Source organism: Streptomyces sp. NBC_01176 (genome assembly GCF_045039825.1).
Taxonomy (GTDB): domain Bacteria; phylum Actinomycetota; class Actinomycetes; order Streptomycetales; family Streptomycetaceae; genus Streptomyces.
The window spans coordinates 5513035-5570052 of the sequence record NZ_CP108600.1 but is presented as its reverse complement, the minus strand read 5'-3'; the positions used below and the strand labels follow the sequence as shown (position 1 = coordinate 5570052).

Sequence of the window (57018 nt, the reverse complement as noted above, 5' to 3'; positions counted from 1 at the left end):
CCTTTCCCGGGAGCTCCCCCGGTTCAGCGCAGCCGGTCCACGTACCGGTCCGTCCCCGGCACCGTGGGAATGAACGGCGCCACCAACTCGACCTTCCCCAGGCCCCCTTCGGCCACCTCCGCCTCCCGTCCGGCGAAGTGCCCGGCCCAGCACTCCCGCGGATCCGTCTCCAGGAACCACAGCAGGGTCAGCCGTGTGCCGACGCCCTCGACCTGTTTCACGTACGTCATGCGGTCGCCGGGGAGCGGGGTGGGGCGGAAGACCGTGACCATGGCGGCCGGGGAGTGCGCGAGCCGCCCGGGGAGGTGGCGGGAGCGCAGCCATTCCAGCAACTCGGCCCGCTGCTCCGGCCCTTCGGCGTCGATCACCTCCAGGACCAGCCCGGCGTAGGGGTGGTCGAGGGCGTGGAAGTCGCGGGGCCCCGAGGCGCCGTCCCGGTACACCGTCGCCTCGTGGTCCTGGAAGGCCGTGAAGACATGCGTCCGGTCCTGGTACACCCGGCTGTCACGGTTCAGCCGCTTGTTGATCCCGACGGTCCACTTCATGTGGTCGTCGTAGCGGCCCTCGGTGACCCAGTACGTCGAGAGGTAGCACCCGGCGGTGACGGGCTGGGCGACCGCCGACTTCTCCGGCAGGCGCAGGAGTTGGAGGTCGCGGGTGGCGACCCAGCGGCGGCCCGCGTACATCCAGGGCATGGCCATCGCCCCGGCGTAGTAGTGGTCGTCCTCGTACCAGCGGTTGTAGGCGTACTCGTGGCCCGGGTGCGGCTCGACCATGGTGATCAGCGCGTGGCCCGGACGGACTCCGTACGGGCCGAGGGCGGCCAGTTCCGCGTACACCTCGCTGCGGGTGTCCTCACTCACGTCGTTCCCCTTCCTTCCTCCGCCGGTCGCCCATACTCTGACGCTCCGTCAGACAAAGCGCCAGAGCCGCGGCGCCCCGCGGCACGTGGACCGAAGGGGCGGCCCGGCCCGGAGGCGGACGCGCCGCACGAGGGAGGGGAGACTGCGATGTCACTGCTCGCGGGCAAGACCGTGGTCGTTTCGGGGGTCGGCGCCGGACTCGGCCATCAGGTCGCGGCGGCGGTCGTCCGCGACGGGGGGAACGCCGTGCTGGGGGCGCGCACGGAGGCCAACCTGGCCAAGTCCGCGGCCGACCTCGACCCGGACGGTGCGCACACCGCCTACCGGGCGACGGACATCACGGACGAGGCGCAGTGCGAGGCGCTGGCCGCGCTGGCGACGGAGCGGTTCGGCCGGATCGACGCCGTCGTCCATGTCGCCGCCTGGGACAGCTACTTCGGCGGCCTCCAGGACGCGGATTTCGCGACCTGGCAGTCGGTCATCGACGTGAACCTGCTGGGCACCCTGCGGATGACCCGCGCCTGTCTGCCCGCGCTGAAGGTGTGCGGCGGCTCGGTCGTCATCATCGGGACACAGTCGTCGGTGGCCGCCCCGTCACAGGTGCGGCAGGCGGCGTACGCGGCCTCGAAGGGCGCGCTGACGAGCGCGATGTACTCCATGGCGCGGGAGCTCGGTCCGCACCGGATCCGGGTCAACACCGTGCTGCCGGGCTGGATGTGGGGGCCGCCGGTGGAGGCGTACGTCCAGTTCACCGCGTACACCGAGGGCGTACCGGAGGCGGACGTCCTGAAGCGGCTCACCGAACGGATGGCCCTGCCCGAGCTGGCCACGGACGGGGATGTCGCGGACGCCGCGGTGTTCCTGGCCTCCGACCGGGCGCGGGCGGTCACCGGGCAGTCCCTGCTCGTGAACGCCGGCGAGATCATGCGGTAGCCGTACCAGTCCCGCCGTCCCTTCCCAGCCGTACGGGACCCGCATCCCGTACGCCCGTGTCACCTAGGTCGTCCTGTCGATGTGCTGGCGAAGTGCCCGCTCATGGTGTGGTCCGCGTCACGGACACGACAACAGCCCGGGGGGTAAAGTAGAGGCAAAATCGTTCTGCTTTCTGATCTGCGTTCATATCTGTGACCGCGAAGGGTCTTGACCGCCCCCTCCGAACGGCGGTTCAATCCCCGAAGTCCCCGCTCCCGCACGGGGGCGCCGCCCTCCCCCGTTCGGCTTCGCCCGAGCAGGGGGAACCCATGCGTACTGGCGAAGTGCCGTCCGGTATCTGCAGGTTCACAAGGCGGACCCCTGGAGGGGGCACATGAACGGTCTCGACTGGGCCGTCCTGGTCGCGTACTTCGGCGTCATGACCGCGATCGGCTTCTGGTCCCACAAGCGCGTGGACGACGTCAGCGACTTCTTCACCGCGGGCGGCAAGATGCCGTGGTGGCTGTCCGGCATCTCGCACCACATGTCGGGCTACAGCGCGGTGATGTTCACCGGGTACGCCGGCATCGCGTACACGTACGGCATCACGTCGTACGTCACCTGGGCCCTGCCCATCGCCATCGGCGTGCTGCTCGGCGCCAAGCTCTTCGCGCCCCGGCTCAACCGCCTGCGGTCCCGGCTGCACGTGGCCTCACCGCTCGAATATCTCAAGGACCGCTACAACGTCTCGACCCAGCAGGCACTCGCCTGGTCCGGCATCCTGCTGAAGATCGTGGACGTCGGCGCGAAGTGGGCGGCCATCGCCACCCTGCTGAGCGTCTTCACCGGGGTCACACTCACCCAGGGCATCCTGATCACCGGCGGCATCACGGCCGTGTACTGCACGATCGGCGGATTGTGGGCCGACGCGCTCACCGAACTCGGCCAGTTCGTCATCCAGTTGCTGGCCGGGCTCTCGATGCTGATCATCGCGCTGAACAAGATCTCCGACCAGGGCGGCCTGTCCAAGGCGCTCGACTCACCGAAGCTGCACGGTCACGCGAACGGCTTCGCGGGTCCCTATCTGACCGTCTTCTTCATCGCGTACCTCTTCATCAAGCTCTTCGAGTACAACGGCGGCATGTGGAACCAGGCCCAGCGCTACATGGCGACGGGCAGCGCGAAGCAGGCCACGAAGTCGGCCTTCCTCTCCGCGGGACTGTGGTTCGTCTGGCCCGTGATCCTCTTCATTCCCATGTGGCTGTCGCCGCTGCTCGTCACGGCGAAGAAGCCGGACGGTTCCGACGCCTACGGCCTGATGACCGAACAGCTGCTCCCGCACGGGCTGTTGGGCCTGGTCGTCGTCGGCTTCTTCTCGCACACGATGGCCATGTGCTCCTCGGACGCCAACGCCATCGCCGCCGTGTTCACCCGGGACGTCGTGCCGGTCCTCTCCAAGGCCGCGCGGGCCTGGGACACCCGGGCCGGGCTGATCGCCGGACGCGTCACGACCGTCGCGTTCCTCGGCCTGTCGATGGCGGTGGCCACGCAGGTCAACTCGCCCACCTTCAAGGACATCATCACGGTGGTCATCAAGTGGGTGGCCGGTCTGATGGGTCCGATCGCGATCCCGTTCATCCTGGGACTGCTGCGGCAGTTCCGGAAGTCCGGGCCGACGGCGGCCCTCACCAGCTGGGCGTGCGGGCTGCTCGCGTTCTTCTTCGTCAACTACCACCTGGATTTCTCGCAGCGCACGGACGTGAAGCTGGAGTACCAGGTCTCCCTCCCGATGGTCATCTCCCTCGTCCTGTACATCCTCATCGGCCTGATCAAGCCCGAGGACACACCGGAGCGGGACGCGATCATCGAGAAGATCAACACGGACGACGACGGGGACGGGGCGGCCGCGGCGGCGATCCCGGCCCAGGCGGACGGTGCGTCGGCCAGCCCCTCGGGCGTCTGAGGACACGCCCTTCCGGCGCCCGCGCACGCGTCGTGAGGACCGGCCCCGGGGACGGCGTTCCAGTTCGGCCCCGGGGACGGCGCTCAGGCCCGCGGATAGCGGGCGAGCCACCCGGGGGACGACGCCCCGGGGCTGTGCAACGCGGGCCCCTGCGTCATCTCCATCGCGAAGTCGTCCGCGAGGACGAGCATCGTGGGACGGCCCTCCAGCTCGGCCAGCCAGGCCGGCGGGAGGGCCGTCTCGCCGTGCAGGGCCCCCAGCAGCCCCCCGGTCAGGGCCCCCGCCACCGCGGAGCGCCCACCGTGGTTCACGGCCAGACACAGCCCGTGCCGGATGTCCTCCCCCACCAGCGCGCAGTACACGGCGACCGCGAGCAGCCGCTCCGCCGTGCCCTCACCCGCCAGATCCTCCACCCGGGCCGGCGACGGCATCCCCTGCCGTACGGCCCCCAGCGCGTGCTGCAGGGCGTCGCTGACGGGCTGCTGGCCCGGCCGCGCGGCCAGGATCGCGAGCGCCCGCTGCACGGCGCTGTCGAGGCTCTCGCCGCGGGCCAGCGCGTGGACGATGACGGCGTACGCGCCCGCCGCGAGATACGCCGTGGGGTGCCCGTGCGTCTGCGCGGCGCACTCGACGGCGAGCTGCACCACCAGTTGCGGCTCCCAGCCGACGAGCAGTCCGAAGGGCGCGGAGCGCGCGGCGGCCTCGGGGCCCAGCTCGCCGGGGTTCTTGGGGGCGTCCAGCGTGCCCATGGTCTCGTCGCCGAAGCCGGTCAGACAGGCCCTGGCGGGGTCGCGCCGGGCGTACAGCCACTCCTCGCGGGCCAGCCAGCCGTCGTCCTTGCGGCGCTCGTCCGGACCCCAGTCGCTCTGGGTCGCCGCCCAGCGGCGGTACGCGCGGTGCAGGTCGGTCGGTGGATGCCAGGCGCCGGTGTCGCGGCGCACCTGGGCGCGGACGAGGCCGTCGAGGGTGAAGAGCGTGAGCTGGGTGAGGTGGGTGACGGTGCCGCGGCCGTCGTGCCCGACGGCGAGGTCGTTCAGCCCCTCCGCGCCGTACTCCTGACGGATCTCCTCCAGGGTGAGCCCGTCGAGCGGAGTGCCCAGGGCGTCGCCGACAGCCGTGCCCAGCAGGGTGCCACGGACCCGGCTGCGGAAGTCCTGCTGTTCGGCACGGCCCCAGACGGCACCGGCTGTCGCACCCACCGAGACCTCCCCAGGCACCGTCCGCACGTCCGACAGTTCAGCACTGTAATCGACAGGGAACGGTCCGTTCAGAGCACGGAACGGTATGGGAAGTGTGCCCCGACTGAACCAAGTGATCGCTTATGGACGCCGTTCGGTCGGCTTCTCCCGGATCACGCGCGGCGGGTCATCCGGGACGCGGGGCGGACCGGGCCGCCCGCGCCGCGGCGACGCGTTCGACGAGCGGCACGAGGCGGTCCCGGTCGGCGCCGGGCGCGTGCAGCAGGGCGTCGAGCGCTTCGGACAGGTCGTCGAGAGCCCGTCCGCCCGGCCCGTCGCCGGAGCGGGGCCCCAGGGCGTGCTCCAGGTCGAGGCGGGCCTCGTCGTGGCGCCGCAGGGCGGTCAGGGCGCGGGCACGGCACAGCAGCACGGCCGTCTCGTCGGGCCGCAGGGCCTTCGCCCGGTCGGCGTCGGACAGGGCCGCAGCGGCATCGCCGAGCCCGAGGCGGAGCTCCGCCCGGTGACGCAGTGCCCAGGGGTACTCCGGCACCAGGGCGATGGCCCGGTCCAGGTCCGCGAGGGCCTCGGCCGACCGGCCGAGGCCCCGGTGGCAGACCCCTCGGCTCGCGTACGCCGACGCGTACGCGCCGTCGATGCCGATGGCCCGGTCGTAGTCGGCCAGCGCCTCCTCGTGCCGGCCCGCCGAGCGGAGCGCGTCACCGCGCTCGCACAGTCCCCAGCCCCAGTCGGGCAGCAGGCGCAGGCCCAGGTCGAGGTCGGCCAGCTGCCGGGCCGGCTCGCCCAGGCCCCGCCACACCCGGGCCCGGCGGCCCAGCGCCCAGGGGTAGTCGGGCTTGAGTTCCAGTGCGCGGTTCAGATCCGCGAGGGCCTCGGCGAGCTGTCCGAGCCGCTGCCGGGTCGCTCCCCTGGACGCCCAGGCGAAGTGGTACGAGGGGTCGAGTGCGATCGCCCGGTCCAGATCGCCGATCGCCTCGGCGTCGTGCCCGAGGATGCGGCGGTACTCACCGCGCACGGAGATCGTCTCGGCGTCGTCCGGGGCGAGCGCGGCGGCTTGGTCCAGGTCGGTGATGCCGTTCTCGTAGTCGCCCAGACCGTTGCGGCCGAGGGCCCTGCCGCGGTAGGCCCGCGCCAGTCCGGGATCGAGGGCGATGGCCCGGTCGTACTCCGCCAGCGCCTCCTCGTACGCGCCGTCGTGCCGCAGCGCGCTGCCGCGGACCACCCTGGCGAGGGCCTGCCGGCGTTCGTCCAGTCCGCCGCGGTCCAGCAGCACCCCGAGCGCGGCGGCCACCCCGCCGTCGGCGAACGCCTCCGACAGGGCCCGCCCCCACGTCCGTACGGGCTCCGCGTCCGCGTCCTCCCCCGCCTCCGTCAGGACGCGTGCCCAGCGCCGGGCGGCGACGTCACCGCCGTCGCAGGCGTCCACGAAGTCCCGCAGCGCGGCGGGCAGCGCCGTCCGGGCGTTCGCGCACAGCAGGTGGTAGGTCTCCGCGAGCCGCAGCTCGCGCCAGCCCTCGTCCGCCCACAACTCCCCGGTGTCCCGGCCGTCCTCGGCCTCGGTCTCGGCCCGCCACCGCCCGAACGTCTCCGCGAGCCGGGTGTGCCGCTGTGCCCACCCTCGTGGCGAGCGCAGCCGCTGGAGGCGCAGCATCGGGGCCCGTACGACGTCGTGGTACTGGACGCGGTCCCCGCGGTCGCTGACGAAGGGGAGGCCGCGCAGCCAGCCGAACAGCGCGTCCGCCTCGTCCTGCGGGCAGTGCGCGGCGGCCCTGAAGACGTCGGCGTCCAGCCTCCTCGGCAGGGCGCAGGCGAGGGCCGCGGCCCGCCGGACGGGGTCCTGTTCCCACTTCAGGAAGCGCTCCACGGCCGTGGCGCTGGGGTCGCCCACGTCGTCCGGCCCGGCGGGCCGTCCGGCGGCGAGGGTGGACACCAGTACCGGCAGTCCGCCGGTGAGGCGCAGCACCTCCTCGACCACCGGTTCGGCCACCACTCCCTTGTCGGCGAGCAGGGCCCGCGCCTCGGCCTCCGTGAAGGGCGCGAGCGGTACGTCGGCCACGAAGTCGGCGAAGCCGCCCCAGCGGGCGGTGTCGAAGGGGCGCTGTCCGGCGGTGACGACCACGACGTTCGCCGGCAGGGCGCCGTGGCGGTCGGTCGTCATCACCTCGTGCAGCCATCCGTCGAGGAAGGGCGCGGTCCGCTCGTAGGTGTCGAAGAGCAGGACCAGCCAGGGGACCTCGGCGGCGACGGACGTCAGCTCGTCCAGCAGGACCGGGGTGAGGACGCGCTCCGGTGACTGGACCAGCCGCACGTCCTCCTGGTTGCGCAGCCGGGCGCCGATCCCGGCCCGCAACGAGTCCGCCCCGTGGGCGAGTTGGTTCGGGTCGAGGACTCCCGCGAAGGCGCCGACACCGGGCAGCAGGCCGAGTCCGACCAGGCTCGCGCGGGCGGCGGCCAGACTCGCGGGCGACGGCGGGGACGCCGGGGGTTCCGGCGTCTCCAGCGCTGCCGCCTCGGCTTCGTGCCGGCGCTCCCGGTGGGTGGCCAGCAGCCGGTCGAGGTCCTTGAACCGGTGGCCCTGCCGGGCGAAGCGCTCGCTGACCGCCGCCATCGCCTCGGGCACGCTGCCCACGCCCTCGTCGACATACGCGGTCAGCGCGCCGCGTTCCCGGGCGAGCTGTTCCAACTCCCGGACCAGGAAGGTCTTTCCGACTCCCGCGTTGCCGTGCACATGGAACAGGAACCGGTGCCGCTCGTCCTCCGGCGACAGCTCGAAGTTCTGCCGGAAGGCGGCCCGTTCGGCGCCGCGCCCGACGAACCCCTGCCGTCTGCGCTGCCGGATCAGCTCCTGCATCGACGGCCGCCCCCGCACCATCCGCCCGTTCCCCCCGTCACCGTCCGCTCGGACCGGACTCCAGTCTGGCGCATGGCGTCGGGATCGACGTGGGTCCGGTCCTGACGGACGACACCGTCACTCGACGACCGAGACGGGCGTCCCCTTGCTGCCGAACTTCCAGACCGCGTCCCCGTCGGCGCTGTGCATCCGGATCGCCCCGGTCCGTGCCCCGGCCGAGGGCTTCGGCGAGGAGCCGTCCTGGGCGTTGGAGAACGCGATGAAGACGCCCGACCGCACGGTGAAGTAGACGATGTTCTCGACCTTCGTCCCGTCGGTGCCCGTGGTCGAGGCGACGGTGGACGACACCGCGTACCGGCCCGGCGCGGGGCTCACCGTGCCCGGCCACACCGTGAAGGTGCGGCCGGCGGTGCCGGTCGCGTCGACGAGCCACACCCGGCGCTGAGCGAGGGAGTAGACGATGCGGCGGCCCGTGCCCGAGCCGTCGGGGACCGCGACCGGTGCGCTCTTCCTGGGCGAGGCGGAGGGGTGCGGGCTCGCCGACGCCGAGGGCTTCGCCTTCGGGGCGGAGGCGAGCGGGTGTGCCCCCTGGTCGGCCTGTGCGGCCAGGGCCGTGACGCCGACGAGCGCCGCCGCGGTCAGACCGGTGACCCAGACCCAGGAGGGAAGCCGTCGGGCAGGCACGGACACGCAACTCCTCAGCTCATGAAGCTTCCGGCTGACGAAGCTTCCGACCCTCGGCCGAGGGTCGGATCATCGTACTGCGAGACGCCGAGCGCGAACGCCGACCCCGGCGGCCCGGCTCGGGAGGCCCCGGCCCCCGAAGGCCCGCCCCCGCTGCGCCGGTCCCGGACGCCGCTCACCGCCACCGCCGGGTCCCTCACTCCAGTACGGGAAGCAGTTCCGGCAGGTGGCCGTCCGACGCCGCCGCCGCCCGCTGCCGCTCCTGGGGCACCTCGCCGTACAGGGTCGTCCGCGGCTTCGCCGGGCGCCCCGCCGCCTCCGCGACCGCGACGAGGTCCTTGACGGACTTGTAGGAGCCGTACGAGGAGCCCGCCATCCGGGAGATGGTCTCCTCCATCAGGGTGCCGCCGAGGTCGTTGGCGCCGGAGCGGAGCATCTCCGCCGCGCCCTCGGTGCCCAGCTTCACCCAGCTGGTCTGGATGTTGGGAATGTGCGGGTGGAGCAGGAGGCGGGCCATCGCGGTCACCGCGCGGTTGTCGCGGATCGTCGGGCCCGGCCGGGAGATGCCCGCCAGGTACACCGGCGCGTTGGTGTGGATGAAGGGGAGCGTCACGAACTCCGTGAAACCGCCGGTCCGCTGCTGGATGCGGGACAGGGTGCGGAAGTGGCCGAGCCAGTGCCGGGGCTGGTCGACATGGCCGTACATCATCGTCGAGGACGAGCGGATGCCCAGTTCGTGCGCGGTCGTCACGACCTCGATCCAGGTCGCCGCGGGCAGCTTGCCCTTGGTCAGGATCCAGCGGACCTCGTCGTCCAGGATCTCCGCGGCGGTGCCGGGGATGGTGTCGAGGCCCGCCTCCTTGGCCGCGGTCAGCCATTCGCGCACCGACATCCCGGTGCGGGTCGCGCCGTTCACCACCTCCATGGGCGAGAAGGCGTGCACATGCATGCCGGGGACGCGCTCCTTGACCGCCTTCGCGATGTCGAAGTACGCGGTGCCGGGCAGGTCGGGATGGATACCGCCCTGCATGCAGACCTCGACCGCCCCGACGTCCCAGGCCTGGGCGGCCCGGTCGGCCACCTGGTCCAGGGACAGGGTGTAGGCGTCCGCGTCCGTACGGCGCTGGGCGAAGGCGCAGAAACGGCAGCCGGTGTAGCAGACGTTGGTGAAGTTGATGTTCCTGGTGACGATGTACGTGACGTCGTCACCGACGACGGACCTGCGGACGTCGTCCGCGATGCGGCACAGGGCGTCCAGCGCCGGGCCGTCCGCGTGCAGCAGCGCGAGCGCCTCGTCGTCCGTCAGCCTCGTCGGATCGTCGGCGGCCGTCGCCAGCGCGGACCGGACGTCGGTGTCGATACGGGACGGCACCATGCCGGGGGCCGCCGCCTCCCGCAGCGCCTCCCAGTCGCCGTAGACGAGGTCGAAGTCCTCGCGGCGGTCGCCGGTGCGGCCCTCGGTGTCGATCGACGCGTGCAGGTCCGTACGCCCCGACGCCGTGAACGCCTCCTCGGGTTCCTGCCAGGGGTGCCCCTCGACGACGGCGCCCGGCAGCGCCAGGCCCGTCTCCGGATCGGCCAGCGCCCGTACGTGCGGCAGCAGCCGCGGGTCCAGCCAGGGTTCGCCGCGCTGCACGAACTCCGGGTAGACACAGAGCCGTTCGCGCAGTTCGAAGCCGGCCGCGCGGGACTGCTCGGCCAGCTGCTCGATCCGCGGCCACGGCCGCTCGGGGTTGACGTGGTCGATGGTCAGCGGGGACACCCCGCCCCAGTCGTCGATCCCCGCGCCGATCAGCCGTCCGTACTCGGAGTCCACCAGGTTGGGCGGTGCCTGGAGGCAGGCGGCCGGACCCATGATGTGCCGGGCCACGGCCACCGTGGCGACCAGCTCGTCCAGTTCCGCGTCCGGCATCCCGCGCATCGCGGTGTCCGGCTTGGCGCGGAAGTTCTGGATGATCAGTTCCTGGATGCCGTGGTACGCGCGGGAGACGCGGCGGAGCGCGAAGAGGGAATCGGCGCGCTCCTCGTACGTCTCGCCGATGCCGATCAGCAGCCCGCTGGTGAAGGGGACCGAGGAGCGGCCCGCGTCCTCCAGGACCCGCAGCCGTACGGCGGGTTCCTTGTCCGGGGAGCCGTGGTGCGGTCCGCCGGGCTCGCTCCACAGCCGGGTGGCCGTCGTCTCCAGCATCATGCCCATGCTGGGCGCGACGGGCTTGAGCCGCTGGAAGTCGGTCCAGGACATGACGCCCGGGTTGAGGTGCGGGAGCAGTCCCGTCTCCTCCAGGATGCGGATGGAGATGGCCCGCACATAGGCGATCGTGTCGTCGTACCCGTGCGCGTCCAGCCACTCCCGCGCCTCGGGCCAGCGGTCCTCGGGTTTGTCGCCGAGGGTGATGAGGGCTTCCTTGCAGCCGAGTTCGGCACCGCGCCGGGCGATGTCGAGGACCTCGTCCGGGGACATGAACATCCCGTGCCCGGCCCGGCGCAGCTTGCCCGGGACGGTCACGAAGGTGCAGTAGTGGCACTTGTCCCGGCACAGCCGGGTGAGCGGGATGAACACGCTCTTGGAGTACGTGATGACGCCGGGCCGGCCCGCGGCGTCGAGGCCCGCGTCACGCACCCGCGCGGCGGACGCGGCGAGGTCGTCGAGATCCTCGCCACGCGCCTGGAGCAGTACGGCCGCCTCGGTGACGTCGAGCGCGACGCCGTCCCGCGCGCGCCTGAGCGCCCGCCGCATGGAGTTCGCCGTCGGCCCGGTCCCGGGAGTCGCGGAAGTCGTCATCCTTCGAGCATACGATCGCCGTGATCAGGCGTCGGAGGGCGTGGGCGGATTCCTCCGGCCGGGCGGACCGGCACGGGGGCGGCCGCCGGCCCTGCGCGGGACCGGTTCCCCGTCGCCGGAGCGGTTCCCGCATCGCGCGCCGCTGCACCGAAAGCTGTCGATCCCCTTCCCTTGCACCACCGTTCACTGCTGAATACCAGGGTTGTACGGGATACGCCCGCACCACCCCTGCACCACCCATGTCAGCGACGACACCCTGGGAGCGGCAGTATGTGCGAGGACGAACACGACGACGGCATGGCCAGGCGCGCGCTGTTCGCGACGGGAGCGGCCGCGGCGCTTACGTTGGGAAGCGTGACCTTCGCGAGTGGCGCCGGAGCGGCCGACCGTACCGAGACCCGGACGGTGTCGGGCACCCTGCCCGTCGGTGCGCCGGACTTCGTGTACCTCCCGGTCGAGGTCCCGCACGGGGTGCGGGAGATCCACGTCGCGTACACCTACGAGAAGCCGTCGGTCCCGGCGGGCACCGCGGGCAACGCGCTCGACATCGGCCTCTTCGACGAGCGCGGCACGGAGCTGGGCGGCGAGGGCTTCCGCGGCTGGTCGGGCGGGGCGCGTACGGAGTTCTTCGTCCGGGCGGACGACGCGACCCCGGGATACGTCCCCGGCCGGATCCGCCCCGGCACCTGGCACATCGCGCTCGGCCCGTACACGGTGGCGCCGCAGGGCCTGTCGTACGAGGTCACCGTCACGCTCACCTACGGGGAGCAGGCCGCGACGCCGGCCCCGGTGTACCCCCCGTCGCGCGCGAAGGGCCGCGGGCGTGCCTGGTACCGGGGCGACTGCCATCTGCACTCCTGGCACTCGGACGGCCGCCGCACCCCGGCGGAGATCGCGGCACTGGCACGGGCGGCGGGCCTGGACTTCATCAACACCTCGGACCACAACACGCACTCCTCGCATCCGCACTGGGCGGACCAGGCGGGCGACGACCTGCTGATCATGCTCGGTGAGGAGGTCACCACGCGCAACGGCCATGTGGTGGCGCTCGGCACGGACCCGGGCACGTTCGTCGACTGGCGCTACCGCGCCCGCGACAACCGGTTCGGCCGTTTCGCCCGCCGGATCCGCCGCGCGGGCGGCCTGGTCGTCCCGGCGCATCCGCACACCACCTGCATCGGCTGCGGCTGGAAGTTCGGGTTCGGGGAGGCGGACGCGGTCGAGGTGTGGAACGGCCCGTACACGCCGGACGACGAGGTGGCCCTCGCCGAGTGGGACAACACGCTGGTGGCGTCCGTCCGTTCGGAGACGCGGTCCTGGCTCCCGGCGACGGGCAACAGCGACGCCCATCGCGACCCGGACGCGGTCGGCACACCGCAGACGGTCGTCCTCGCCGACGACCTGACCCGGGAGGCCGTCCAGGAGGGCATCCGCGCGGGCCGTTCGTACGTGGCGGAGTCGAAACTCGTGTCGCTCTCCTTCTCCGCCACCGGTGCGAAGGGCGAGCACGCCGGGATCGGCGAACGCCTGCGGGTCGCCCACGACACCCCGGTCACCGTCCGCCTGGAGGTCACCGGCGCCCCGCGCTGCACGGCCCGCTTCGTCACCGACGAGGGGGTCCTGTTCACCAGTGACGTCCTGCCGGTCTCCGGCTCGGGCACGGTGGAGTGGCGGACGACCGCGCGGTACGCGGCCTACGTACGGGCTGAACTGCGGCACGAGACGGCGGCGGGTCCGGTCCCGGGAGCACTGGCCGCGTTCACCAACCCGATCTTCCTGGGCGCCTGACCGGCGGGCTCACGCCCGGCCGAGGGCCAGCAGGGCCACCAGGAGGACCATCAGCGCGCCCAGTCCCGCCCCGGCCGCCTTCGCACCGCCCCGGGGCAGGAAGATCCCGGCGACCGTCGCCAGCGTGACGAGCGGCACGCCGACCAGGGCGAGCAGGACCAGCGCGTCCGTGGAGCCCGTTGTGCGCACGCCGTCCTGGCAGGTGTCGCAGGCAACGGCGAGCAGCGGACCAAAGGCCGCGACGAGTGTGCCCGTTCCGAGTACCAGGGACGCGAGGACGGTCAGGACGGCCCACTCGGAGGGGGTGCGCCGGGGCCGGGTGCTGTCGGTGTTCGCCATGCCGTCGACGCTACGGAGGGCGCGGAACGGCCCGCATCCGTCGTCGTACTCAGACCACCGCGCCCCGGTACCTGAGCGGCGTCGCTACGGCTGTTCCGGAGCCGTGTTGGAGAGCCGGTCGAGCCACTCCCCGAGCAGCGCGGACTCGCCGGGGGTGAAGGCCGGGCTGGGGGTCTGCCGGAGGAGCGCGCCGAGGCGGGTGGCGGTGGCGGGGACCGGAGCCTCGCCGGTGCCGTCCGTCGCGGTGCCGGACGAGCCGGGGGCGGGGGCGGGGTCCGTCATCACCTCCGGTACGAAGACCGCGGTGTGCACGGCGTCCCGTACCCGGCGCGACAGGGTCCTGTCGTCGAAGGTGGCCGGGCGGGAGACCAGCATCAGGCAGACGCCCACGTTGGCGGACATGATCATCTGTGCGGCCAGTTCGGGTGCCAGGCGCAGCTTGCCCTGCTCGGCCGCCCGCCGGAGGTCCTCGGTGAGGATGCGGTGGGACTCCAGGGCGGCGGCGGGCGGGGTGCGCATCGCCGGGGAGTTCATCAGCCGGTAGAGGTTGGGGTTGCGCAGGGCGAAGTCCGTGTGGGTGTCCCAGCCGTCGCGCAGGTCCCGCACGGGATCCGTGCCGGGGCCCCGCTCGCGCTTGGTCGCCAGGTACTGGTCGAAGCCGTGGTCGACGACCGCCGACAGCAGGCCCTCCTTGTCCCCGAAGTGGCGGTAGAGCGCCGGGGCGCCGACCCCGGCGGCCTCGCACACCGCCCGGGTCGAGACGTCACCGTCCGGGGACCGGGCGACCAGGGCGGCCGCCACCTCGAGGATCCGCGCCTTCGTACTCACGGGGCCGACGGTAGCGGAGGTCACGCGGCCACCTCGCGCGGGGCCGGGCGCGGGGCCAGCAGGTCCTCCAGGCCGATCCGGGTCAGGAACTCGGCCCGGACGCGGTCCGCGACCCGGCTGACCTCCTGCGAGCCGTCGTCGGCGGGGTCCACGTGCACCCGGAAGGGCCGCTTGCCGTCCGGGGCGGCGACGACCTCGACGACGGCGTCGGCGACGAGGGACGCGTCCACGCCGGCGGGCGCGAGGGCGGCGAGGCGCCGGGCGACCTGGTCCGTCAGACCCGCGTAGTGCTCCTCGTACGCCCGGATCACCGCGGCGTCGGCGGGACGGCCGCCGTTGGCGAAGTGGTCGGTCCCGGAGGTGAAGGCGCCCGGCACCACGATGCTGGTCTCGATGCCGAAGCGGGCCAGTTCGGCGGCGTACGACACGGCGAGCGCGTCCATCGCGGCCTTGGCGGCGAAGTACGGCGCCAGGTAGGGCGGGGTGCCGCCGCGCGAGGAGGTCGAGCCGACCCACACCAGCAGGCCGTGCCCCTGGGCGCGCAGGTGCGGCAGCGCGGCCCGGTTGACCCGCTGGGTGCCGAGCACGTTCGTGTCGTAGACCGCCGCCAGTTCTTCGGGCGTGAAGGCCTCCGCCGGTCCGGTCACCATGTGCCCGGCGTTGTGCACCAGTACGTCCAGGGTGCCGGTCCGCGCCAGCACCTCGGCGATCGCCGCGTCGGCCGACTCCTGGGAGAGGACGTCGAGCTCGACCGTACGGAGATCCACCCCGTGCGCGGCGGCGTACTCCTCGGCGACGGCGACCCGCACGGCGTTGCGACCGGCGGTGTCGCGCATCGCCGCGTACACCGTGTGACCGGCGCGGGCGAGGGCACGGGCGGACAGTGCGCCGAAGCCCGAACCGGCTCCGGTGATGAGGATCGTCCTGGGCGGGACGGGGACGGAACGCGCATCGGCGTCCATGGTCGAACTCCTTCGAGCCGAGGGGGGTGGGTCGGGAGGGGTGGGTCGTGGGGTCAGACGATGCCGCCGTTGGCGCGGAGCACCTGCCCGTTGACCCAGCGGCCGTCCGGGCCCGCGAGGAAGGAGACGATCCCGGCGATGTCCTGAGGGGTGCCGAGGCGCTCCAGCGGGGGCTGGGCCGCCGCCCGGGCGATGGTCTCCTCGTCCTTGCCGTCCAGGTACAGCGCGGTGGCGGTGGGGCCGGGGGCCACCACGTTGACGGTGACGTCCCGGCCGCGCATCTCGCGGGCGACGATCAGGGTCATGGCCTCGACGGCGCCCTTGCTGGCGGCGTAGCCGCTGTACCCGGGGAGCGCCAGCGCCAGCACGGAGCTGGAGAAGTTGATGAGGGCGCCGCCCGCGCGCAGCCGGCGCACGGCCTGCTGTCCGACGACGAACGTGCCGCGGACGTTGGTGCGGTGCATCCGGTCCAGGGCGTCGAGGTCGAGGTCGGCCAGCGGGGCCAGGGTCATGACTCCGGCGGCGTGGACGACGACGTCGACACCGCCGAAGCGGGCCTCCACCGCGTCGAAGAGGGCCGCCGTCGCGGTCTCGTCGGCGACGTCGGCGCGCAGGGCGAGGGCCTCGCCGCCCGCGTCGGTGATCGCGGCGACGGCCTTGCCGGCCTCCGCCTCGTTGCCCGCGTAGTTGACCACGACGGTGTATCCGTCGGCGGCCAGTCGCTCGGCGGTCTCGCGGCCGATCCCGCGGGATCCGCCGGTGACGATCGCGACGCGCGGGGAGGTACCGGTCCGCTCGCTCATGACGTTGCTCCTCGACCTTCGGGGGTAGCGGTGCTCGCAACCCGACGAGAGCAACGCTAACACCTCTTCGATAGCAACGCTACCTTCTGGCGTAGCGACGTTACGGACCGGTCGGCCACCTCCGCCGTACGAGGGTCATCCCGGCCATACGAGGGCCTGCACCTCGCTGTACGCGTGCAGGGCGTAGGAGCCCACGTCCCGCCCGACACCGCTCTTCTTGAACCCGCCGAAGGGCGCCTCCATGTTGCGGCCGACGGTGTTGATCCCGACCCCGCCCGCCCTGAGCCGCCGGGCGACCCGGAAGGCGCGGGCCACATCGCCCGACCAGACGTAGTCGATCAGCCCGTAGTCGCTGTCGTTGGCGAGCGCGATCCCCTCCTCCTCGTCGTCGAAGGGGACGACCACGACGACGGGCCCGAAGATCTCCTCGCGCACCACCCGCATGTCCGCGGTGCAGTCCACGAGAAGCGTGGGCGCGACGTAGAAACCCCGGTCGCGCGGGGGCCGTTCGCCACCCGCGACCACCCGCGCCCCCTCCTTCCGGCCGAGTTCGACATACGCCTCGACCCGGTCCCGGTGGGCCGCCGAGATGACCGGCCCGACCACTGTCCCCGGCTCCCGCGGATCCCCGACCGTCAACCGTCCGGCGTACGCGGCGAGTTCGCCGACCAGCCGGTCGTACACACCCCGCTGCGCGAGCACCCGGGTGGGCGCCGTACAGATCTGTCCGCTGTAGAACGAGTACGTGGTGCCGATCCCGGACACCGCCGAGTCGAGGTCGGCGTCGTCGAAGACGACCGCCGCCCCCTTCCCGCCCAGCTCCATCAGCTGACGCTTCATCCCGCGTCCGCACACCTCGGCGATCCGCCGGCCGACCGCGGTCGAGCCGGTGAAGCTGACCATGTCCACGTCCTCGCAGTCCACGGCCGCCTCCCCGGCCTCCGCACGCGAACCGCTCACCACGTTGAGCACACCCGGCGGCACGCCCGCCGCCTCCAGCGCCTCCGCCATCCGGTACACGGACAGCGGGTCCTGCGGGGCGGGCTTCACGACCACCGTGTTGCCCATGGCGAGCGCGGGGGCGATCTTGCCCGCCGGGTTGGCCCAGGGGTTGTTGTACGAGGTGATGCAGGTGACCACGCCGACGGGCTGGCGCACCGCGAGGGCGCCCATCACGGCCGCCCCGCCGAACGGCCCCGCCTCGTTGATCTGCGGCGGCAGCGGCCGCTCGGCCGGCTCGACCCTGGCGTAGCGCCGGAAGCGGGCGGCACCCACCCCCACCTGCATCCCGCGCGCGGTCGGCGTCGTGGCACCGCTCTCGGCCGCGGCGAGTTCGGCGTACGGGACGACATGGCGCTGGATGATGTCGGCCGCCCGGCCCAGCACGGCGGCGCGTTCCGCCGGGGGCGTCCGGGACCAGGGCCCGAAGGCCTCGCGGGCGGCGGCCGCCGCCGCCCGCACCTGGTCCCGGGAGGCCTCCGGCGCCCATCCGACGAGCCCCTCGGTCGCCGGGTCGGTCACCGCGTAGTGCCCGTCGTCGGGCGCGACCCACGAGCCGCCGATGAACAGCCGCTGCCCGTCGGCCGCCGGCCCGTTCCCGATGGCATCGCTCACCGCGTGCTCACCGTCCTCGTGTCCCGCCCGGAGCGGAGCACCTTCCCGGGGACGGCCCCGGTCACCGTGTCGTCGCGGATGGCCTCGACGCCGTTGACCCACACCGCCCGCACGCCGATCGCCTTCGAGTCCAGCCGCGGGCTGTACCCCGGCAGGTCGTGCACCAGGGTGGCCTTGCCCGCGTCGATCCGCTCCGGGTCGAAGAGCACGAGGTCCGCGTGGAAGCCCTCGGCGACGCGCCCGCGTTCCCGCAGCCCGAAGAGGCGCGCCGGGTCGTCCGTGAGCATCCGCACGGCCCGCTCCAGCGGCACCAGTCTCCGCCCGCGCAGACAGTCCCCGAGGAACCGGGTCGTGTACGGGGCCCCGCACATGCGGTCCAGATGGGCGCCCGCGTCCGAGCCGCCGAGCAGCACGTCCGGGTGCTGCCAGGTCTCCGCGCGCAGCGACCAGGAGTCGGGATCGTTGTCGGAGGGCATCGGCCACAGCACGGTCCGCAGCCCGTCTGCGGCGCAGATCTCGACCAGGCACTCGAAGGGCTCCTGGCCGCGTTCGGCCGCGATGTCCCCGACCACCCGTCCGGTGAGTCCCTCGTTGGCCGCGCTGTAGGTGTCGCCGATGACGTACCGCCCGAAGTGCGCGAGCCGCCGGAAGACACCGGCCTCCTTCGAGCCGGCCCGGCGCAGCATCTCGGCCCGTACGTCCGCGTCGCGCAGTCGCGCGATGCGCTCCGGCACGGGCAGCGCGAGGACCGGTCCCCAGCCGGGGATCAGGTTCAGCGCGCAGAAGGTGCCCAGCGACATGTTCATGGGGGTGAGGATCGGCATGGTGAGGGCCACCACCCGGCCGCCCGCCTTCCGTGCCCGCTCGCTCGCCAGCAGCTGCCTCGGCACCCGTTCGGGCACGGCGGCGTCGATCGTCAGCACGTTCCAGTTCAGCGGACGCCCCGCCACCGCGCTCATCTCGGCGAAGAGGTCGATCTCCGCGTCGCTGAACTGGTCGAGGCATCCGGCCGTGATCGCCTCGATCTGGGTGCCCTCGTGCTCCCCCACCGCCCGGCTGAGCGCCAGCAGTTCGCCGGGGCCGGCGTGCCGTGAGGCGACCGGTCTCCCGTCGCCGTCGGAGTGGGTGGAGGACTGAGTGGTGGACAGACCCCAGGCGCCGGCGTCCATCGCCTCGTGGAACAGCGTGAGCATCCGGGCCAGTTGCTCCCCGGTCGGCTGTCCGCCCACCGCGTCCGCGCCCATCACGTACCGTCGCAGCGCGCAGTGGCCCACCATGAAGCCCGCGTTGACGGCGATCCGCCCCTCCAGGGCGTCCAGGTACTCGCCGAAGGTGTGCCAGTTCCAGGGCGCGCCCTCCTCCAGGGCGACCAGGGACATGCCCTCGACCTTGGACATCATCCGCCGTGTGTAGTCGGCGTCCTCGGGCCGCTCGGGGTTGAGCGGGGCGAGCGTGAAGCCGCAGTTGCCGCCCGCGACGGTGGTGACCCCGTGGTTCAGGGACGGGGTCGCGTACGGGTCCCAGAACAGCTGGGCGTCGTAGTGCGTGTGCGGGTCGACGAAGCCGGGGGCGAGGACGAGACCCGTGGCGTCCTCGCTCGTCCGGGACGGTTCGGTCACCGTGCCGATCACGGCGATCCGGCCGTCCCGGATGCCGACGTCGGCCCGGCGGCCGGGCGCGCCCGTGCCGTCCACGACGGTCGCGTCCCTGATGACGTGGTCGAGCATGGCCGCCACCCCTTCAGGAAGCCTGGCGGAACCGGGTGGTCCGGTGCACCGGGTCCGTGTCGATCTTCGGAATCACGTGCCGGCCGATCAGCTCGATGGTCTGGAGCGTGTACTCGCGCGAGACCCCGACCGGCAGGCCGAAGGAGAGCTGGTCGGCGCCCGCCTGCTCCCACCGCTTGCACTGGGTGAGCACCTCGTCCGGGTCGCCGCAGATCAGCAGCTCCTCGGCGATCAGCAGCTCGATGAACTCCTCGTTGTACTCGGGAAGGGTCTCGGGCCAGACGGGGAAGCCCTCGGGGCGCGGGAAGGTGTCGTGGTAGCGGAAGACGAGGGAGGGCAGGTAGTGCAGGCCGCCGCTGACGGCGATCCGGACGGCCTCGTCGTGCGTCGGCGCGCAGATCGCGGTGGTCGTCACCATCACGTTGTCGTTGACGAAGTCCCCGACGGGTTCCGCCTCGACGACGGCCGTCTTGTACTGCTCCAGGACCCATTCCATGTCGGAGACCTTCTGCACGCTGAAGCCGAGCACGCCCAGCCCCTTGCGGGCGGCCATCGCGTACGAGGGCGGCGATCCGGCCGCGTACCACATGGCGGGGTGCGACTTCCCGTACGGCTTGGGCAGGATCTTGCGCGGCGGGAGCTGCCAGTGCTTGCCCTGGAAGCCGGCGTACTCGTCCTGGAGCCACATCTTCGGGAACTCGGCGATGGTCTCCTCCCAGATCTCCTTGGTGTAGTTCATGTCGGTGACGCCGGGGATGAAGCCGAGGATCTCGTGGCTGCCGGCGCCCCGCCCGCTGCCGAACTCGAAGCGGTTGCCGGTGAGGTGGTCGAGCATGGCGACCTTCTCGGCGACCTTCACCGGGTGGTTGACCTGGGCGAGCGGGTTGAAGATGCCCGACCCGAGGTGGATCCGCTCGGTCGCGTGTGCCAGGTACCCGAGGTAGACGTCGTTGGCCGAGAGGTGCGAGTACTCCTCCAGGAAGTGGTGCTCGGACGCCCAGGCGTACTTGAAGCCGGACTTGTCCGCCTGGATGACGTACTCCGTCTCCTCCATCAGCGCCTTGTGCTCCGCGAGCGGGTCGGTCTCGGCGCGCTTGCCCACGTATCCCTGTACAAAGAGCCCGAATTCCAAGGAGGTTCACCGTCCCCATCCGTATCTGACATTCCGTCAGATCTACTGTCCGCCGACTGTCGCACCGGGCCCCCGAGGCGTCAATAGCTGACGGGACGTCAGATGACGCTGACACCCGCCAGCCAGCCCCCGTCGATCACGAACGGCTGGCCCGTGATGTACGAGGAGTCCTCGCCGGTGAGGAAGAGGGCGAGGCGGGCCACCTCCTCCGGCCGCCCGATCCGGCCGAGCGGCACGAGCTTGCGGTACAGCTCGTCCAGCGCCCGGGACGTCGCCGCGCTTGCGGCGGGGTCGGCGTCCGGGTCCAGCTGGGCGGGGTTGCTCATCGCCGTGTCGATGGCGCCCGGGCAGACCGCGTTGACCCGGATCCTCTTGGCGGCCAGTTCCAGGGCGGCCACCCGTGTCAGGCCCACGATGGCGTGCTTGGTCGCGGCGTAGGCGCCCACGCACGCCATCCCGGTGAGGCCCGCGTAGGAGGCGGTATTGACGATCGTGCCCCCGCCCGCGCTCGCGATCTCCGGCGCCACCGTCCTGATCCCGAGGAAGACCCCCACCTGGTTGACCTGCACGACCTGCTGGAACTCCTCCAGCGGGGTGTCGACCAGCTCGTGGAAGCGCAGGATGCCGGCGTTGTTGACCAGCCCGTCGATCCGCCCGTACGTCTCCCTGGCGACGGCGACCGCCGCACGCCAGCCGTCCTCCTCGCGCACGTCGAGGTGGACGTAGCGCGCGCCGATCTCCTTGGCCAGCGCCTCCCCCTGGTCGTCGAGCACGTCCGCGACGACGACCCTGGCGCCCTCCCGCGCGAAGAGCCGCGCCTCCTGCTCGCCCTGCCCGCGCGCCGCGCCGGTGATGAGGACGACGCGTCCGTCCAGCTTGCCCATGTCCGTCTCCCTGGTCGTGTCCGACAATCCGCGCCGCCCGCCCGACCGGCAGGGCGGCCCCGGCGGTTCAGCCGAGAAGGGGCGCCACGCCGGCGCCGAACGCGGCCATCTGGTCGACGAGTTCGCCGCTCCCGCGCGACCGGAACCGCACCTGGATCTGGTCCACCCCCATCGCGCGGTACGCCCGCAGCGACTCGGCGAGGGCCTCGGGCGGTCCGCTGAGCGTGCGGCGCCCGACCTCCCAGCCGGGCTCGCCCACGTACAGGGGCTCGGTGATGGCGCCGACGGTGAGCGGGTCGGGGACGCCCGCCTCCTCGCGCAGCCGCCGCAGCGTCTCGATCTGCCCGGGCAGCCGTTCCCGCGGGTCGCCCTGCGGCAGCCAGCCGTCCGCCTTCAGCGCGGCCCTGCGCACGGCGGCGGGCGAGGAGCCGCCGACCCACAGGGGCACCCTCGCCTGCGCCGGCCGGGGCCGCTGGCCGAGCCCCTCGAAGTCGTACAGCTTCCCGTGGTGCTCGGGGAACTCGTCCTGCCCCAGCGCCGCCCGCAGCGCGTCGATCGACTCGTCGAGCACGGCGCCGCGGTGCCGGAAGTCGGCCCCCACCGCCTCGAACTCCTCCGGCACGTGCCCGGCCCCGACCCCGAGGATCAGCCGTCCGCCGCTGAGGTGGTCGAGGGTGGCGTACTGCTTGGCCGTGATCAGCGGGTGCCGCAGCCCGACGACCGCGACATGACTGAGCAGCCGTACCCGCCCGGTCACGCCGGCCAGGAAGGCGAGCGTGGCCACCGGGTCGTACCAGACCGTGCTCATGGCGTCCGCGAGCCGGCGCGGGACGGCGACGTGGTCGCAGCACGCGACGTACGCGAACCCCGAGCGGTCGGCGGCCCGGGCGATCTCGACGAGATCGGCGGGACCGGCGCCCGCCTCCCATCCCTCGGCGTAGAGGGTGCTCTGCGACTGGACCGGGAGCTGGATGCCGTAGCGCAGGGGCCGGTCCGCGGCGCCGTGCGGCCGGGACCCGTTCCCGCTCACCGGGCACCGCCCGGACCCGCCCACAGACCCTCCCGGGTCAGCCCCAGCAGGTCGATCGCGTTGCCCCGTACGATCCGTTCGACCACGTCCGGGTCGAGGTGGCCCATCTGGGACTCCCCGACCTCGCGGGACTTCGGCCAGGTGGAGTCGGAGTGCGGGTAGTCGGTCTCGTACAGGACGTTCGCGACGCCGATGGAGTCGAGGTTCCTGAGCCCGAAGGCGTCGTCGAAGAAGCAGCCGTAGACGTGGTCGGCGAAGAGCTCGGACGGCGGGCGGTGGACCTTGTCGGCGACGCCGCCCCAGCCGCGGTTCTCCTCCCAGACCACGTCGGCGCGTTCGAGGATGTAGGGGATCCAGCCGATCTGGCCCTCGGCGTACATGACCCGCAGGTTCGGGAAGCGCTCGAACTTGCCGCTCATCAGCCAGTCCACCATCGAGAAACAGCAGTTGGCGAAGGTGATGGTGGAACCGACGGCGGGCGGGGCGTCGGCCGAGGTCGACGGCATCCTGCTGCTGGAACCGATGTGCATGGCGATGACCGTGCCGGTCTCGTCGCAGGCCGCGAGGAAGGGGTCCCAGTCGTCGGTGTGCACGGAGGGCAGCCCCAGATGGGGCGGGATCTCGGAGAAGGCGACCGCGCGCACACCGCGGGCGGCGTTGCGGCGCACCTCGTCCGCCGCGAGCGCGGGGTCCCACAGCGGAATGAGGGTGAGCGGGACGAGACGGCCGGCGGCCGCCGGGCCGCACCACTCCTCCACCATCCAGTCGTTGTAGGCCCGCACCGAGAGCAGTCCGAGCTCACGGTCCTTGGCCTCGGTGAACGTCTGCCCGCAGAAGCGCGGGAAGGTCGGGAAGCACAGCGCGGACTGGACGTGGTTGACGTCCATGTCGGCGAGCCGCTGGGGGACGTCGTACGAGCCGGGCCGCATCTGCTCGTACGTGATGACCTCCAGGCGTATCTCGTCCCTGTCGTATCCGACGGCGGTGTCGAGGCGGGTGAGAGGCCGGTGGAGGTCCTCGTACACCCACCAGTCCCCGATCGGCCCGTCGTCGCCCGGCCCGCCCATCACCGGGGCGAACCTGCCGCCGAGGAAGGTCATCTCCTTCAGCGGCGCGCGCACTATGCGGGGCCCGGTGTCCCGGTACCTCGACGGGAGGCGGTCCCGCCAGACGCCCGGGGGCTCGACGGTGTGGTCGTCCACCGAGATGATCCTGGGGAAGTCGGAGGCGGTCGAAGGGGTCTGGGTGGTCTCCATACGGCCCACGGTAGCGCCGATCTGACGACCCGTCAGCTCCCTGGAAGCGCTCCCGGAAACCCGCGACTCTGTGCGAACGTGTGCGGAGAGCGTGTGAAGGACATGTGATCTTCCGCGTCCGGCCCGCGCGCGCGGCTGTGATCGCCGTCTCCCACGGCTGACGCATCCGCCATGAACAAGGCAAACTGGCCTCGTTGCACTGACGGTTCGGCAGGGGGACAGCGATGGACGGTGTACCGCGAGTGCCGGAGCAGCGGCGCGCCGAGGAATCGGCGGCGTTGCGCTTCAGCGTGCTCGGACCGGTGCGCGCCTGGCGTGGCGAGGATCCGCTGCCCACAGGGTCCCCGCAGCAACGCGCCCTGCTGGCAGCACTGTTGCTGCGGGAGGGCCGCACCGCCACGTCCGGCGAGCTGATCGACGCCCTGTGGGGCGAGGAACCCCCCTCGCAGGCACTGGCCGCCGTCCGCACGTACGCCTCCCGGCTCCGCAAGGCCCTCGACCCCGGCGTGCTGATCAGCGAGTCGGGCGGCTACGCGATCCGGCTGTCCGAGGGCGCGGGCACGCTGGACCTCGCCGAGGCCCAGGAGATCTCCGCCGACGCGGAGAAGGCGAAGCACTCCGGAGACCTGGGCCTCGCCCGCGAGCTGCTGAACAGGGCGCTGGTCCTGTGGGACGGGGAACCCCTGGCGAGCGTGCCGGGGCCGTACGCCGACACCCAGCGGGCACGCCTGGAGGAATGGCGCCTCCAACTCCTCGAGTCCAGGCTCGACATGGACCTGGAGCAGGGCTGCCACGCCGAGGCGGTGTCCGAGCTCACCGCGCTGACGGCGGCGCATCCCCTCCGGGAGCGGCTGCGCGAACTGCTCATGCTGGCGCTGTACCGCAGCGGTCGGCAGGCCGAGGCCCTCGCCGTCTACGCCGACACCCGCCGGCTGCTCGCCGACGAACTGGGCGTCGACCCGCGCGCGGGCCTGAAGGAGCTCCAGCAGCGCATCCTCCAGGCGGACCCGGGCCTCGCCGAGCCGTCCGCCCCGACGGCGGAACCCGCGGCGGCACCGGTGCGCCCGGCCCAGCTCCCGGCCACGGTCACGGACTTCACGGGCCGCGCCTCCTTCGTCCAGGAACTCAGCGACGTACTCGCCGCCGCCTCCACCGAGGAGGGCCGGGTGATGGCGGTCTCGGCGCTCGCGGGCATCGGGGGCGTGGGCAAGACGACCCTCGCCGTGCACGTCGCCCACCAGGCGCGGGCCGCCTTCCCCGACGGACAGCTCTACGTCGACCTCCAGGGCGCCGGGGCAAGGGCGGCGGAGCCGGAGACGGTGCTCGGCGCGTTCCTGCGTGCCCTGGGCCACCCGGCCTCCTCCATCCCCGACACGCTGGAGGAACGCGCGGCGCTCTACCGCTCGGTCCTCGACGGCCGCCGGGTCCTGGTGCTGCTGGACAACGCCCGGGACGCCGCTCAGGTACGGCCCCTGCTTCCCGGCATGGAGGGCTGCGCGGCCCTGGTGACGTCCCGGGTGCGGATGGTGGACCTGGCCGGCGCCCATCTGGTGGACCTCGACGTGATGTCGCCCGAGGAGGCCCTCCAGCTCTTCACGAAGATCGTCGGGCAGGAGCGGGTGGCGTCGGAGCGCGAGGCGGCCCTCGACGTCGTCGCGGCCTGCGGCTTCCTCCCGCTCGCGATCCGTATCGCCGCCTCCCGGCTGGCCGCCCGCCGCACCTGGACGGTCTCGGTGCTGGCGGCGAAACTCGGCGACGAGCGCCGCCGCCTCGACGAACTCCAGGCCGGCGACCTCGCCGTCAAGGCCACCTTCGAGCTCGGCTACGGCCAGCTGGAGCCCGCCCAGGCCCGCGCCTTCCGTCTGCTGGGCCTCGCGGACGGCCCGGACATCTCGCTGGCCGCGGCTGCCGCCGTCCTGGACCTCCCGGTCGAGGACACCGAGGACCTCCTGGAATCCCTCGTCGACACCTCCCTCCTGGAATCCGCCGCCCCCGGCCGCTACCGCTACCACGACCTGGTCCGCCTCTACGCGCGCGCCTGCGCCGAACGCGACGAACAGCCGCCCAGCGAGCGGGACGCGGCGCTGTCGCGGCTGCTGGACTTCTATCTGGCGACGACCGCCGGGGTCTACGCGATCGACCGGCCCGGGGACCGGCTGGTGGAGCACCTGGAGGCCACGGAGTATCCGGGCCTGGTGTTCGAGGACCGGCACCAGGCCCAGGACTGGCTGTACGCGGAGGCGGTCTGCACGCTGGCCTGCGTACGGCAGTCGATGGGCCCGGAGACGCTGGCACGCGCGGTCGACCTGCTGTGGGCCGCCTGCGACCTGGCCGAGTCGGGCGCGAACTCCAAGGAGTACGAGGCCGTCGCCGGGGCCGCGGACGCCGCCGCGCAGGAGGCGGGCGCGTCGCGGGCGCAGGGCCGGGCCCTGACGACCCTGGCCTTCGTGCACCACATCACCGGCCGCTTCGACCCGGCGGACCGGGCCGCCACCCGTGCCCTGACACTGGCGCTGGCCTCCGGCGACCCGCTGACCAGCTGCTGGTCGTCCAACATCCTCGGCGTGATCGCGATCTACCAGAACCGGCACGAGGACGGCGAGGCGCACCTGACGCGCGCCATCGAGAACTTCCGCGCCTGCGAGGACCGGCCCGGCGAGGCGAGCGCCCTGTGCAACCTGTCCCGTATCCACCTCGCCACCGGACGGACCGCGAGCGCGGTGGCCCTGGCGCGGCAGGGCACGGCCATGTACGACGACATGGACCACGCGCTGAAGGGCGCCAACGGCCGTTACGCGCTGGGCCTGGCGCTCACCCAGAGCGGCCAGCTCTCGCAGGCCGTCGACCGTCTCCAGGAAGCCCTCGCGGTGTTCCGGGACAGCCGCCAGCGGCTCTGGGAGGGCATGACCCTCTTCCGGCTGGCCGAGGCCGACGTCGCCGCCCGGCGGTCCGCGCAGGCCGCGGCCAACGCCGAGCTGGCGCTGACCGTGCTGCGCGGCATCGGCGGCGACTGGCGGCGCGGCAACGTCCTGACCGTGCTCGGCCGGGCCCTGAGCGCGATCGGTCAGTCCGGCCGCGCCCAGGTCTGCTGGCGGGAGGCGCTGGACATCTTCGAGGCGATGGGCGCGCCGGAAGCCGCCGAGGTGCGGTCGCTCCTGAAGCCGCTCGCCGTCGCCTGAGGACGCGGGGCGCCGGCCGTCCCCCGAACCGGCACGCCCATGCCTGTCTCCCGTGACCGTGCGCCTGCGCGTTCATCATTCGTTTATCGCCACACGTCACTCTCAACGAGTCGATCCGTCGCGTCGGGGGGCAGGCGGGATGACAACAGGCCGGGCCTCTAGGGTGAACCGGCCACGAAGTGCCCGTCCGGCGACCCTCGGGGGAGTTGCCGGACGGGCGCCTTCCGCCCAACGCATCCAAGAACTGCAGGGGAGCCAGTCATGAGCGACACCAACAGCACCGACAACGTCCACGCCACCGACGAGCCGACGGCCACGACGGACAACGTCCACGCGACCACCGAGCCTCTCAAGGGCAAGAACCCGATCGCCCCGGGCGAGACCGGCGACGCCACCACGGACAACGTCCACGCCACGGACGAGCCCGCCTGACACCGGGTCCGCACGGGGGGATCGACGGAACCACGGGGGCCAACGGGGGCCAACGGGGGACCACGGGGGAAACGGGGGACCACGGGGGACCACGGGGGACCACGGGGGAAACGGGGGACCGACGGGGGATCAGCGGTCCGCACCACACGGGGATCGGCCGCGGCGGCGCGGAGGGGGAGCCGCCGCGGCCGACGTGTGTCCGGGGCCGGCCCGGACGGCCGGACACCCCGCGCCCACCGCTCCGGCCGGCGCCACCGCCGTCCCCTCCCCCGACGCCCTCAGCGCTTCCGAAGGTCCCCCTTCACCACCTTCCCGCTCGCGTTCCGCGGGAGTTCGGTCACGAACTCGACCGTCCTGGGCACCTTGTAGTTGGCCATCTCGCGGCGCGACCAGGCGATCAGGTCGTCGCCGGTCAGGGCCGCACCCGGGCGCCGTACGACGTAGGCCCTGCCGACCTCTCCCAACCGTCCGTCGGGCACGCCGATCACCGCCACGTCCGCGACCTCCGGGTGGAGGCCGAGGAGCTGTTCTATCTCGGCGGGGTAGGCGTTGAAGCCGCCGACGATGAACATGTCCTTGATCCGGTCGGTGATACGGAGGTTCCCGGCCGCGTCGAGGACGCCCACGTCACCGGTGCGCAGCCAGCCGTCCGGGGCCAGCACCGCCGCCGTGGCCGCCGGGTCCTCGAAGTAGCCCCGCATCACGTGGAAACCGCGGACGAGCACCTCGCCCGGGGTGCCGGGGGCGAGGGGCGCGCCGGTCGCGTCCGCCACCCGGACCTCCGTGTCCGGGATCGCGCGCCCCGACGTGGAGGCGATCACGGCCGGCGCGTCCCCCCGGCGGCACATGGTGACGATCCCGCTCGCCTCGGAGAGCCCGTACGCGGTGAGTACGGTGCCGATCCTCAGCTCCGACCTCAGCCGCTCCACCAGTCGCAGGGGAACCACGGCCGCCCCCGTCACCACCAGTCTCAGGGCGGACAGGTCGTACGCGTCCCGGGACGGGTGGTCCAGAAGGGACTGGTGGAGCGTGGGCGGACCGGGGAGGACCGAGATGCGTTCCGCCGCCACGTTCGCCAGCACCGTGTCCACGTCGAAAACGGGCTGCGGGACCATCGTCGCGCCGCGCATCAGACAGGCCAGCACGCCCGCCTTGTAGCCGAAGGTGTGGAAGAAGGGGTTCACGATCAGATAGCGGTCGCCCGCGCGCAGCCCGGCCAGCTCGCTCCAGATCGCGTAGCCCCGCAGGCTCTGCGCGTGTGTGATCACCGCGTCCTTGGGCCGCCCCGTCGTCCCCGACGTGAAGACGATGTCGGACGGAGCGGTTCCGGGCACGGACGCCGCCCGCTCCCGTACCTCCGCCGTCCCGACGCCCTCCCCGTCCGCCAGGAAGTCCTTCCAGGTCCGGAAGTCGGCGGGGGCGTCGTCCGACAGCACCACCACCCGCTCCAGGTGCGGGAGTCCGGGGAGCGGGCCGGAACCCTCCCCCTCGCCGGCCGCCCGGCGCAGTGACGCCACGTACGAGGTCCCCAGGAACGTCCCCGTCACGAAGAGCAGTCTCGCCCTGCTCCGGGCCAGTACGTAAGCCGCCTCGGCGCCCTTGAAGCGGGTGTTGAGCGGGACCAGCACGGCGCCCGCCGAGACCGCGCCGAGCGCGCAGACGATCCAGTCGAGGGTGTTCGGCGCCCAGACGGCGACCCGGTCGCCCGTCCGCACCCCCTCGGCCAGGCAGGCCGCGGCGGCCCGTTCCACGCGGGCGCCCAGCTCCGCGTACGTGATGCGCGTCCGGCCCTCGACGACGGCCTCGCGGTCCGCGAACCGCCGTGTCGCCGACCGGATCAGCCCCGGGATGCTGCCCCACTCCAAGTCACCGCGCACAGCGGGCCTCCCCATGACCGACGACAGCTAGCTGACTGCCCGTCAGATTAGCGGTAGCCTGACGCACTGTCAGCAGCCCCGGTTCACAGGGAGGCGCGCGCCCATGGCACGGAGCACGGCGGGGATCAAGGACGCCACGGCCGTCGTCGGTATCGGTCAGACCCCCTTCGCCAAGCAACTCCCTGATTCCGAGAAGACCTTGGCCTGTCGCGCGATTCTCGCCGCCCTCGACGACGCCGGGATCGCACCCGAGGAGGTCGACGGGCTGGCCTCCTACACCATGGAGGAGACCGACGAGGTCGAGGTCGCCAAGGCCCTCGGCTTCGGCGACCTCACCTTCTTCAGCAAGGTCGGTTACGGGGGCGGCGGTTCGTGCGCGACCATCGCCCATCTCGCCGCGGCCGTCGCCACCGGACAGGCGACGGTCGGGGTCGCCTGGCGGTCGCGCAAGCGCGGCAGCGGCCCCCGGCCCTGGAGGAACACGGTCGCCCAGCTACCCACCCCGGCGCAGTGGACCCGCCCCTTCGGCCTGCTCAGACCCGCCGACGAGATCGGCATGCTGGCGCGGCGCTACATGCACGAGTACGGCGCCACCCGCGACCACCTCTTCAACGTCGCGCTCGCCTGCCGCAACCGGGCCAACCAGAACCCCGCCGCGATGATGTACGACCGCCCGCTCACCCGCGAGATGTACATGACCTCCCGCTGGATCAGCGAACCCCTCTGCCTCTTCGACAACTGCCTGGAGACCGACGGGGCATTGGCGTGCGTGGTCGTGTCGGCCGAGCGCGCGCGGGACTGCCGGCACCGGCCCGTGTACGTCCACTCCGTCGCCCAGGGCCTGCCCGCCCAGCACCACGGCATGGTCAACTACTGGAACGACGACCCGCTCACCGGCCCCGCCTGGACCGCCGCCCGGCACCTGTGGAAGAACGCCGACTTCACGCCGGACGACGTCGACGTGGCCCAGATCTACGACGCCTTCACGCCCCTCATACCGCTCTCCCTGGAGGGCTACGGCTTCTGCGGCCGGGGCGAGGGCGCCGCCTTCACCGAGGGCGGCGCACTGGAGATCGGCGGACGGCTGCCCCTCAACACGGGCGGGGGCGGGCTCAGCGAGGCGTACGTCCACGGCTTCAACCTCATCAACGAGGGCGTGAAGCAGCTGCGCGGGACCAGCACCGCGCAGGTGCCGGGAGCCGCCACCTGTCTGGTCACGGCCGGGGAAGGGGTCCCCACCTCCGCGGTCCTGCTGCGAACCTGAGGAGCCGAGATGACACGACCCCCCGCCCCGGACACCACCGAACGCCTGCTCTCGCCGGTCGTGGACGACGACGGCGCGCCCTTCTGGGAGTACGCCGCCCGGGGCGAGCTGCGGATCCAGGCGTGCGCCGACTGCGACGAGCTGCGCTTCCCGCCCCGGCCCTGCTGTCCCCACTGCCGTTCCTTCGACAGCCGGTGGCGGCTGATGAGCGGAGTGGGCCGCGTCTGGTCGTACGTCGTCCCGCATCCGCCCCTGCTGCCGGCGTACGCGGCCCGGGTGCCGTACAACGCGGCCGTCGTCGAACTCACGGAGGCCCCGCACATCCGCCTGGTCGGCAACCTGGTCGCCGGTCCCGGCGCCCCGCTGGGCTCCCTCGCCCCCGACCGGATCCGGATCGGGGCGCGGGTACGGATCGTGTTCGGCGCCGAGGGGCTGCCGCAGTGGGTTCTGGAGCGGTCGTGAGCGGCGGGCTGCGGATCTCCTGCGACAAGGACACCGGGGTCGCCGTCCTCACCCTGGACCGGCCCGCCAGACTCAACGCGATCGATGTGGCGACCGCCGCTGAACTCGCCGCCGCCTGGCAGGCGTTCCGGTTCGACGACTCCGTGCGGGCCGTCGTGCTCACCGGGGCGGGCGAGCGGGCCTTTTGCTCCGGACTCGACCGTGCGGCCGAGGTGCCCCAGCCGGACTCGCCCTTCATGGTGGACGATCCGCTCCTGCGGGTCGGCCCCAAGGCCAACGACCTGTGGAAGCCGGTCGTGGCCGCCGTGCGCGGAATGGCCTGCGGCGGCGCCTTCTACCTGCTCGGGGAGGCGGAGTTCGTCGTCGCCGACGAGACCGCGACCTTCTTCGATCCGCACACGACGTACGGCATGGTCAGCGCGTACGAGTCCGTCTACATGGCGCATCGGATGCCGTACGGGGAGGCCGCGCGGATGGCGCTGCTGGGGACCGCCGAGCGGATGTCCGCGCGGCGCGCGTACGACATCGGGCTGGTGTCCGAACTCACGCCTCCCGGCGCGGCGTTGGAGGCCGCCGTCCGGTGCGCCGAGGTCGTCGCGTCCTGTCCGACGGAGGGGGTGCAGGGCACCGTGCGCGCCCTGTGGACGGCCCACGAGGCGGCCCGCGCCCACGCCTTCGCCCAGTCCCCCCAGCTCATCTCCCTGGGCAACCTGCCCCCGGACCGGCAGGCGGAACTGTTCTCCGCCCGGCGCCCGGACGGTTTCCGGACGCGGTGAGCCCGGCGGGACGTCAGCTCTCGGGGACGGCCCGTGGCTCCACCCGGCAGTGGTCGACGGAGCCGGCGAGACCCGCGCTGCCCACGGGGACCCGGACACTGGCCCGGCCCTTCGCGGGCACTCGCACCCGCCCCGTGCCGCCGACGACGGTGACGTCCGCGTGGTCCTTGAAGGCGACCGACACGACGAAGGCGCCCTCGCGTCCGTTCGGGTTCCGCACCTCGACCGTCGCGTAGGGGGCCTTCTCGGACGCGCAGCTCACGAGGGTCGCGGTGCCGTCCGCCAGGGGCCGGGCGGTCCCGCCGGAGGACGCGGTGGAGGTGGAACGGTGCGTGGGCCGCGACCGGTAGGTACCGCCGCTGCCGGCGCTGCCGGCGCTGTCGTCGTCGGTCGAACCGGAGCCGTACGTGGCGCCGCCGGACGAACCGCTGCCGTACGAGCCGCCGCCGCCCGACGTCGACGACGAACTGTCGTGGTCCTGGCGGGAACTGCTGCACCCGCCCCCGCCACCGCTGTGGCGGCTGCGGCTCCCGTGGCCATGGCCTGTCGAGAACCCGGTCAGAGCCAGCACCACTATCGCCGACACCGCTGTGAACTTGAGTCTGCGCCCCCGCGTCTGCATGCCGTCCAGCCTACCCACGGCCGGCGCTCCCGATCCGGCGCGGGTCCACCGGCGGCCCGTCTCACGCCGTGCGAGCCGTACCGGTGCCCTTCTCCGCGTCCAGGGCGTACACACAGCGGTCCTTGCTGCAGGCGTACACGACGCCGTCCTTGACGACGGGGGCGCCGGTGATCTCGCCGCCGGTCGCCAGCTTCCAGCGCAGGCGCCCGTCGTCGGCCTTCAGCGTGTACAGCAGATGGTCCGTGGAGCCGAAGTGGATACGGCCCTCGGCCACGGCGGGCGCGCCCACGATGTCGCCGCCCGCCTGGAAGCGCCACTTCGGCGTACCCGTGACCGCGTCCAGGGTGTACAGGCCCTTTCCGCTGCCGACGTGGACATGTCCCGCGGCGACGAGCACCGGCTCGATGGAGGCACGGGCCTCGGTCGCGATGCGCCAGCGGTCGCGCCCGTCGGTGGCGTCGAGCGCGTACACCGTGCCGAGGTAGTCCGCGAGGTACACGCCGCCCCCGGCGACCGCGGGCCCCGGTACGAAGGTCGGCGGGCACAGGAAGACCGCCGGTGCCTCGAAGTGCCAGCGGACGTGACCGCTCGCCATGTCGACGGCGAGCACCCGGGTGCCCGCGGAGATGTACACGTAGCCGTCGTCGGCCCGGGTCAGCCGGACCGGCACACCGCCGCACGACGCCGCGTCGCCGATCGGGTACGACCAGCGCTCTTCACCCGTACGGGCCTCCAGCGCGCGCAGCCGTGCGTCCTTCCACACGAACACCGTGCCGTCGTGCACGGCGGGCCCGGCCTCCGGGGACTCGAAGTCGGTCTGGGCGCCGGTGACCTCCCAGAGTTTCTGACCGTTGGAGGCCTCCCAGGCCTGCACCCCGCCGCCGCGCGTCCCGGTGACGACCGTCCCCCGGTCGGCCTTGAGGGAGTAGACCCAGGCGTCCGTCGCCAGCCGCCACAGATCGGCGCCCTCCCGGGCGTCCAGGGCGAAGAGTGTCGGGCCGTCGGAGGCGTGGATACGGCCGTCCGCGACCGCCATCGACCAGGCCACGTCCCGCGTCTTGAAGCTGCGGCGGCCGGTCGCCACGTCCAGGGCGTGGACCTCGAAGGACGTGACGTAGACGAGGTCGCCGGCGACCGTGGGCGTGCCCCAGACGTCGTTCGACATACGGAAGCGCCACGGCCGCCAGCCGGACGGGGAGTCCGGCGGGGGCGGCGGCGCGATCACCGGCACGGGGTCGGCGCCGTTGACGCCGACGCGCGGCCGGGACCAGGAGGCGGCGAGGCCCGCCTCCGGAGGAGGGGCCTTCACGGCCGCGGCACGGGCGTCGGCGACGCGCGGCCCGGGGCCGATGGGCACCTTGGCACCCGCCAGCCGCACCGGGCCGGTGTCGGGCGCGCCGATGACCGCGGGAGCGTGCGAGGGCGGCGGGGGCACCGCCGGGCGGCCGCCACCGCTGCGGCCCCCGGACGGCGGGGCCTTCACCGGCGGACGGCCCCCGCGGCGCGACTCGATCAGGCCCACCGCCCGCTCGGGCAGCCAGGCCGATGCCGTACCGCTGTCGTCCGACCCGGAGCCGAACAGGTGGGGAGCCAGCTGCGCCTGGAGGTCGGCGGGGTTGGGGCGGCCGGTCGCCTCCATCTGCATACAGGACTCGATCAGCGGCCTCAGCTCGTCCGGGAGGCCTGCGAGGTCGGGACCCTCCCGGAGCAGCATGAAGACCGTCTCGACCGGGTTCGCGCCGTGGAAGGGGGCGTGTCCGGTGGCGGCGAAGACGAGCATCGAGCCGAGCGAGAAGACGTCGCTCGCGCCGGTGACACTGCGCGAGTCCTTCGCCTGCTCGGGTGACATGTACGCGGGCGTACCGACGGCGACGTTCGTCATCGTCAGACGGGTGTTCGATACACCGGACGCGATACCGAAGTCGATGACCCGCGGCCCGTCCTCGACCACCAGCACGTTCGAGGGTTTCAGGTCGCGGTGCACGAGCCCCGCGCCGTGGATGGACTGCAGGGCCTCCGCGACGCCCGCGGCCAGCCAGCGGACCGCCTGGGCCGGCATCGGCCCGCACTCGTTCACTATTTCCTCGAGGGAGGGCGCCGGAACGTACGCGGTGGCCAGCCACGGCACCGCGGCGCGCGGGTCGGCGTCGACCACGGCCGCCGTGTAGAAGCCGGAGACCGCGCGCGCGGCCTCGACCTCACGCGTGAAGCGCACCCGGAACAACTGGTCCTCGGCGAGCTCCGTTCTGACCGTCTTGATCGCCACGCGACGGCCGGAGGCCGAGCGCGCGAGATAGACCAGCCCCATGCCGCCGGCACCCAGCCGCCCCAGCACCTCGAACGGCCCGATCCGACGCGGATCGTGCTGCGTCAGCTGATCCACCACTTGCCTGCCACCTCCCCGTACGAGCCACGTCATCCACGTATGAACGCAGCCCAGTGCAGCGTCTCACCACCGCACCGCCTTGGCGGCACGCACCCCGATTCTTCCTGTCCGCGCCACCGGTTGCGAACCGGGGGCGGATCGGGGTGTCTCGGGATATAACGGCTTCTCCCCACCGGTGGACGGAGCTTCACCGCCACCGGCCGGGGCCGTTCACCGCTGGATGACGGCGAACGACGCCCCTTGATTGTCGGTGACGACGGCCACTTTTCCGTACGAGGTGTCGAAGGCGGGCACCTGGACCCGGCCGCCGAGCCGGTTCACCGTTCCGAGTGCCGCCTCGACGCTCTCGACCCCGAAATGGACCAGGAAGTGCGGCGGCATCTCGGCCGGGAAGACGTCGAGGACGGGGGCCCGGCCGACGTCCGGGGAGGCGTCGGCGCCGAAGAGGGCGTCGTGGAAGAGGGCCCCGTAGAACGCGTCGACGACCCAGGTGTCGCGTGCGTACAACTCCGCCCAGCAGAAGGAGCCCGGCGCGTGCCGCTTTCCGAAACCGGGGTGGTCCCCGGCCTGCCAGAGGCCGAACACGGCGCCCTCGGGGTCGGTGGCGAGGGCCGTCGTGCCGAAGGAGCCCACCGGTGTGGGCGCGGTGATCAGCTGTCCGCCCGCCGTGGTGATCCGGGCGGCCAGTGCCGCGGCGTCCGGGGTGGCGAAGTACACCGTCCAGACGGTGGGCATGCGGCCGTCCCCCTTGGGCACCAGGGCGGCGACGGGCTCGCCGTGGTGGCGCGCCCACACACCGGTCCCGGGCGGCCCGAACCCCTCCCCGAAGGTCCAGCCGAACAGCTCGCCGTAGAAGCGCCGGCCCGCCTCCACGTCGGGAAGCTGCGCTTCCACCCAGCAGGGGACGCCTTCGGGGAAGGCACCGGACGCGTCGAAGGCGCCGGATGCCGGGGATACGGCCATGCGGCCAAGTTAATGGCGTTTTCCCCACCTCGCGCGGTGGCCCGCACCGGCCGGAGAGGCCCCGCGGACCCGTCCGGCGCCCATCTCACACCTCACCCACGCCCCACAACACCCCACCGCACCCCATTTGCAGTCGGCCGAATCGCGCTCCGATCACCCCTCGGTAAGCTGACGGCATGACAGGACAAGTGCGTACCGTCGACGGCCGCGTGGCCGGTCGGCGTGGGCAGGCGACCAGGCAGAAGCTGCTCGACTGCCTCAGTGAAATGCTCAGCTCCTCTCCCTACCGGGACGTCAAAGTCATTGATGTCGCCCGTAAGGCAGGCACTTCACCGGCGACTTTCTACCAGTACTTTCCGGACGTCGAAGGTGCCGTCCTGGAGATCGCGGAGCAAATGGCCGCGGAGGGCGCCGGGTTGACGGAACTGCTCGACGGGCGCTCCTGGGCCGGCAAGGCCGGCTGGCAGACCGCGCAGGAACTCGTCGATGGGTTCCTGGAGTTCTGGCGGAAGAACGACGCCATTCTCCGCGTGGTCGACCTGGGCGCCGCCGAGGGCGACAAGCGGTTCTACAAGATCCGCATGAAGATCCTCAATTCGGTGAACAACTCCCTTACGGACACGGTCGCCGAACTGCAGGCCAAGGGCAGGGTCGACAAGGACGTGAACCCCGCGGCGATGGCCGGCTCCCTCGTCGCGATGCTCGCGGCGGTGGCCTCGCACCAGAAGGGTTTCCAGACGTGGGGTGTCAAACAGGCTGAACTCAAGCCGAATCTCGCGCTGTTGGTGCACCTCGGCGTGACCGGGAAGAAGCCGACCAAGTAGAAGTCCTCTTTCTCTCCCTTTCCCTCCCTTCCTCTGCGTTCCGCCGCTTTCTTCCGCTTTCCTCTGCTTCTCCCTGCCCCCCCACGTCCTGTCATGCGGGCGGCAGCCACGCCGGACGGTCCGTTTCCGGCGGGCTGCCGCCCGCTGTGCTGTGCGGGCCCCGCGCCTCGCCTTTCCGCGCGTCCCCCGTGGCCGTGACCGGGCGGCTCCCGCCCTCAGCGGCGCGTGATCCGGAACAGCCGGATCTCACGGTCGATCCGCGCCTGGTACGTGGCGTACGGCGGCCAGAACGCCAGCGCCGCCTTCCAGGCCGCGGCCCGCTCCTCCCCCTCCAGCAGCCGGGCCGTCACCGGGATGTCCGCGCCGTTCCAGTTCACCTCGGCGTCCGGGTGGGCGAGCAGATTGGCGGTCCACGCCGGATGGTCCGCGCGTCCGAAGTTGGAGCCGACCAGCAGCCAGCCGGCCGCGTCGGCCCCCTCCGGCATGCAGGCCAGCGGTGTCCGCCGGGCCAGCCCGCTCCTCGCACCGCGCGTCGTGAGGACGACGCCCGGCAGCATCCGCGCGCTGAGCAGCACCCTGCCGCGGGTCAGCCGGTGCACCGCGCGGTCCACGGCGGGGACGAGATGCGGCGCGACGCGGGCGAAGGTCCGGGTCGAGGACACCTTCTGCACGAGCCGGACTCCGCGGAGCGCCCCGCGGGCCATCAGACCACCACCTCCCCGCCCTCGAAGAGGCGCGCGTCGTCGGCCGCGTGCGCCCGCAGCCGGTGCACGGGCCCGAAGAGCAGTTCGTCGCCGGACGCCCGCTTGAAGTACAGGTGGGCCTCGTGCTCCCAGGTGAAGCCGATGCCCCCGTGCAGCTGGATCCCCTCGGCGGCGGCTGTGCGCAGCGCTTCCAGGGCCTGGGCGAGCGCGAGCCCCCCGACCCGTTCGGGGTCGCCGCCCTCGCCGGCCGCCCACGCCGCGTAGTAGGCGGCCGAGCGCGCCGCCTGCACCCGCACGTACACGTCCGCGAGGCGGTGCTTGACCGCCTGGAAGGTACCGATGGCCCGCCCGAACTGTTCCCGCTGCCGCACGTACTCGACGGTCCGCTCCAGCGCCCGGTCGGCGGCGCCCACCGCCTCCGCGGCGAGTACGGCGGCGGCACTCCGGCCGAGGCCGGCCAGCGCGCCGAGCGCGTCGGCGCCGTCCCCCAGCGGCTCGGCCGCCACGTCCCGCAGCTCCACCCGGGCCTGCGCCCTCGTCTCGTCCAGCGAGGTCTGCCGTGTCCGTACGAGCCCGTCGGCGCCCTCCCGTACGAGGAACAGCGAGGTCCGCGACCTGGCGAAGCCTCCGGTGTGCGCGGCCACCACCAGGAGGCGCGCACTGTGCCCGTCGAGCACATGGGCCGCCTGCCCGTAGAGTCGCCAGCCGCCGTCGGCCCGCCGGGCCTGCACCCCGCCGGCGCGCCCCCCGCCCGCCCAGTCCCCGTGGTGGTCGCCGACCAGCCCGAGGGCGGTGGGGAGCCCGGCACCCGGCACCGCCAGGGCCGCGGTCAGTTCGCCGCCCGCGATCCGGGGCAGCAGCGCGGCGCGCTGGTCCTCGGTGCCCAGGGCCAGGATCAGCGGGGCGGCCAGGACGGCCGTGGAGATCAGCGGCGAGGGGGTCAGGGCCCGCCCCGACTCCTCGCAGGCGAGGGCGAGTTCGGTGACCGAGCAGCCGACTCCGCCGTACCGCTCGGGAAGGGCGAGCCCCGGCAGACCGAGCTGCCGGGCGAACGTGTCCCACAGGCCGGTGTCGTATCCGGCGGCGGTCCGCACGGCCGCCCGCACCTCGTCCGGGCCGCACCGCTTGAGCAGGAGTTCCCGGAGGGTGCGGCGGATCTCGTCCTGTTCGGGGGTGAAACGGGCGTCCATGGGCAGGCCCCTCCTGATCTGACGGGCCGTCATGTTAGGCCGCACGGAGAGAGATGCACAGAGACGGAACGGGACGGGACGCACACGGGACGGATGCCGGGCGGACGCGGGACGAAGAAAGAGCACCCTCCCCCGCACCCGTTACCTGATGTACCGTCAGATTCATGACTCCGGGGAAGCGCAAGGTCGCCGTGGTGGGTGTCGCCCTCTCCGACTGCGGCCGGGTGGACGACGCGACTCCCTACACCCTGCACGCGCAGGCCGCCCGCCGGGCGCTGTCGGACGCGGGCCTGGACCGGGCGCGGGTCGACGGCTTCGCCTCGGCCGGCCTCGGCACGCTCCCCCCGGCCGAGGTCGCCGAGTACCTCGGGCTGCGGCCCGCGTGGGTCGACTCGACCGCCGTCGGCGGCTCCACCTGGGAGGTCATGGCGGCGCACGCGGCCGACGCGATCGCGGCCGGCCACGCCCGCGCCGTCCTCCTCGTGTACGGGTCGACGGCGCGCGCGGACATCAGGGCGGGCCGCCGCACCGGCGACCTCTCCTTCGGCGCCCGGGGCCCCCTCCAGTTCGAGGTCCCCTACGGCCACACGCTCATCGCCAAGTACGCGATGGCCGCGCGCCGCCACATGCACCAGTACGGCACGACGCTCGAACAGCTCGCCTCCGTCGCCGTCCAGGCCCGCGCGAACGCGGCCCTGAACCCGGAGGCGATGTTCCGCGCCCCGATCACGGTCGACGACGTCCTGTCCGGCCCGATGATCGCCGACCCCTTCACCAAGCTGCACTGCTGCCTGCGTTCCGACGGCGGCGCGGCGGTGCTGCTGGTGGCCGAGGAGTACGTACGGGACTGCCGTACGGCCCCGGTGTGGATCCTCGGCACCGGGGAGCACGTCTCCCACACGACGATGTCCGAGTGGGCCGACTTCACGGTGTCCCCCGCGGCGGTCAGCGGACGCCTCGCCTTCGAGCGGGCGGGGGTGCGGCCGGACGAGATCGACGTGGCCGAGATCTACGACGCCTTCACCTACATGACGCTCGTGACACTGGAGGACCTGGGCTTCTGCGCGAAGGGCGAGGGAGGGGCGTTCGTGGACGCGGGCAAGGGACGGCTGCTGGTGGGCGGGGAGCTGCCGGTGAACACCGACGGGGGCGGGCTGTCGGCCCAGCACCCCGGGATGCGAGGGCTGTTCCTGCTGGTCGAGGCGGTCAGGCAGCTGCGCGGAGAGGCGGACGGACACCAGGTACGACGCCCGGACGGCGAACCGCCCCGGCTGGCCGTGGCGTCCGGCACCGGGGGCTGGTTCTGCTCGTCCGGCACGGTGGTACTCGGGCGGTAGGGCCGCGACGGCCGCCTCAGCGGACGGTACGGAGGAAGGCCGTCCAGGTGGTGGGGGTGACGGCGAGGGCGGGGGTCGCGTCTGCCGGGTTCTTGGAGTCGCGGATGTGGATGGTGGTGGGGGTGATGGCTATTTCGAGGCACTCGCCGCCTTCGTTGGTGCTGTAGCTCGACTTGAACCAGGCCAGTTCGGTCGTGTTCACAGTTGCCCCGCTTTCATCGCGATGAGTTCCGCGGACTCCCATGGCGTCAGAGCCTGGGCTCGCAGCATGCCGAACAGGTCGAACAGACCGTTGACGTGTTCCGGTTTGGAGATCAACGTACTGCCTGCCTGAGACTCGACGAAGACCAGATTGCGGCCTTCCTCCGTGCTCATCAACTGCATTGGCCCTTGCAGCCCCGCGTGCGTGTGCCGCTTGTTCGGCATGACCTGCACCGTCAGGTGGTTCAGCGTCCTCATGCACTCCAACAGATGCAGCAATTGCTCCTTCAGCACCACCGGCCCGCCGAACTCACGCTCCAGCGCCGCTTCCTCGACCACGTAGCCCAGTCGGGGCGGTGGGGTGCGGGTCAGCACCACCTGCCGTTCCAATCGAGCCTGCACGTGGCGCTCGATCTCCTCCTCCGTGTAGGCAGGCACGCGCGACACGTACAAGGCCCGCGTGTAGGCCTCGGTCTGGAACAGCCCGGGGACAACCATCACCTCGTACCCGCTGATGATCTTCGCCAGCCGCTGCAGCCGCACCCAATCCAAGTACTTCGGCGGGTACTTCTCCTCGTCGATCATCTCGACGCACGCAATGAGCGCCCCTCGTGCGTCCAGTCCCTTGTCGGCACCCTTGAGGAACTCGATCGGCGGGATCCGCTCAGCCCTCTCGTAAGCCCCGAAGATCGACTCGGAGACGAGCAGCAGCTCTCCGGCCTCCTTCTGCGTCAGCCCCAGCCGCCCCCGGTGGATCCGCAGCAACTCCCCCACCAGCCTGCGCCCCATGGACACCCCACCACTCGCCCCCACGACAGCCACCGTCCTCCCCACAACCGGCAATGTGGACCGTGTTCATCTGGTCACGCTACGCAACCGCCGTCACGCTCATAGTCATGACGAACGAACTCACCCCGAATTGGGTCCCCAGGTCAGGTCTTCAACTACGTCTCGCCGGGGTCCACTTCGACGCCGTCCGGGTCTGCGGCGTCCGCGGGGAGGCCGTGCTGCACCACCTCACCGGACTGACCGAGGGACGCCCCGGACCCGTCGTACGGGAGATGAGCGGCTGCCGGTGGACGTACTTCCTGCTGGCCCCCGGGGAGAGCGCGGAGCACGACTGGCCGCCGGGAGCCCGCCGCTTCACCCGGTCCGGGCAGGACGAGTACATCGGGGTCCCCGCACCGGAGGGCAACACCTACCCGCTCGGCTGGGGCGCCGGCGCACCGGAGATCGGCGAGTTCGTGGACGCGGAACTGCTGCACGGGGTGCTGATGGCGCAGCTCTGCCGGATGCCCGAGTGATACTCGGGGCATGGGAACGGATCTTCACGAGCTGCTGAGGTCGCTGCGGGTGTGGGACGTCGAGCTGCCGGACTTCGACCCGGCAGCCGCGCCCGCCGCACCCCTGCCCCTCTTCACGGAGTGGCTCGCGCAGGCGGTGGCGGCGGGCCAGACCGAGCCGCACACGATGTCGCTGGCGACGGTGGACGAGGACGGTCTGCCGGACGTACGGATCGTGATGCTGCACGGCGCGGACCCGGACGGATGGGCCTTCGCGAGCCACACCACCAGCCGCAAGGGACGGCAGCTCGCCGCCCGTCCGTACGCGGCGATCGAGTTCTACTGGCCCGCCCAGGGCCGTCAGATCCGGCTGCGCGGACCGGTCACGGCCGCACCGCCGGAGGAGGGGCAGGCGGACCTGCACGCCCGCTCGACGGGAGCGCTGGCCGCGGCGCTGGTCGGCAGGCAGAGCGATGTCCTCGGCTCGGCCGAGGAGCTGGCGCTCGCCTCGGACGCCGCCTGGGAGCGCGCGGGGCGCGAGCCGGACGCGACGGCGCCGACCTGGACCCTCTATCGCCTCCAGCCCGAGGAGGTGGAGTTCTTCCAGGGAGACGCGCGACGCCGCCACGTACGGCTCGTCTACCGCCGTGCGGGGGCGGACTGGCACACGGAGCTGCTGTGGCCCTGAGGGGCTGAGGACGCGGGCCGCGCTCCCGCCACCGTCAGGCGGACACTTCTGCGGGACGCGAAGGGTCCTTGAAGTCGTACACGTCGAAGTCGGCCACCGGCCGGTAGCCGATCCGCTGGTAGAGGCCGTTGCTGGTGGGGTTGGAGAGGTCGGTGAAGAGCAGGACGTCGTCCACGCCGGAGGCCAGCGCGGCCCGGCCGACCTCGACGGTGGCGGCCCCCGCGTACCCCCGGCCACGGAAGGGGGCGGGGGTGTAGACGGGCCCGACCCGCACCTGTCCGGCGACCCGGGGGGTCGTGCCGGCCATCGCGACCGGGGTTCCGTCCGGCGCCTCCCAGAGGGTGATGCCGCCGTGGGCGATCCGCGCGGCGGCCCAGTCGTCGGCGACACGCGCGGTCCGCTCACCGATCGCTTCGGCGAACTCGCCGTACCACCGGGCGAGCAGCCCCTGGTCACCGTCCGCGGCGGCCCGCGGCCGGCCGGGCGGCACGGGCCCGGGCACGGCCGGTGTGTCCAGCCGGTACAGCCGGTCGTGGCGGTACAGCGAGGCGCTCACGCCCGTGCGGCGCCGCTGCCAGGCCTCGGCGAAGACCGCGGCGGTGGCCCGGTCGGCGGTGACGCCCGGCAGGTCGTGACCGAGGTCCGCCAGGCGCGCGGCGAGGGAGTCGGCGTCCTCCTCGGACAGGGGCGTCACGTTCAGCCGGTGGGGCGGCGTGCGGAAGAAGGCCGCGCGCACGTCCCCGCCGCGCTCCAGCAGGCCGAGCACCGGCGCCTGCGCCCCGAACGTGCTCGGACCCCGGGTGCGCAGCGCGTGGGTCACCGTCAGCGGCACGGTGTGCAGAGCGGGCCGCGAACGGAGGAAGTCCCCCGCGCGCGTGAGGAAGGCGTCCACATCGTGGGTGACCGCCCAGGTGTGAGGCTCACGTGGCATGCCGCCATGATTCCGTCCACCGCCCGGTCGCCGCCTCCGGTTTTCCGGTACGGCGAAGGGCCGGAAAACGGGACGGGCTCGGGAACGGCACCGCACAAGGCGCCGCGGCTAGGCCACGTACGTGTCCGGGTCCGGGTTCAGGTTCGGGTCCGCCGGCACCGGGTCGGTCGCGACCCGCGCGTGCAGATGGACGTCCCGGAACGCGTCGAGCCGCCCGGCTTCGAACATCGCGCCCCTGAGCGTCCCTTCGTAACGGAACCCGCAGCGCTCGGCGACCCGGCAGGAGGCCTCATGGCCGAGGGCGTGGCCCAGCTCCAGGCGGTGCAGACGGATCGCGCCGAAGGCGAAGCGGGAGGCCAGGGCGAGGGCGCGGGTGGCGACCCGGTGGCCGCGGGCCTCCGGCAGGACCCAGTAACCGATGCGGGCGACGCGCAGGACGTGGTCGATCTCGTTGATGCCGATGTGCCCCAGCGCCGTACCGCCCGATCCGTCCATGACGCAGAAGGAGACACCCGTGCCGTCGGCGGCGCTCTCGGTGCGTGAGCGGAGCGACTCACGGGCGCTGTCGATGTCCCGGACGGGCCGGAGCGGGGTGTTCCAGCGCTGGAACTCCGGGTCGGACACACCGCGCAGCCAGGCCGCGACGTCGACGTCGGAATCCGCGTCCCAGGGCCGCAGCAGCAGACCGTGGCCGTGCAGCTCGGGGAAGGGCTCGGCGGGGGACCTCACGTGGAAACCGGACACCCATTCATTGAAACGCGTCGGCGGCCAGAGCTCACACCCGGGGCGCCCGGGGCCCGTGGGGGTGCGCGGGCGGAGCGGCGGCGGGACGGGGACGGAAGACGGGTGTCCCTTCGCGGAAGGCCACCTCCAGGTCCATGCCGATCCGCAGCGCACCCTGCGGGCACTCCACCACCTCGGTCATCATCCGCGGCCCCTCCGCGAGGTCGACGACGGCCGCGACGTACGGCACGCGGTCGCCGAACGGCGGGAGGTCGTTGCGGTGCACGACGGACCACGTGTAGAGCGTGGCGCGGCCGCTCGCGGACCGCCAGCGCACGTCCTCGCTCCAGCAGTGCGGACAGAACTCGCGGGGGTAGTGGTGCGCCCGGCCGCAGGCGTCGCAGTGGCGCAGCAGCAGCGAGCCCGTCGCGGCCGCCTCCCAGTACGGCCGGGTGAAGGCGTCGGTCTCGGGCACGTCGAACCGGGCGTTCACCGGAAGAGCCCGATCGCGTCGTCCAGCGACCACGTCTGCCAGGCCATCCCGAACAGGGCGACGGCCGAGATCAGCGCCATCATCGCGTTCTGCCCCTGCTCGGCCCAGTCGTGGATCATGAGCGTGAAGTACAGGACGTTGAGCAGCAGTCCCCCCGCCAGCGCGACCGGGGTCAGCAGGCCGGCCACCAGGCCCAGTCCGAGGGCGAGTTCGGCGTGCACGACGACGTGCGCCATCACCTTCGGGTGCGGCGCCACGACCCGCTCGAAACCGGAACGCACCGCGCTCCACCGGTGCTTGGCCGCCACGTCCGCGGCCCACGCGATCCCGGTCCCCCGCTCGAACCAGGCCGCCCTGTCCTTGTGCCGCCAGCTCTCCAGCCACCACAGTCCGAGCCCGATCCGCAGCACGGCCAGCCATTGCGCCCCGTCGAGCCAGATCGTGTCCATGGCCGAACCTCCTGCCGCCGCCGTTATCTGACGGTACGTCAGTTCAGCGTACGCGGGATGTCCGCGCAAGAGGCGGACACCGACCCCGCCTCCACGTCCGGAACACAACCAAGTGACCTACGCCACCAGCCGCACCCACTCCTCCTACAGCCGTGATCAGTTCGCAACCGATTCCGGGCTTGACCGAGACCTATCAATTGACGACGTGATTACGCTCGCGCTCATGGCCGACTCGACTGCTTCCTCCACACTCCGCCCGGTACCGTCCCACGAGGACCGACCCGTGTACGTGATCGGCGGCGGTCCCGGTGGCCTCGCGGCGGCGTACGCGTTGCGCGCCCGGGGCGTACGGGCCGTCGTGCTGGAGAAGTCCGACCGGGTCGGGGCCTCCTGGCGGCGCCACTACGACCGGCTGCATCTGCACACGACGCGGCGGCTGTCCGCCCTCCCTGGGCTCGCGATGCCCCGCGCGTTCGGGCGCTGGGTCTCCCGGGACAACGTGGTGCGCTACCTGGAGAAGTACGCCGAACATCACCAGTTGGAGATCGTCACGGGTGTCGAGGTCTCCCGCGTCGAACGCGTCGGTGACTCCTGGCTGCTGCACGCCACCGGCGGCCGCGAACTGACCGGCAGCGCGGTCGTCGTCGCCACCGGCCACAACCACACGCCCCGCATGCCGGACTGGCCCGGCCGCGACGCCTACAGCGGCGAACTCCTGCACGCCGGCGAGTACCGCAACCCGGCGCCCTACGCCGGACGGGACGTCCTGGTCGTCGGCGTCGGGAACACGGGCGCCGAGATCGCCGTGGACCTGGTCGAGGGCGGCGCCGGGCGGGTGCGGCTCGCGGTGCGCACCGCACCGCACATCGTGCGGCGCTCCACGGCCGGCTGGACCGCCCAGTTCACCGGCATCCTCGTACGGCGGCTGCCGGTGCGCCTCGTCGACGCCCTCGCCGGACCGATGGCCAAGGTGAGCGTCCCGGACCTGTCGGCGCAGGGGCTGCCGCGACCCGAGACCGGTCTCTACTCACGCGTCAACGAGGGCTCGATCCCCGTCCAGGACGTCGGTCTCGTCGACGCCGTGCGCAAGGGTCGGGTCGAGATCGTGGCGGCGGTGGAGGGCTTCGAGGAGGGCAAGGTCGTCCTCGCCGACGGAACGCGGATCGGCCCCGACGCGGTGATCGCCGCGACCGGGTACGAGCGCGCGCTGGAGGGACTGGTCGGACACCTCGGCGTACTGGACGAGCGCGGCCGCCCGGTCGTGCACGGCGGACGCACCCCGAAGAACGCGCCCGGCCTGTACTTCACCGGTTTCACCAACCCCATCAGCGGCATGTTCCGCGAACTCGCCCTGGACGCACAGAAGATAGCGAAGGCCGTGGCCCGCGCCGCGGGACGGACCCGCGCCGCGAACTGAGCCGAATCCGTCGGCCGCGCGGCGGGCCGGGCCGGGCCGGTCACGACCGTGACCGGACACACGCCCGGCCGTGCACCCGCAGGGAGCGGGCGGTGACGCCGGAGCCCGATGACGGGTTCCGGTCCCCGTGCCGCGGGTACGAACCAGGTGCCCGTCGAGCCCGTCGAGCCCGTCCACGGATCCACCGCCCGTCTGCCGCGCACCCGCCACACACCCGCCCGAGCGGCCGTCCGGGCACTCGCCCACGCACCCAGGGGTTCGGCACCCGCACCGCACGTACGCGCGGCTTTGCTTGCACGACTGTTCCTGACAGGCCGTCAGTTAAGTAATCTGACACAGCGTCAGTTAATTGGCTGTCACACAGGAGCGGGCGGACCGATGCTTGGATCAACCCACGGCACCCTCACCACCGACTCCCGCCGGGCCCGGGTCATCGCCTGCGGCGAGCAGCCCTCACCCGTCGTGCACGGCCGGCCGGCCGATGTCGACGACCTCGACGTCAGCGGACGCCCGCTGTACGCCGACGTACCCGATCTGGACCGCTTCTTCCGCCCCGAGTCGGTGGCCGTCGTCGGCGCCTCGGACACCGAGGGACGGCCGAACACCGGCATCACCCGGCAGTTGATGTCCTGGGCCGAGCGGGTCGGGGCCCGGCTGCACCCGGTGCACCCCACCCGCAGGTCCGTCTTCGGCCTGCCCTGTTTCCCTTCCGTCGGGGACCTGCCCGAACAGGTCGACCTGGCCGTGCTCCTGGTCGGCGACCCGCTCGCCGTGATCGGCGAACTGAGCGAGGCCAAGGTGAAGTTCGCCGTCGCCTTCGCCTCCGGGTTCGCCGAGACCGGCGCCGAGGGCGCGGCCGCGCAGGACCGGCTCGCCGCCGCCGTGCGCCGCTCCGGCCTGCGGCTGCTGGGCCCCAACACCAACCTCAACGCCTTCGAGCGGTTCCGCGACGACCTCGAAGGGCCCGCGGTCGCCCTCATCACCCAGTCCGGCCACCAGGGGCGCCCGGTCTTCGCGATGCAGGAACTGGGCGTACGGCTCTCCCACTGGGCACCCACCGGCAACGAGGCCGACCTGGAGACCGCCGACTTCATCTCCTACTTCTCCGAGCGGCCCGAGATCGGCGCCATCGCCTGCTACGTCGAGGGGCTCAAGGACGGCCGCTCCTTCCTGCTCGCCGCCGACCGCGCCGCCCGGCGCGGGGTGCCCGTCGTCGCCGTCAAGGTCGGCCGCACCGAGGCCGGGGCCCGCACCGCCGCCTCCCACACCGGAAAGCTGACCGGCGCCGACACGGTGGTCGACGCGGCGATGCGGCAGTACGGCGTGATCCGCGTCGACGGGCTCGACGAACTCCAGGACACCGCGGCGCTGCTGGCCCGCGCCCGCGCCCCGCTGGCCGACGGGGTCGCCGTCTATTCGATCTCCGGCGGCACGGGGGCGCACTTCTCGGACCTGGCGACGGCGGCGGGGCTGCGCCTGCCGGACCTCTCGGCGGCCAAGCAGGCCGAGCTGCACCAGTGGATACCGGAGTATCTGAGCGTGGCCAACCCCGTCGACAACGGGGGACACCCGGTCGGCGACTGGCGCGGCCGGAAGATCATCGACGCGATCCTCGCCGATCCGGCGGTCGGGGTGCTGATCTGCCCGATCACCGGCCCCTTCCCGCCGATGAGCGACCTGCTCGCACGGGACCTGGTGGACGCGGCGGAGCGGACGGACAAGCTGGTGTGCGTGGTGTGGGGGTCGCCGGTCGGCACCGAGGCCGCCTACCGCGAGACGCTGCTCGGGTCGGCGCGGGTCGCCACCTTCCGTACGTTCGCCAACTGCATCACCGCCGTGCGGGCCTATCTGGAGCACCACCGGTTCGCCGCCGCGTACCGCTCGCCCTTCGACGAGGCGCCCCGCACCCCCTCGCCCTCCTTCCGCAAGGCACAGGCGCTGATGCGGCCGGGTCAGCAGCTGAGCGAGCACGCGGCGAAACAGCTGCTGCGCGCGTACGGGATCCGGGTGCCGCGCGAGCAGTTGGTGACCAGCGCGGCGGCGGCCGTGCGCGCGGCCGGTCTGGTGGGCTACCCGGTGGTCATGAAGGCCTCCGGCGCGCAGATCGCGCACAAGACCGAACTCGGCCTGGTGAAGATCGGGCTGACCTCCGCCAGCCAGGTCAGGGACGCCTACCGCGAACTGACCGACATCGCGCGCTACGAGGGGATCCCGCTGGACGGGGTGCTGGTGTGCCAGATGGTCGAGCGGGGCGTCGAGATGGTCGTGGGGGTCACGCACGACCGGCTCTTCGGGCCGACCGTGACCGTGGGGCTCGGCGGCGTCCTCGTCGAGGTGCTGCGGGACGCGGCCGTCCGCGTGCCGCCCTTCGGCGAGGACCAGGCCAGGGGGATGCTCCGCGAGCTGCGCGGCCGGGCGCTCCTGGACGGCGTGCGCGGGGCGCCGCCGGTGGATGTGGACGCGCTCGTCGAGGTCGTCCTGCGCGTCCAGCGGATGGCGCTGGAGCTCGGTGACGACATCGCCGAGCTCGACGTCAACCCGCTGATGGTGCTGCCCAGGGGGCAGGGGGCGGTGGCGCTCGACGCGCTGGTGGTGTGCGGCTGAAGCGCCGCGCCACCCGCCGCGCGACCAGCCGCCGACCACGCCTCGTACGAACTGGAGCACCCCCATGCCCGACTCCCCCCGCGAACCGTCCGATTCCACGCAATCCACTCGAAAGTCCCTCGACTCATTGATACGCCACGCCACTGACAGCGCCGTCTCGTGGATCACCCTCGACCGCCCCGAGGCGATGAACGCCCTCACCTGGGACCAGCGGGAACGGGTGATCACGCTGCTCGCGTCGGCGTCCGCGGATCCGGACGTCCGGGCCGTGGTGATCACCGCGACGGGCCGCGGCTTCTGCGCGGGCGCGGACCTGAGGGGGGCGCCCGCGGCCGGCGAGCGGATCCCCGGCGACGTCGCCCGCACCCTCCGTCTCGGCGCCCAGCGGCTCGTCGCGGCGGTCCTCGACTGCGAGAAGCCGGTGATCGCGGCGGTCAACGGCACCGCGGCCGGCCTCGGCGTCCATCTCGCCCTCGCCTGCGACCTCGTACTCGCCGCCGAACCCGCCCGCTTCATCGAGGTGTTCGTGCGTCGCGGGCTGGTTCCCGACGGCGGCGGCGCGTATCTGCTGCCGCGTCTCATCGGTCCGCAGCGCGCGAAGGAACTGATGTTCTTCGGCGACGCGCTCACCGCCAGGGACGCCGAACGGCTCGGCCTCGTCAACCGCGTCGTCCCGCCCGAGGAGCTGGAGAGGACCGCCCGCGCGTGGGCCGAACGCCTGGCCGCCGGCCCGACCCGCGCCCTCGCCCTCACCAAGCAGCTGGTCAACGCCTCCCTCGACACCGACCGCACGGCCGCCTTCGCCGCGGAGGCGGCCGCCCAGGAGATCAACATGACGACGACGGACGCGAAGGAAGGCGTGGCGAGCTTCGTGGAGCGGCGGGGGGCGCGGTACCGGGGGCGGTGAGAGGGATTCCTGACGCCGGCGGGCCCGCACGGCGGGGACACCGGTCCGGTCCGGTCCGTTCCGTTCCCGGCGGCCACCCTTCCAATCTGACGCGTCGTCAGGTTCAATGGTGAGGTGATGGGACACGCAGGAATGGCGGCGGCCGCCGTGCGGTATCTCCGGTCGGCCGGAGCCCCCACCGTCGCGGGGCCGGTCGAGATGCTGCCGCGGCCGGAGTTGCGCGCGGTGGGCGAGGACGAGCGGGCGCCGGTCGACCAGGGCGAGTTCCGGCGGGTCCTGGGGAACTTCGCGACGGGCGTGACCGTCATCACCGCACCGGAGGGACCCGGGGACGCGGGACCGGCCGGTTTCGCCTGCCAGTCCTTCTCCTCCCTCTCCCTCGAGCCGCCGCTGGTCTGCTTCATGGTCGGCCGTACGTCGACGACCTGGCCGCGCATCGCCCGCGCCGGCGCCTTCTGTGTGAACGTGCTGGGCGCGCATCAGGGCGACCTGTGCCGCGGGTTCGCGGTGCGCGGGGCGGACAAGTTCGCGGGGGTCGGGTACGACGCGGCACCCGTGTCCGGCTCGCCCCGCCTCGCGGGGACGGCGGCCTGGATCGACTGCGCGATCCACGCGGTGCACACGGGCGGGGACCATCTCATCGTGGTGGGACGCGTGGACGCGCTCGGCACGGGGGACGACGACGCGGGCCGGGGCGACGGCGCGGGCGTCGCGCCGCTGCTGTTCCACCGAGGGCGCTTCGCCTAGGGCGCGTCCGACATCGCCCGTGGGGGCGTGGTGCGCCGTTCATGGGTCTCGGGCATGGCTCTCAGGGGTGGACCCTGACTCGGCGTCAGGGGTGGATCAGGGTGGGCCGGGGGGCTTCCCGGTGGCTGCCCAGGGGTGCGCGGCGGCAGGCTGAACGGCATGGAGATCACCGCTGAGAAGCGCCCCTCGGCCGTCCGTCGTGGGGCCGCCGGGCTCGCCGTCGCCGCCGCCCTCGCCACCACGGTCACCGCCGCGGCGGGCTCCCCCGCCCTCGCCGCCACCCCGACCGTCACCACCATCGCGGACGCCGCCCCCACCGCCGCCGCCCACGTCGCCACCATCGCCACCACGGCCAAGGACGCCGGCACCGCTCCGCCCGTCGTCCCGTACGACTTCAGTGACTGCCCGGACATCCCGGCCGGCGTCGACGCGGCCCGCTGGAAGTGCGAAGTTCTCACCGCCACCGGGTCGTTGACGCTCGGCAACAGGAGAGTTCCCGAGCTGGCGCCGATGACCATCACCCACGCCGAGGGCCCGCTGCCGGACGGCGGGGACGGGCAGGTCTGGGGCGCGATGCGCAGCACCTCGACCCCCGTCCCCGGCGGCCTCCTCGGCACCGGGCCGGCCGGTCACGGCCCCCTGCTGCCGCTGGCCCTGCGTCCCGAGTACGGCGGCAGGTCCGACTTCTACTCCACCGGGAACAGCCTGGGCCTGTTCACCCTGCGCTTCCGCGTCCTGAGCCCCCTGCTGCCGCACGGGTGCGTGACAGGGGGCGGCGACGCCCCCGTCGAACTCCGTCTGCGGCGCGCGGGCGACTCCGAGTGGGTCTCCCAGGACCCGCCGGTCATCAGGTTCGACGCCTACGACGACACCTTCACCGCCCCGGCCACCGTCGGCTGCGGCCCGCTGGGCCGGCTCGTCGACGACCGGCTCGGCCTGCCGGGAGCGACCGGGAACGCGATCACCCTGTCCGCCCGGTACACCTTCAAGACGTACGACCGGCTTCCGGCGCGCTGACCTCAGACGGCCGCCGGCACGGACAGCAAGGGAGCGACCGGCCGCCGCCGGATGACCAGCGCCATCATCGCCGCCACCGCGCACAGCGCACCCGAGGCGACCCACACCATGTCGTACGAACCGAACGCGTCCCGCGCGACACCGCCGAGGAAGGCGACGAGGGCGGCGCCGATCTGGTGGGAGGCGAGCACCCAGCCGAAGACGATGGCACTGTCCTCGCCGTACTGCTCACGGCACAGGGCCAGGGTGGGCGGGACCGTGGCGACCCAGTCGAGGCCGTAGAAGACGATGAAGAAGATCATCGGGGGATGCACGGTCGAGGACATGAGCATGGGGAGGAAGAGGAGCGAGACCCCGCGCAGCGCGTAGTAGACCGCGAGCAGCCGACGCGGTTCGAAGCGGTCGGTGAACCAGCCGGAGGCGATCGTGCCGACCACGTCGAAGACCCCGATGACCGCGAGCAGTGAGGCCGCCGCCGTGATCGGCATCCCGTGGTCGTGGGCCGCGGGCACGAAGTGCGTCTGGATCAGGCCGTTCGTCGAGGCGCCGCAGATGGCGAAGGTGCCGGCCAGCAGCCAGAAGGGGCCGGTGCGGACCGCGGAGAGGAGGACGGTCACGGCACGCCGGGCCGCGCCCTGCACGGGCGCGGGCTTCGGCACGAACTCGGCCGCGCCGTAGGGCTTCAGGCCGACGTCCGCCGGGTGGTCGCGCAGCAGCAGCCAGACGAAGGGGACGACCGCGAGCGCCGCGAGGGCGACCGTCACCGCGGCCGGGCGCCAGTCGTGCTCCGTGACGATCCAGGAGAGCACCGGCAGGAAGATCAGCTGGCCGGAGGCCGAGGCCGCCGTCAGGATGCCGGTCACCAGGCCCTTGCGTGCCGTGAACCAGCGGTTGGTGACCGTCGCCGCGAAGGCCAGGGCCATCGATCCGGAGCCCAGTCCGACCAGCAGGCCCCAGCAGAGCAGCAGTTGCCAGGCCGCCGTCATCCACACGGTCAGCCCGGAGCCGAGCGCGATCACCATCAGGGCGACCGCGACCACGCGCCGGATGCCGAAGCGGTCCATCAGCGCGGCCGCGAAGGGCGCCGTCAGTCCGTACAGCGCGAGGTTGATCGACACCGCCGCGCCGATCGTGCCGCGCGACCAGTGGAACTCCTGGTGCAGGGGGTCGATCAGCAGACCCGGCAGCGAGCGGAAGGCCGCGGCGCCGATGATCGTCACAAAGGTGACGGCGGCGACGAACCAGGCACGGTGGATCCGGGTGCGGCCGGGGGCGGAGGCCGGCGGAGCGGCGTCCACGGCGTCGGTTGTCTGGGTCACACCAGAGAGCTTCGAGGATGCGGCCTTCCCGAACGAGTGGCCGGGAGGACAGCATTCGCTAGGATCGGGCCATGGGTCCTCAGGGTACGTTCCGCCGGCACCGCGTCGTCGTGCTCGCTCTCGACGGGCTGCTGCCCTTCGAGCTCGGCATCCCGCAGCGCATCTTCGGCAAGTCGCAGGATGCCGAGGGGCGATCCCTGTACGAGGTCGTCACCTGCTCGATCCGGCCACCGGGCCCCGTCGCCACCGACGCCGACTTCGCCGTCCTGGTCGCGAACGGGCCGGAGGCACTCGCCACCGCCGACACCGTCGTCGTCCCCGCCTCCTACGAACTCGGCCCGGTCCACGAGCAGGGCGTCCTGACCCCCGAGCTGGCCGCCGCCCTCGCCCGCATCCGCCCCGGCACCCGGCTCGTCTCCATCTGCACCGGTGGATACGTCCTCGCCGCCGCCGGATACCTCGACGGCCGCCCCGCCACCACCCACTGGTCCCACGCCGAGCACTTCCAGCGGCTCTTTCCCAGGATCAGGGTCGACGCCGACGTGCTCTTCGTCGACGACGGGGACATCCTCACCTCCGCGGGCGTCGCCGCCGGAATCGACCTGTGCCTCCATATCGTCCGACGTGACCACGGGACGGCGGTCGCCAACGACGTGGCCCGCCGGACCGTCGTACCGCCGCACCGCGACGGCGGTCAGGCGCAGTACGTGCAGCGGCCCGTCCCCGAGCCGCAGGCGGCCACCACGACCGCGGCCCGTGCCTGGGCGCTCGACCGCCTCGGCGAGCCGATCCAGCTGCGCGACATGGCCGGGCAGGAGTCCATGTCCGTGCGCACCTTCACGCGCCGTTTCCGTGAGGAGGTCGGCGTCAGCCCCGGGCAGTGGCTCACCCGGCAACGCGTCGAACGGGCCCGGCATCTGCTGGAGTCCAGCGATCTGTCGGTCGACCAGGTGGCCCGGGACGCCGGCTTCGGCACCGCCCAGTCGATGCGGCAGCACCTGCAGGCGGTCCTCGGGGTCACCCCCACCGCGTACCGCCGTACCTTCCGCTCCTCGGGCCGGAAGGCCGAAGCCCGGCCGGACGGCGGGGCCCGAAGCGGTGGCACTCGACTCGGCACCGCGCGGGCGGGCGCCGTCGCCTGAGCGGCGCGGTCCCCGGCGGAACCCCCCGGCCTGTGGACGACCGCCTCCGCGCCTCCCTAGAACGTCAGTACCGCCCGTGCCACCCGTCCCTCGTGGGCGTCCTGGGCCGCCTTGCCGAAGTCCTCGACCGGATACGTCCGGGTGACCAGTTCGTCGAGCAGCAGACGGCCCTCGCGGTAGAGGTCGGCGTAGAGGGCGATGTCGCGCTGGGGGCGGGACGAACCGTAGCGACAGCCGAGGATCGACTTGTCCAGGTACATCGCGGAGACGAGGAAGGACGCCTCGGCGGTGGCGGGCGGTACGCCGAGGAGGACCGCCTGGCCGTGGCGGTCCAGCAGGTCGATCGCCCGGCGGATGAGTTCGACGCGTCCGACGCACTCGAAGGCGTGGTCCGCGCCCGTGGGGAGGATCTCCCCGACGGCCTCGGTGGAGGTGAGGAAGTGGGTCGCGCCGAACCGGCGGGCCACCGCCTCCTTGGCCGGATTGGAGTCGACCGCGACGATCCGCAGGGCGCCCGCGATCCGGGCCCCCTGGATCACGTTGAGCCCGACGCCGCCCGTGCCGATCACGAGGACGCTCTCGCCGTGGCCCACCCGCGCGCGGTTCAGGACGGCTCCCACGCCCGTCACCACCCCGCAGCCGATCAGGGCGGCGGACGGCAGCGGGATGTCCTTCGGGATCCGGACGGCCTGGACCGCCTTCACCACCGTCCGTTCCGCGAAGGCCGAGTTGGAGGCGAACTGGTGGAGCGGCCGCCCGCCCCGCGCGAACGGCTGCCGCGGCATGCCGATCGCCTTGCGGCACATCGTCGGCCGCCCCCGGTCGCACTCCGCGCACGCGCCGCAGTTGGCGAGCGTGGACAGTGCGACATGGTCTCCGGGCCGGACATGGGTGACACCCGCGCCCACCGACTCGACGACCCCGGCGCCCTCATGGCCCAGCACCACGGGAACGGGGAAGGGTATGGTCCCGTCCACCACGGAGAGGTCGCTGTGGCAGAGCCCGGCCGCGGAGACGGCGACCAGCACCTCGCCGGGCCCCGGATCCCGTACCTCCAGGTCGTCCACGACCTGGGTCTGCCTGCCGTCGAAGATCACGCCTCGCATCGCACCGGCTCCCCTCTCGTCCCCGGGACTATCCCCGGGGTTCCTTCGGCAGACCGAGCACGCGCTCGGCGATGATCGTGCGCTGGATCTCGTCCGAGCCGCCGTAGATGGTGTCGGCCCGGCTGAAGAGGAACAGGTGCTGGAGCGGGTCGAGTTCGTACGGTGCCGCGGCCGACCAGTCCGCCGGGCCGGTCGCCGCCTCCGCTCCCCTCACCTGCACCGCGAGTTCACCGAGCCGCTGGTGCCAGCCGCCCCACAGCAGCTTGGCGACGCTCGGCGCGCCCACGTCGCCCGAACCGCCCAGCGTCCGCAGGGCGTTCCAGCGCATCGTGCGCAGCTCCGCCCACAGGCGCACCAGGCGGGCGCGGACGACCGGATCGTCGGCCGCGCCCGTCGCGACGGCCGTCTCGATCACGCGTCGCAGCTCCGCCGCGAAGCCGACCTGCTGGGCGAGCGTCGAGACGCCACGCTCGTGTCCGAGCAGGCTCATGGCCACCCGCCAGCCGTTGCCCTCGCCGCCGACGACGTGCTCGGCCCGCGCCCGCGCTCCGTCGAAGAAGACCTCGTTGAACTCGCTGGTGCCGGTGAGCTGGCGGATCGGCCGGACCTCGACGCGGCCCGGCTGGTCCATCGGGACGAGGAGCAGGGACAGGCCGTGGTGACGCGGGGCGTCCGGCCGGGTGCGGGCCAGGACGAAGCACCAGTCCGCCTCGTGGGCGAGCGAGGTCCAGATCTTCCGGCCGCTGACGCGGTACGTCCCCGAGGGCGCGGAGCCCTCTTCCCGTACGGCCGTCGTCCTGATGCCCGCGAGGTCCGAGCCCGCACCGGGCTCGCTGTAGCCCTGGCACCAGAGCTCCTCGCCGCGGGCGATCGGGGGGAGGAAGCGGGCCTTCTGCTCCGCCGTCCCATGGCCGATGAGGGTGGGGGCGAGGAGTTTCTCGCCGATGTGACCCGAGCGGGCGGGCGCCTTCGAACGGGCGTACTCCTCGGCCCAGACGACCTGCTGGGTCAGGCTCGCGCGCCGGTTCCCGTATCCGTCCTCGGGCCATCCGAGGCCGATCCAGCCGTCCCGTCCGAGCTCCCGTTCCCAGTCCCGGCGGCCCGGATCACCCGTGTGGTGCGCCGCCAGCCAGTCCCGTGCCGTACGCCGGAAGACCTCGTCCCCGGCATCGAATCCGAACTCCACGCGTCGTCCTCCCACTCGGCCGGCCCCACGGGCACCCCACGGGCACCCTCACGCGTTCGGCCGCGACTTCTCCGCCGCCGCCCGCGCCATCGCCTCCACCCGCTCCAGCAGCGGCATCGGATCCACCCCCACCGTGCCCGGCAGGAAGTCCGCGATCCGCTCCGGGGTCCAGGCGCCCTCCGCGTACCCGGCGCGCAGTTCCCGCGGCTGCGCCCACACCGCGATCTTCGGTCCGGCGATGGTGTACACCTGCCCGGTGATCCCTTCCTGCCGGGCGCGGTCCGACAGCAGGTAGACCACCAGCGCGGCGACGTCCTCCGGTTCGCCGATCTCCGCCAGTTCCATGGGGACGTTGGCCGACATGCGGGTGCGGGCGACCGGTGCGACCGCGTTCGCCGTCACCCCGTACTTGTGCAGGCCGAGAGCCGCGCTGCGGACCAGCGAGATGATCCCGCCCTTGGCCGCGCTGTAGTTGGCCTGTGCCACGGAGCCCTGGTGATTGCCGCTGGTGAAGCCGATCAGCGTTCCCGAGCCCTGGGTGCGCATGACGGCCGAGGCCGCCCGGAAGACGGTGAACGTGCCCTTCAGATGGGTGGCCACGACCGGGTCCCACTCCTGCTCGGACATGTTGAACAGCATCCGCTCGCGCAGGATCCCGGCCACGCACACGACTCCGTCGATCCGCCCGTACGCCGTGAGCGCCGCGTCGACGACGTGCTGCCCGCCCGCCATCGTGGAGATGTCGTCGGCGACCGCGACGGCTTCCCCGCCCGCCGCCTCGATCTCCTTGACCACGGCGTCGGCGACCGAACTCGTCGGCTCGGCGCCCTCGACCGAGACCCCGTAGTCGTTGACGACGACGCGCGCCCCCTCACCGGCCGCGGCGAGCGCGACGGCGCGGCCGATGCCGCGACCCGCCCCCGTCACGGCGACGACCTGGCCCGCCAAGAAGTTCCCCACGTCCGGCCCCTTCCCGCAGTTTCTGACGGTCCGTTAGATTCAACTCGGATTCTACGACCCGTCAGATACCTGGAGACAAGCCCTCGGGGAGGACTCATGTCAGCGCCGACGCTCCACCCGGCCTTCCACGAGATCGCGAAACGCGTGAACAACTGGGGGCGTTGGGGTGCGGACGACGAGATCGGGACCCTGAACCTCATCACCGACGAGGTGGT

At 72.8% G+C, this 57018-nt stretch carries 50 protein-coding genes (1 of these 50 only partly in view); 19 read left to right on the top strand and 31 right to left on the bottom strand.

The genetic code is table 11. The annotated features are described in order from the left end of the window. Positions 1-23 precede the first annotated feature (23 nt). Entirely contained in the window at positions 24-863 is an 840-nt protein-coding gene (locus OG199_RS24060; RefSeq protein WP_401800487.1) for a hypothetical protein, read from the bottom strand. Positions 864-1010: 147 nt separating this feature from the next. On the opposite strand from OG199_RS24060, the gene OG199_RS24055 reads away from it, so the two are divergent. Then, on the top strand, positions 1011-1796 hold the full coding sequence (locus OG199_RS24055) for an SDR family oxidoreductase (RefSeq protein ID WP_356797689.1): 786 nt from the start codon (positions 1011-1013) through the stop codon (positions 1794-1796). A 373-nt stretch (positions 1797-2169) separates the two neighbouring features. Further along, complete coding sequence (locus tag OG199_RS24050; RefSeq protein WP_356797691.1) at positions 2170-3738, top strand: sodium:solute symporter family protein; 1569 nt, start codon at positions 2170-2172, stop codon at positions 3736-3738. 83 nt (positions 3739-3821) lie between these two features. On the opposite strand, the gene OG199_RS24045 is transcribed toward OG199_RS24050, so the two are convergent. From OG199_RS24045 to OG199_RS24030, 4 genes are all read right to left on the bottom strand, one after another. Then, entirely contained in the window at positions 3822-4937 is a 1116-nt protein-coding gene (locus OG199_RS24045) for an ADP-ribosylglycohydrolase family protein (RefSeq protein ID WP_356797693.1), read from the bottom strand. Between the two features lie 166 nt (positions 4938-5103). Next, entirely contained in the window at positions 5104-7785 is a 2682-nt protein-coding gene (locus OG199_RS24040; protein WP_405831202.1) for a tetratricopeptide repeat protein, read from the bottom strand. Between the two features lie 117 nt (positions 7786-7902). Next, on the bottom strand, positions 7903-8475 hold the full coding sequence (locus tag OG199_RS24035) for a hypothetical protein (protein WP_356797697.1): 573 nt from the start codon (positions 8473-8475) through the stop codon (positions 7903-7905). A gap of 190 nt (positions 8476-8665) precedes the next feature. Beyond that, complete coding sequence (locus OG199_RS24030) at positions 8666-11251, bottom strand: bifunctional FO biosynthesis protein CofGH (RefSeq protein WP_401800480.1); 2586 nt, start codon at positions 11249-11251, stop codon at positions 8666-8668. 270 nt (positions 11252-11521) lie between these two features. Here OG199_RS24030 and OG199_RS24025 point away from each other — a divergent pair, with 270 nt between their 5' ends. After that, positions 11522-13039: a CehA/McbA family metallohydrolase gene (locus tag OG199_RS24025; RefSeq protein WP_401800478.1), complete on the top strand. Its 1518-nt coding sequence runs from the start codon at positions 11522-11524 to the stop codon at positions 13037-13039. Positions 13040-13048: 9 nt separating this feature from the next. Here OG199_RS24025 and OG199_RS24020 read toward each other — a convergent pair whose 3' ends face one another. The 10 genes from OG199_RS24020 to OG199_RS23975 form a co-directional block, all read right to left on the bottom strand. Continuing rightward, positions 13049-13378 carry a hypothetical protein gene (locus tag OG199_RS24020; protein ID WP_356797703.1) on the bottom strand — a complete coding sequence of 110 codons (330 nt, stop codon included), beginning with the start codon at positions 13376-13378 and terminating at the stop codon, positions 13049-13051. A gap of 84 nt (positions 13379-13462) precedes the next feature. Continuing rightward, positions 13463-14206, bottom strand: coding sequence for a TetR/AcrR family transcriptional regulator (locus OG199_RS24015; RefSeq protein ID WP_405831199.1), 744 nt, complete (start codon positions 14204-14206; stop codon positions 13463-13465). Positions 14207-14226: 20 nt separating this feature from the next. Next, the gene (locus tag OG199_RS24010; RefSeq protein ID WP_405831197.1) at positions 14227-15168 is read right to left on the bottom strand and encodes an SDR family NAD(P)-dependent oxidoreductase; all 942 of its coding nucleotides are present in this window, start codon (positions 15166-15168) and stop codon (positions 14227-14229) included. A 53-nt stretch (positions 15169-15221) separates the two neighbouring features. After that, positions 15222-15971: an SDR family oxidoreductase gene (locus tag OG199_RS24005; RefSeq protein WP_356797709.1), complete on the bottom strand. Its 750-nt coding sequence runs from the start codon at positions 15969-15971 to the stop codon at positions 15222-15224. 135 nt (positions 15972-16106) lie between these two features. Continuing rightward, a complete protein-coding gene (locus OG199_RS24000; protein ID WP_405831194.1) occupies positions 16107-17585 on the bottom strand; it encodes an aldehyde dehydrogenase family protein in 1479 nt (492 codons plus the stop codon). Next, entirely contained in the window at positions 17582-19312 is a 1731-nt protein-coding gene (locus OG199_RS23995; protein ID WP_405831192.1) for an amidohydrolase family protein, read from the bottom strand. The genes OG199_RS24000 and OG199_RS23995 overlap by 4 nt, the downstream gene beginning before the upstream one ends. A 13-nt stretch (positions 19313-19325) precedes the next feature. Continuing rightward, entirely contained in the window at positions 19326-20444 is a 1119-nt protein-coding gene (locus OG199_RS23990; RefSeq protein ID WP_356797714.1) for an LLM class flavin-dependent oxidoreductase, read from the bottom strand. A gap of 98 nt (positions 20445-20542) precedes the next feature. After that, positions 20543-21328, bottom strand: coding sequence for a glucose 1-dehydrogenase (locus OG199_RS23985; RefSeq protein WP_356797716.1), 786 nt, complete (start codon positions 21326-21328; stop codon positions 20543-20545). A 67-nt stretch (positions 21329-21395) separates the two neighbouring features. Further along, on the bottom strand, positions 21396-22358 hold the full coding sequence (locus OG199_RS23980; protein ID WP_356797718.1) for an LLM class F420-dependent oxidoreductase: 963 nt from the start codon (positions 22356-22358) through the stop codon (positions 21396-21398). Continuing rightward, entirely contained in the window at positions 22355-23614 is a 1260-nt protein-coding gene (locus OG199_RS23975) for an amidohydrolase family protein (RefSeq protein WP_401800465.1), read from the bottom strand. Before OG199_RS23975 ends, OG199_RS23980 begins: the two co-directional genes overlap by 4 nt. Before the next feature lie 224 nt (positions 23615-23838). Here OG199_RS23975 and OG199_RS23970 point away from each other — a divergent pair, with 224 nt between their 5' ends. Further along, entirely contained in the window at positions 23839-26793 is a 2955-nt protein-coding gene (locus OG199_RS23970) for a BTAD domain-containing putative transcriptional regulator (protein WP_401800463.1), read from the top strand. A 261-nt stretch (positions 26794-27054) separates the two neighbouring features. Continuing rightward, positions 27055-27225 carry a hypothetical protein gene (locus OG199_RS23965; protein ID WP_356797724.1) on the top strand — a complete coding sequence of 57 codons (171 nt, stop codon included), beginning with the start codon at positions 27055-27057 and terminating at the stop codon, positions 27223-27225. A 278-nt stretch (positions 27226-27503) separates the two neighbouring features. On the opposite strand, the gene OG199_RS23960 is transcribed toward OG199_RS23965, so the two are convergent. Next, positions 27504-29102: a FadD3 family acyl-CoA ligase gene (locus OG199_RS23960; RefSeq protein WP_405831188.1), complete on the bottom strand. Its 1599-nt coding sequence runs from the start codon at positions 29100-29102 to the stop codon at positions 27504-27506. A 103-nt stretch (positions 29103-29205) separates the two neighbouring features. Between OG199_RS23960 and OG199_RS23955 the strand changes: the two genes are divergently transcribed. The 3 genes from OG199_RS23955 to OG199_RS23945 are packed head-to-tail and all read left to right on the top strand — an operon-like array spanning position 29206 to position 31604. After that, positions 29206-30366 carry a lipid-transfer protein gene (locus tag OG199_RS23955; protein ID WP_356797728.1) on the top strand — a complete coding sequence of 387 codons (1161 nt, stop codon included), beginning with the start codon at positions 29206-29208 and terminating at the stop codon, positions 30364-30366. 45 nt (positions 30367-30411) lie between these two features. Next, entirely contained in the window at positions 30412-30828 is a 417-nt protein-coding gene (locus OG199_RS23950) for a Zn-ribbon domain-containing OB-fold protein (protein WP_405834654.1), read from the top strand. Then, the gene (locus OG199_RS23945) at positions 30825-31604 is read left to right on the top strand and encodes an enoyl-CoA hydratase/isomerase family protein (RefSeq protein ID WP_405831186.1); all 780 of its coding nucleotides are present in this window, start codon (positions 30825-30827) and stop codon (positions 31602-31604) included. The genes OG199_RS23950 and OG199_RS23945 overlap by 4 nt, the downstream gene beginning before the upstream one ends. A 13-nt stretch (positions 31605-31617) precedes the next feature. Here the strand turns inward: OG199_RS23945 and OG199_RS23940 are convergent, their stop codons facing one another. From OG199_RS23940 to OG199_RS23930, 3 genes are all read right to left on the bottom strand, one after another. Further along, a complete protein-coding gene (locus OG199_RS23940) occupies positions 31618-32226 on the bottom strand; it encodes a hypothetical protein (RefSeq protein WP_405831184.1) in 609 nt (202 codons plus the stop codon). 61 nt (positions 32227-32287) lie between these two features. Next, the gene (locus tag OG199_RS23935) at positions 32288-34612 is read right to left on the bottom strand and encodes a serine/threonine-protein kinase (RefSeq protein ID WP_356797734.1); all 2325 of its coding nucleotides are present in this window, start codon (positions 34610-34612) and stop codon (positions 32288-32290) included. Between the two features lie 210 nt (positions 34613-34822). After that, entirely contained in the window at positions 34823-35575 is a 753-nt protein-coding gene (locus tag OG199_RS23930) for a VOC family protein (RefSeq protein WP_356797736.1), read from the bottom strand. A 188-nt stretch (positions 35576-35763) separates the two neighbouring features. Here OG199_RS23930 and OG199_RS23925 point away from each other — a divergent pair, with 188 nt between their 5' ends. After that, complete coding sequence (locus OG199_RS23925) at positions 35764-36399, top strand: TetR family transcriptional regulator (RefSeq protein WP_356797767.1); 636 nt, start codon at positions 35764-35766, stop codon at positions 36397-36399. A gap of 215 nt (positions 36400-36614) precedes the next feature. Here OG199_RS23925 and OG199_RS23920 read toward each other — a convergent pair whose 3' ends face one another. Together OG199_RS23920 and OG199_RS23915 are read right to left on the bottom strand one after the other, a co-directional pair. Further along, complete coding sequence (locus OG199_RS23920; protein WP_401800450.1) at positions 36615-37103, bottom strand: nitroreductase family deazaflavin-dependent oxidoreductase; 489 nt, start codon at positions 37101-37103, stop codon at positions 36615-36617. Beyond that, the gene (locus tag OG199_RS23915; RefSeq protein ID WP_405831181.1) at positions 37103-38293 is read right to left on the bottom strand and encodes an acyl-CoA dehydrogenase family protein; all 1191 of its coding nucleotides are present in this window, start codon (positions 38291-38293) and stop codon (positions 37103-37105) included. The genes OG199_RS23920 and OG199_RS23915 overlap by 1 nt, the downstream gene beginning before the upstream one ends. A gap of 164 nt (positions 38294-38457) precedes the next feature. Here OG199_RS23915 and OG199_RS23910 point away from each other — a divergent pair, with 164 nt between their 5' ends. Beyond that, positions 38458-39630 carry a thiolase C-terminal domain-containing protein gene (locus OG199_RS23910; RefSeq protein WP_356797742.1) on the top strand — a complete coding sequence of 391 codons (1173 nt, stop codon included), beginning with the start codon at positions 38458-38460 and terminating at the stop codon, positions 39628-39630. 16 nt (positions 39631-39646) lie between these two features. On the opposite strand, the gene OG199_RS23905 is transcribed toward OG199_RS23910, so the two are convergent. After that, positions 39647-39832 (bottom strand): DUF397 domain-containing protein, encoded by a 186-nt coding sequence (locus tag OG199_RS23905; protein WP_405831179.1) that lies wholly within the window; start codon positions 39830-39832, stop codon positions 39647-39649. Beyond that, positions 39829-40620 (bottom strand): helix-turn-helix domain-containing protein, encoded by a 792-nt coding sequence (locus OG199_RS23900; protein WP_405831177.1) that lies wholly within the window; start codon positions 40618-40620, stop codon positions 39829-39831. The genes OG199_RS23905 and OG199_RS23900 overlap by 4 nt, the downstream gene beginning before the upstream one ends. Before the next feature lie 107 nt (positions 40621-40727). Between OG199_RS23900 and OG199_RS23895 the strand changes: the two genes are divergently transcribed. Next, positions 40728-41135 carry a hypothetical protein gene (locus OG199_RS23895; protein ID WP_356797748.1) on the top strand — a complete coding sequence of 136 codons (408 nt, stop codon included), beginning with the start codon at positions 40728-40730 and terminating at the stop codon, positions 41133-41135. 10 nt (positions 41136-41145) lie between these two features. After that, positions 41146-41802: a pyridoxal 5'-phosphate synthase gene (locus tag OG199_RS23890; RefSeq protein WP_356797750.1), complete on the top strand. Its 657-nt coding sequence runs from the start codon at positions 41146-41148 to the stop codon at positions 41800-41802. A gap of 34 nt (positions 41803-41836) precedes the next feature. On the opposite strand, the gene OG199_RS23885 is transcribed toward OG199_RS23890, so the two are convergent. From OG199_RS23885 to OG199_RS23870, 4 genes are all read right to left on the bottom strand, one after another. Continuing rightward, positions 41837-42733: a GNAT family N-acetyltransferase gene (locus tag OG199_RS23885; RefSeq protein ID WP_405831175.1), complete on the bottom strand. Its 897-nt coding sequence runs from the start codon at positions 42731-42733 to the stop codon at positions 41837-41839. A gap of 108 nt (positions 42734-42841) precedes the next feature. Next, a complete protein-coding gene (locus tag OG199_RS23880; protein ID WP_401800437.1) occupies positions 42842-43477 on the bottom strand; it encodes a GNAT family N-acetyltransferase in 636 nt (211 codons plus the stop codon). Between the two features lie 31 nt (positions 43478-43508). After that, the gene (locus tag OG199_RS23875) at positions 43509-43949 is read right to left on the bottom strand and encodes a Zn-ribbon domain-containing OB-fold protein (RefSeq protein WP_401800434.1); all 441 of its coding nucleotides are present in this window, start codon (positions 43947-43949) and stop codon (positions 43509-43511) included. Then, positions 43946-44398, bottom strand: coding sequence for a DoxX family protein (locus OG199_RS23870; protein WP_356797758.1), 453 nt, complete (start codon positions 44396-44398; stop codon positions 43946-43948). Before OG199_RS23870 ends, OG199_RS23875 begins: the two co-directional genes overlap by 4 nt. A 223-nt stretch (positions 44399-44621) precedes the next feature. Here OG199_RS23870 and OG199_RS23865 point away from each other — a divergent pair, with 223 nt between their 5' ends. The 5 genes from OG199_RS23865 to OG199_RS23845 all read left to right on the top strand — a co-directional run bounded on the left by OG199_RS23865 (position 44622) and on the right by OG199_RS23845 (position 51090). After that, positions 44622-45815 (top strand): flavin-containing monooxygenase, encoded by a 1194-nt coding sequence (locus OG199_RS23865; RefSeq protein ID WP_401800431.1) that lies wholly within the window; start codon positions 44622-44624, stop codon positions 45813-45815. A gap of 378 nt (positions 45816-46193) precedes the next feature. Continuing rightward, positions 46194-48419 carry an acetate--CoA ligase family protein gene (locus OG199_RS23860; protein WP_405831173.1) on the top strand — a complete coding sequence of 742 codons (2226 nt, stop codon included), beginning with the start codon at positions 46194-46196 and terminating at the stop codon, positions 48417-48419. A gap of 64 nt (positions 48420-48483) precedes the next feature. Next, positions 48484-49326 carry an enoyl-CoA hydratase/isomerase family protein gene (locus OG199_RS23855; RefSeq protein WP_405831171.1) on the top strand — a complete coding sequence of 281 codons (843 nt, stop codon included), beginning with the start codon at positions 48484-48486 and terminating at the stop codon, positions 49324-49326. 117 nt (positions 49327-49443) lie between these two features. Beyond that, a complete protein-coding gene (locus OG199_RS23850; RefSeq protein ID WP_405831169.1) occupies positions 49444-50073 on the top strand; it encodes a flavin reductase family protein in 630 nt (209 codons plus the stop codon). Between the two features lie 159 nt (positions 50074-50232). Next, a complete protein-coding gene (locus OG199_RS23845) occupies positions 50233-51090 on the top strand; it encodes a hypothetical protein (RefSeq protein ID WP_405831167.1) in 858 nt (285 codons plus the stop codon). Between the two features lie 2 nt (positions 51091-51092). On the opposite strand, the gene OG199_RS23840 is transcribed toward OG199_RS23845, so the two are convergent. After that, the gene (locus OG199_RS23840; protein ID WP_356800707.1) at positions 51093-52409 is read right to left on the bottom strand and encodes an MFS transporter; all 1317 of its coding nucleotides are present in this window, start codon (positions 52407-52409) and stop codon (positions 51093-51095) included. Positions 52410-52480: 71 nt separating this feature from the next. On the opposite strand from OG199_RS23840, the gene OG199_RS23835 reads away from it, so the two are divergent. Further along, positions 52481-53551, top strand: coding sequence for a GlxA family transcriptional regulator (locus OG199_RS23835; protein WP_405831165.1), 1071 nt, complete (start codon positions 52481-52483; stop codon positions 53549-53551). A gap of 56 nt (positions 53552-53607) precedes the next feature. Here the strand turns inward: OG199_RS23835 and OG199_RS23830 are convergent, their stop codons facing one another. The 3 genes from OG199_RS23830 to OG199_RS23820 are packed head-to-tail and all read right to left on the bottom strand — an operon-like array spanning position 53608 to position 56803. After that, on the bottom strand, positions 53608-54657 hold the full coding sequence (locus OG199_RS23830) for a Zn-dependent alcohol dehydrogenase (RefSeq protein ID WP_405831163.1): 1050 nt from the start codon (positions 54655-54657) through the stop codon (positions 53608-53610). A gap of 28 nt (positions 54658-54685) precedes the next feature. Continuing rightward, positions 54686-55843 carry an acyl-CoA dehydrogenase family protein gene (locus OG199_RS23825; RefSeq protein WP_356800704.1) on the bottom strand — a complete coding sequence of 386 codons (1158 nt, stop codon included), beginning with the start codon at positions 55841-55843 and terminating at the stop codon, positions 54686-54688. Between the two features lie 48 nt (positions 55844-55891). Further along, positions 55892-56803 carry an SDR family oxidoreductase gene (locus tag OG199_RS23820; protein WP_405831161.1) on the bottom strand — a complete coding sequence of 304 codons (912 nt, stop codon included), beginning with the start codon at positions 56801-56803 and terminating at the stop codon, positions 55892-55894. A 96-nt stretch (positions 56804-56899) separates the two neighbouring features. Here OG199_RS23820 and OG199_RS23815 point away from each other — a divergent pair, with 96 nt between their 5' ends. Continuing rightward, positions 56900-57018 carry the 5' portion of a cyclase family protein gene (locus OG199_RS23815; RefSeq protein WP_405831159.1) on the top strand. The gene runs 817 nt beyond the window's last position, so only the first 119 of its 936 coding nucleotides appear in the window; the start codon lies at positions 56900-56902; its stop codon lies off the right edge, out of view.

What these genes read in the sequence shown, in the direction of transcription:
- OG199_RS23860 (WP_405831173.1), top strand. Translation starts at nt 46,194, where the DNA reads ATGCTTGGATCAACCCACGGCACCCTCACCACCGACTCCCGCCGGGCC.
- OG199_RS23910 (WP_356797742.1), top strand. Translation starts at nt 38,458, where the DNA reads ATGACTCCGGGGAAGCGCAAGGTCGCCGTGGTGGGTGTCGCCCTCTCC.
- OG199_RS23855 (WP_405831171.1), top strand. Translation starts at nt 48,484, where the DNA reads ATGCCCGACTCCCCCCGCGAACCGTCCGATTCCACGCAATCCACTCGA.
- OG199_RS23865 (WP_401800431.1), top strand. Translation starts at nt 44,622, where the DNA reads ATGGCCGACTCGACTGCTTCCTCCACACTCCGCCCGGTACCGTCCCAC.
- OG199_RS24005 (WP_356797709.1), bottom strand. Translation starts at nt 15,971, where the DNA reads ATGAGCGAGCGGACCGGTACCTCCCCGCGCGTCGCGATCGTCACCGGC.
- OG199_RS24050 (WP_356797691.1), top strand. Translation starts at nt 2,170, where the DNA reads ATGAACGGTCTCGACTGGGCCGTCCTGGTCGCGTACTTCGGCGTCATG.
- OG199_RS24025 (WP_401800478.1), top strand. Translation starts at nt 11,522, where the DNA reads ATGTGCGAGGACGAACACGACGACGGCATGGCCAGGCGCGCGCTGTTC.
- OG199_RS23885 (WP_405831175.1), bottom strand. Translation starts at nt 42,733, where the DNA reads ATGCCACGTGAGCCTCACACCTGGGCGGTCACCCACGATGTGGACGCC.
- OG199_RS24020 (WP_356797703.1), bottom strand. Translation starts at nt 13,378, where the DNA reads ATGGCGAACACCGACAGCACCCGGCCCCGGCGCACCCCCTCCGAGTGG.
- OG199_RS23930 (WP_356797736.1), bottom strand. Translation starts at nt 35,575, where the DNA reads ATGGCCGTATCCCCGGCATCCGGCGCCTTCGACGCGTCCGGTGCCTTC.
- OG199_RS23845 (WP_405831167.1), top strand. Translation starts at nt 50,233, where the DNA reads ATGGAGATCACCGCTGAGAAGCGCCCCTCGGCCGTCCGTCGTGGGGCC.
- OG199_RS23940 (WP_405831184.1), bottom strand. Translation starts at nt 32,226, where the DNA reads ATGCAGACGCGGGGGCGCAGACTCAAGTTCACAGCGGTGTCGGCGATA.
- OG199_RS23965 (WP_356797724.1), top strand. Translation starts at nt 27,055, where the DNA reads ATGAGCGACACCAACAGCACCGACAACGTCCACGCCACCGACGAGCCG.
- OG199_RS24030 (WP_401800480.1), bottom strand. Translation starts at nt 11,251, where the DNA reads ATGACGACTTCCGCGACTCCCGGGACCGGGCCGACGGCGAACTCCATG.
- OG199_RS23995 (WP_405831192.1), bottom strand. Translation starts at nt 19,312, where the DNA reads ATGCTCGACCACGTCATCAGGGACGCGACCGTCGTGGACGGCACGGGC.
- OG199_RS23900 (WP_405831177.1), bottom strand. Translation starts at nt 40,620, where the DNA reads ATGGGGCGCAGGCTGGTGGGGGAGTTGCTGCGGATCCACCGGGGGCGG.
- OG199_RS24010 (WP_405831197.1), bottom strand. Translation starts at nt 15,168, where the DNA reads ATGGACGCCGATGCGCGTTCCGTCCCCGTCCCGCCCAGGACGATCCTC.
- OG199_RS23975 (WP_401800465.1), bottom strand. Translation starts at nt 23,614, where the DNA reads ATGGAGACCACCCAGACCCCTTCGACCGCCTCCGACTTCCCCAGGATC.
- OG199_RS23955 (WP_356797728.1), top strand. Translation starts at nt 29,206, where the DNA reads ATGGCACGGAGCACGGCGGGGATCAAGGACGCCACGGCCGTCGTCGGT.
- OG199_RS23850 (WP_405831169.1), top strand. Translation starts at nt 49,444, where the DNA reads ATGGGACACGCAGGAATGGCGGCGGCCGCCGTGCGGTATCTCCGGTCG.
- OG199_RS23895 (WP_356797748.1), top strand. Translation starts at nt 40,728, where the DNA reads ATGACGAACGAACTCACCCCGAATTGGGTCCCCAGGTCAGGTCTTCAA.
- OG199_RS24040 (WP_405831202.1), bottom strand. Translation starts at nt 7,785, where the DNA reads ATGCAGGAGCTGATCCGGCAGCGCAGACGGCAGGGGTTCGTCGGGCGC.
- OG199_RS23870 (WP_356797758.1), bottom strand. Translation starts at nt 44,398, where the DNA reads ATGGACACGATCTGGCTCGACGGGGCGCAATGGCTGGCCGTGCTGCGG.
- OG199_RS23890 (WP_356797750.1), top strand. Translation starts at nt 41,146, where the DNA reads ATGGGAACGGATCTTCACGAGCTGCTGAGGTCGCTGCGGGTGTGGGAC.
- OG199_RS23830 (WP_405831163.1), bottom strand. Translation starts at nt 54,657, where the DNA reads ATGCGAGGCGTGATCTTCGACGGCAGGCAGACCCAGGTCGTGGACGAC.
- OG199_RS24055 (WP_356797689.1), top strand. Translation starts at nt 1,011, where the DNA reads ATGTCACTGCTCGCGGGCAAGACCGTGGTCGTTTCGGGGGTCGGCGCC.
- OG199_RS23920 (WP_401800450.1), bottom strand. Translation starts at nt 37,103, where the DNA reads ATGGCCCGCGGGGCGCTCCGCGGAGTCCGGCTCGTGCAGAAGGTGTCC.
- OG199_RS23970 (WP_401800463.1), top strand. Translation starts at nt 23,839, where the DNA reads ATGGACGGTGTACCGCGAGTGCCGGAGCAGCGGCGCGCCGAGGAATCG.
- OG199_RS23915 (WP_405831181.1), bottom strand. Translation starts at nt 38,293, where the DNA reads ATGGACGCCCGTTTCACCCCCGAACAGGACGAGATCCGCCGCACCCTC.
- OG199_RS23835 (WP_405831165.1), top strand. Translation starts at nt 52,481, where the DNA reads ATGGGTCCTCAGGGTACGTTCCGCCGGCACCGCGTCGTCGTGCTCGCT.
- OG199_RS23985 (WP_356797716.1), bottom strand. Translation starts at nt 21,328, where the DNA reads ATGGGCAAGCTGGACGGACGCGTCGTCCTCATCACCGGCGCGGCGCGC.